Below are 56,290 nucleotides of genomic sequence, written 5' to 3' on the forward strand. Positions count from 1 at the left end.
TTGCTCACCCCCCGATCGTGCGCCCGACCGGACCCCGATCCGCGGGGCCCGGTCGGGCGTGTCGCGCTCAGGGCTCCTCCACCGGCTCCGGGACGATCTTGCCGTCGACGACGGAGAACATCGTCACGTCCTCGGCAGGCACCATGCCCAGGCGGGCCGCCTGGTCGGGGAGCGACGCCTCGGCCGACCGCAGGTCCGCCTGGACCTCCTGCACGTCCTGCGCGACCAGGCCGGCCTCGCGCTGCAGCCGCGACATCTCGTACGACCCCCGCGCCATGTGCGTGTTGAGCAGCAGGGCGGCGAGCAGGGCACCGGCCAGCACGAGGGCGCACAGGACCATGAACGGGACGCCCGACGTCGCCTGGAGCGGTGCGCGCACGGCGTCGAGACGACGACCGGCCCCGCCGTCGAGGGCGCGCAGCGGGGCGCGGCGCGGGGTGGGCTCGCCGCGACGGGCGGGCAGGACGGCGGGAGCTCGCAGGGCGCTCATCGCTGTTCCTTCCAGGAGGTGCCGAGCAGGTGGTCGGGGGTGGGGCGCAGCCGGCGGGCCGCGCGCAGGCGGACGGACGCCGACCGCGGGTTGCGCTCGAGCTCGGCCGCGTCGGCCTCCTCGGCACCCCGGGTGAGGGCCTCCAGGTAGGGGCGGTGCGTCTCCGGCTCCACGGGCAGGCCCGCGGGAGCGCTCGAGGTGGTCCCGCGGGCGATGGCCCGCTTGACGATGCGGTCCTCCAGCGACTGGTACGACTCCACGACGATGCGCCCGTCGACCGCGAGCGCCTCGACGGCGGCGGGGACGGCCCGCTCCAGGACCTCCAGCTCGCCGTTCACCTCGATGCGCAGCGCCTGGAAGGTCCGCTTGGACGGGTTCCCGCCGGTCTTGCGCGTCGCCGCCGGGATCGCGGCGCGGACGGCGTCGGCGAGCTCCGCCGTCCGCTCCCACGGCTGCGTCTCCCGACGTCGCACGATCGCCCGGGCGACCCGGGGTGCGAACCGCTCCTCGCCGTACTCGCGCAGGATCCGCACGAGGTCGCGCTCGTCGTAGGTGTTGAGGACGTCGGCCGCCGTGATGCCGCGCGACTGGTCCATCCGCATGTCCAGCGGCGCGTCCTGGGCGTAGGAGAAGCCGCGCTCCGACTCGTCGAGCTGCAGCGACGACACCCCGAGGTCCATGAGGACGCCCTGGACGGCGCCGTCCGCGTGCTCCTCGACGACGTCGGTGATCTCGTCGTACACGGCGTGCACCGGCACGAACCGGTCGCCGAACCGCTCGAGGCGCGCCGAGGCCAGGGCGAGCGCCTGGAGGTCGCGGTCGATGCCGAGGACCCGGGCGGTGGGCACCTGCTCGAGCACGGCCTCGGTGTGGCCGCCCATCCCGAGCGTGCAGTCCACCAGGACGCTGCCCGGTGCGGCCAGCGCGGGGGCCAGCAGGTCGACGCACCGCTGCATCAGGACGGGCAGGTGCCGGTCCTGCGTGGGCCGTTCGTCGTCGGTGCTCACGGGTTCCCCCTCCCTGGTGGACGTGGTGGTCGGCGGACGATCGCCGACCGGTGCTCGGTCACGGTCCGTCCGGACCGCCCGGCCAGGTCTCCCTCCGCTCCGTTCTGACGCCGGGGAAGTGCGCCAGACCCTTGCGGGAGGAGGCCTCGTCGGACGGGCCGGCCGTTGTTCGGTTGTGGTCAGAACTGCAGGTCCGGGAAGATCTCCTCCGCCACCTCGGCGTAGGAGGCCTCCTGCTCGGCGAGGTAGGCCTCCCAGGCACGGGCGTCCCAGACCTCGACCCGGGTGCCCGCGCCGATCACCGCGACGTCCCGGTCCAGACCGGCGTAGGCGCGCAGCGCCGGCGGGACGGAGACCCGACCCTGCTTGTCCGGCACCTCGTCGCTCGCCCCCGACAGGAGCACGCGCAGGTAGTCGCGTGCCTGCCGGCTGGTGACCGGCGCCTGCCGGACCTGCTCGTACATCCGTGAGAACTCGTCCATGGGGAGGAGGAACAGGCACCGCTCCTGGCCCCGCGTCATCACGAGGCCGTCGGACAACCGGCCACGGAACTTCGCGGGCAGGATGAGCCGCCCCTTCTCGTCGAGCCGAGGGGTGTACGTGCCGAGCAGCAGTCCGCTGCCGGGGAACTGGTCCCCCACGACTCCTGCCACGGTCCGCACCTCCCCTCGGGCTCCCGCACGCTCCACGCTACTCCACTTTCCTCCACCGAGCGCGGGGAATCACCCCCCGTGCACGTGTTCTTCACCTCGGGCGGGCCGACGCCGCAGGTCCACGCCGCGTGACCCGGGTGGAGCGAGGTGGAGGGCGCGGCGTCGCCGGGGTCCGGCAGGGCGGCCGCACGCACGGTGTGACGTGACGCACTAGGCTGCACGCGTACCGTCCTGTCACCTGCGGAGGCACGCATCGATGCAGCCCGACCACGCCCCCGGCACCGTGCGGGACACGGCGCCCGGCACCCCCACCCCCGGCGACCCGCGCGACCTGCTGCGCGACGGCCTCGGTGAGCTCGTCGCGACCACCGACCGGGTCCGGCACGCCATCGAGTCCGTGGTGCACGGCCGCCCCGACCTCGCCCGGCTCACCGTGGCGGTACTGCTCGCCGGGGGCCACCTGCTCGTGGAGGACGTCCCCGGCGTCGGCAAGACCACCCTCGCCAAGGCGGTGGCCCGGGCGATCGACTGCCGCGTCGGCCGCGTGCAGTTCACCCCGGACCTGCTTCCCAGCGACCTCACCGGCGTGAACGTCTACCGCTCCACCACCGGGGAGTTCGAGTTCCGCCCGGGCCCCGTCTTCAGCAACGTGGTCATCGGCGACGAGATCAACCGCGCGTCCCCCAAGACGCAGTCGGCGCTGCTGGAGTGCATGGAGGAGGGCCAGGTCACGGTCGACGGCACCACCCACACCCTGCCCCGGCCGTTCCTCGTGGTCGCCACGCAGAACCCCGTCGAGATGGAGGGCACCTATCCCCTGCCCGAGGCGCAGCGGGACCGGTTCACGGCCCGCCTCTCCGTGGGGTATCCCTCCGCCGCCGCCGAGCTGATGATGCTCGACTCGCACACGTCGTCCGACCCGATCGACCGGCTCGAGCCCGTCACCACCGCCGACACGATGATCCGGCTCGCCGGGTGGGTGCGCGCCGTGCACGCCTCGGACGCCGTCAAGCAGTACGTCGTGGACCTCGTCGCGGCGACCCGCGGGCACGACGGGCTCCGGCTCGGCGCGTCCCCTCGCGCGTCCCTGCAGCTGCTGCGCGTCGCCCGCGCGCACGCGGCGATGACGGGACGCCAGCACGTCCTGCCCGACGACGTCCAGACCCTGGCCGTCCCTGTCCTCGCCCACCGCCTCGTGCTGTCGACCGAGTCGCGCCTGAACGGGCGCTCCGAGGTCGAGGTCGTCGAGGACGTCCTGGCCCGCACCCCCGTCCCGGCCGGCCCCGCCGTCGCGCAGCCCCCGGGCGCGGGCGGCCGACGGGCATGAGACCGCGGGCCCTCACCCCGCTGCGACGGCTCGCCGCCGTCCGCCCCACCGGACGCGGGGGCGCCCTGCTCGGGGCCGGTGCGGTGCTGGCCGCGATGGGCGTCGTCCTCGACCTGCCCGACCTCGTCGGGCTCGGCGCCGCCGGGATCCTGGTGGTCGGGGCCGCGTGGGCGTCGCTCGCCGGGCAGCACCTCGACTCCGGGCGCGGCGCGCTCGACGTGACGCGCACGGTGGATCCGCACCCCGTCGTCGCGGGACGGCCCGCGACGACCTCCCTGACCGTGGCCGTCCGGCACCGCACCGGGGTCGCGTTCGAGCGGCTCGCCCGCCTGCGGCTGTCCGAGCAGGCCGCGCACGAGCTCGCCGGGGCGACCGGCATCCGCGCCCGCGTCCGGTCCGCCCCCGACCGCATCGACGTGACCTACGAGCTCGCGCCGGTGCGCCGCGGGCGGTGGGGCCTGGGGCCCGTCCTGACCACCCGGACCGACGTGTTCGGGCTCGTCCGCACCACGCAGCCGCTCGGCGGCACCACCCGGGTCGCGGTGTGGCCCCGCACCTCCGCCCTGGCCGTGCGGGCACCCGCCCTCGGCGACGTCGACCGTGCCGCGACCGGCGCCCGGCTGTCCGCCACCGACGACACCGTGCTGCGGGAGTACGTGGCGGGCGACGACCCGCGCCGGGTGCACTGGGCGGCGTCCGCCCGGCAGGGCCACCTCATGGTCCGCGCCGACGAGGGCGCCGGCTTCCGGCCGGTCACCGTGCTGCTGGACCGGGCGCTCCTCGCCCCCGCGGCGGACGACCGCCCCGGCGCCCGCCCGCCGTCGCACCAGGTCGTCGAGGACGGCGAGTGGGCCGTGTCGCTGGCAGCCTCCGTCGCCATCTCGTTCCTCGAGGCGGGGCACCCCACCCGCCTGGTGGCGACCACGTCCGCCCCGGAGCGCACCGAGCACACCTCCGGCGCCCGCGCCGGCCGCACCCGCCTGCTCGACGCCACCGTCGACCTCGTCGGAGCGGGCGGTGAGGCCGTGCAGGCCCTGACGCGCACGGTGCGGGCGGTGCGGGCCGACCGCTCGCAGTCCGAGATCACCGTCGCCGTGATCGGCCCCCAGGACCAGGGCGGCCGGCACGCCCTCGCCTCCCTCGGCGCCGACGGCGTCTGCTGGGCCGTGCTCGTCGAGCCCCGCGGCACCGGCATGCGCCACGACGTCGACCCCACCGCCGACGCGCTGCGCTCCGCCGGATGGCGCGTCGCCACCTGCCCGCCCGGCACCGACCCGGTGCTCGCCTGGTCCGCCCTCACCGAACGGGTCGCATGATCCCCCCGCACTCGGGCCCCGTCGCCCGGCTCGTCGCCGTCACCGTCCTCGTCGCGGTCGCCGTCGGCGCGTCCATGCTCGCGCTGACCACGCTCGTGCTGCCCGGACCCTGGGTCCGCGAGGGTCTCCTCGGTGTGGCGCTCGTCGCGGCCGCCGCGGCGGTCGTGCGCGGCCTGCTCGACTCCCGCGCGCGCCGGCGGGGCGAGACGGGCGGCGGGTCCGTCGTGCCGACGCTCGTCGCGATCGTCGTCGCCGCCTGGTTCCTGCTGTCCCGCTACGGCTCCCCCACCTCCGACCCCGACCTGCTCGTCGGTCCCGAGCACCTCTCCCGCGTCGTCGCCCGGCTCGGCGAGGCCGGGGAGATCGTCCGGGGCGAGGTCGCGCCCGTGCCCGGCACCCTGCCCATGGCGCTCATCGTGGTGGGCGGCACCCTCACCGTCCTCGTGCTCGCCGACGCCCTCGTCGGCGGACTGCACTGGCACGCCGCCGCCGGGCTCCCCCTGCTCGCCCTGTGGGCCCCGCCGCTCGTCCTCGTCGGCGACGTGCCCCGCACGGTGTTCGTCGTCGTGGTCTCCGCGCTCCTGCTGCTGCTGACCGTCCCCGTGCCCCGCACGGCACCGACGACCCGCCCGCCGGGCGCGGTGCGACGCGCCGAGCGCTCCCGCGCGGTTCTGACGTCCGCGACGGCCGTCGTCGTCGCGCTCGTCGCCGGCGTCGTCGCGAGCGCGTCGTCCGCCCTGCCGGGGTACGCCGGCGCCTGGTACCAGAGCTTCACCACGTCCGGCGACGCCATCCAGCTCGCCGAGGACCTCGACGTGCTCGGCAGCCTCACGGAGCGCTCGGGCGAGGTCGTGCTGACCTACACCGCGCCCGAGGACGGCGTCGGGCCGCTGCGCACGTACACCGCGTCCGCGTTCGACGGTCGCCGGTGGCAGCGTGGCGACGAGCGTCCCGGCGAGGCGTTCGCCCCGGACGACCTGCTCTGGCCCGACGACGTGGACCGGCGTGCGCTCGACGGCGCCCAGGACGTGGCGATCACGGTGGGCTCGCTGCGCGAGGACCAGCTCCCCGTCGCGGTCGAGCCCCGGACCGTCACGACGGACGGCACGTGGGGCTACGACCCGGTGCGCGACGAGGTCGTCGGGGACCGCACCGACAGGTCGGACACCTACGCGCTGACCGTCCGCCCCCGCGACCTCGGCCCCGAGCAGCTGCGCGGCGCCGGCGCCGGCACCGCCGTGGACGCCTACCTGGAGGTCCCCGGCACCGAGCACGCCGAGGACGTCGCCGAGATCGCCCTCGAGGTGGTCGGCGACGCCGACACCGCCTACGACCGAGCGGTCGCGCTCCAGCAGTGGCTGCGCGACCCGGCGCGGTTCACCTACTCCACCCAGCTCCCCCGCGGCGGAACCGGCGACCCGGTCTGGGACTTCCTGCAGCACCGGACCGGATACTGCGTGCAGTTCGCGACCACGATGACCATGATGGCCCGCACCCTCGGGATCCCCGCCCGCCTCGGGGTCGGGTTCCTCCCCGGCGATCGGGTCGAGGAGCCGGGCGGTGCGACCGGGTCGCCGCAGGCGCCCGACGGCGGCTCCGGCGCGAGCCCCGAGGGTGCGCAGGAGGACTCCGGCCTCGCGGTGTTCGAGGTCACGGGGCAGGACTCGCACGCGTGGCCGGAGCTCTACTTCGAGGGCGTCGGCTGGGTGAGGTTCGAGCCGACACCGTCGGTCCAGACGGGCCCGCCCCCGCAGTACACCGACCCCGTGAGCACCGACGACGCGCCCACCACGGCACCGCAGGAGGTGCCGACCGCGCAGGCGGAGGTCCCGCCGACGCAGGCGGCGACCGCCCCGACCCCGACGGGAGCGGCCGTGGCGCCGGCCCCCGCGGCGACGCGGTCCGACCCGTGGCCGTGGGTCGTCGCCGGGGCCGTGACCGCCGTGGTCGTGGCCGTCGCGCTGACCGTGCTCCTCGCCCGGCGTCGGCGCACCGAGGGGCCCGTCGACGCCGAGCAGGCGTGGAACCGGGTCGTGCGGTCGCTCGCCCGGGACGGGATCCGCCTGCCACCGGCCACCACCCCCCGCCAGGCGCCCCAGGCGGTCGTCGACGCCGTGGTCGCGGCCCGTGGCCAGGAGCCGTCGGCGGACGTCCGTCACGGGCTCGACCGGCTCAGCGCCGCCGTCGAGGAGGCCCGCTACGCGCCCTCGCGGGACGATGCCGCCGCACCGGTCGACCTGGGCGAGGTGGCGGACACGGTCGTGGACGGGCTCACCGAGCAGACCGCGGGCGGCCGCGCCTCCCGGTGGGTCGACCGCCTCCGCCCCGGGCGCTGAGCCCCCGCCGGGTGCCGGCGGCCACGAGCAGGGACGGGCTGCCCGGGAACGCGACCAGGGGCGGGTGCCCAGGGACGCGAACGGCCGCCACGCGAGGCGTGGCGGCCGTTCGTGCGGTGGAGGTCAGCGGCCCTGGTCCCGGCGGCGGTCCCAGCGCTCCTCGAGACGGGCCATGAAGCCGCCGCCGCTCTTGGCCTTGGCGGGGCGGGCGGTGCGGGACGACGGGGTGTGCGGGGCGACGCTGCCGTCGGCGCGCACGGTGCCCTGCGGTCCCTTGGCGCGCGGGGCGGCGAACACGGTCGCGACGCCGGCGAACATCAGGACGAAGCCCACCACGCCGAGCCAGGTCTGGTTCGCCGAGACCCCGACCACGAGGAGGAGCAGCCCGAGCACCACGCCGAGTCCGGCGAGGACGAATCGCAGCGGCGAGCGACGACGCGACCGCTGCAGGGTGGTGGCGAGCCGGGGGTCGTCGCTCTCCAGCGCGCGCTCCATCTGCTCCAGCACGCGCTGTTCGTACTCCGACAGAGGCATCGGGCCCCCCGATCTCGCTGTGGCAACTGACGTCCTCCTAGGATAGGCCCGCGACGCCTCCTGCGGTAGTCGAGGGCGGGGGTGAGGACGCCCCCATCCCGATCGCCGTGTGCCCGAAGCGTTCCCGGACGGCGTCGACGGCCACCTCGGCGTCCCGACGAGCCGTCGGACGCGGGTCGTCGACGTCGAAGATGCTCGGCTGGGTGACCGTCTCGGCGCGTTCGCGCAGGTTCTCCGCACGGACACCGACGAGACGCACGGGCAGCCCCCGCAGGTCGACGCCGCCCAGCAGGTCCCGGGCCGTCGACCACAGCTCCTGGGCGACGTCGGTGGGCACCGGCAAGGTCCGGGACCTGGTGAGGGTCCGGAAGTCGCTGGTGCGCACCTTGAGGGCGACCGTGCGCGCGACCACCCCGTGCCGTCGCATCCTGCCGGCGACCCGGTCGCTCAGCGCCCGCAGCCGCCGCGCGACCTCGTCGAGGTCGCGCACGTCCTGCTCGAAGGTGGACTCCGCGCCCACGGACCGTTCCGCCCGGCCCGCGACGACCGGGCGGGGGTCCCGGCCCCAGGCGAGGTCGTGCAGGTGCGCTCCCGTGACGGGCCCGACCGCGGCCCGCAGCACGTCGACGTCGGTGTCGCCGAGCTGGGCGACCGTCGTGATGCCCCAGCGCGCGAGCACCTGCTCGGTCTTGTCACCCACCCCCCACAGCGCGCCGACGGGCAGGGAGCGCAGGAACGCCACGGTCGCGTCGCGCGGCACGAGCAGCAGGCCGTCCGGCTTGGCGTGCGTGGAGGCGAGCTTGGCGACCAGCTTGTTCCGACCGATCCCGACCGAGCAGGTGATCCCGTGCTCGGCGTGCACCCGCTCGCGCAGCGCGGCCCCGATCTCGCTCGGCAGGCCCAGCCGGCGCCGCGCACCGGTCACGTCGAGGAACGCCTCGTCGACGGAGACCTGCTCCACCACGGCCGTCACCTCGCCGAGGATCTCCATCACGCCGCGGGACACGTCGCGGTAGGCGGAGTGGTCCGGCGGGACCACGACCGCCTGCGGGCACCGCGCCAGCGCGTGCGACATCGGCATCGCCGAGCGGACGCCGAACGCGCGGGCCTCGTAGGTCGCGGCGAGCACGACGCCACGCTCGCGCCCGCCCACGATGACCGGCAGCCCCTGCAGCTCGGGCCGACGGGCGAGCTCCACCGACGCGAAGAACGCGTCCATGTCCACGTGGAGGACGCCGGCTCCCTCCTCGTCCGAGCCCCAGTCGCGTCGGGCCGACTCGGCCCGGGGGCCACGGCTCATGAGGCCGCGAACCTCGCCGCGGCCACGACGCCCGCCGGGGACCGCACCGCGAAGCCGGCCTGCGGGTCGACGCGCATCCCGACCTCGTCGCGGAAGTCCTCGGCGCAGGCGAGGAGCTCGTCCGCCCGGGCGAGGGGGACGTCGGCGGCCCGGCCCGCGTCCACGGCCGACCGGAGCCGGGCACCGGACGCGAAGTAGACGCTCCAGGCGGCGAGCTCCGGCTCGACCCGGGTGAGCAGCTCCCACACCGAGCGCGCGCGCCCCCGGGGCACCGCGCCGTCGTGGAGGGCCACCACCGCGGCGGCCGATCGCAGGGCAGCCAGGTGGGCGTGCACGAACCGGTCGCCCGGGTCGCCCGCCTGCACCGCCGCCGCGAGCTCGGCGTCGGCACGCGCCAGCAGTCGCTCGACCCGCTCGGGCACCGGGACGCCACCTCGGTACGGCATGTCATACCTCCTGCCTCGGGACCCGACGACCCCGCCGGTCCATCTTCGAACACCTGTTCGACGCCTGTCAAGGCGTCGTCGCGAGAGGATGGGCCCATGGCCCGCCGCGCTCGCACCACCCGTCAGGACCGATCCTCCCCGCCGGCACCGACACTGCCCGTCGGGGAGGTCGCCGTCGACACCGGGACCGCCCGCGTCGAGCCCGACCCCGACCACCCCCGCCGCCTGACCCTGCACGTCAACGGCGTGCCGAGCTCGTGCCTCGACCTCGACGACCCCGGGTTCCTCGCCTTCGAGTACCTCCAGCAGATGGCCGCCGTGATCGACCTGTTGCCCGCAGGACCCGTCCGCGCCGTCCACCTGGGCGCCGCGGGGTGTGCGCTGCCCCGACAGGTCGAGCACGCCCGTCCCGGGTCGCGCCAGCTCGGCGTCGACGTCGACGCCCGCCTCCTGGAGCTCGTCCGCACCTGGTTCGACCTCCCCCGCTCCCCCGCCCTGCGCCTGCGCGCGGGGGACGCCGCCGCCGTCCTGGCCACCCTGCCACCGGGCCGGGCCGACGTCGTCGTCCGGGACGCCTTCGACGGCGACACGACGCCCCCGCACCTCACGGGCACCGCGTTCGCGACCGCCTGCGCGACCGCCGTCCGGCCGGGGGGGCTGGTCCTGGCCAACTGCGCCGACCGTCCGCCGCTGAGCACGGTGCGGCAGGAGGCGGCGTCCTTCGCCGCCGCGCTGGGACCGGACACGGTGGCCGAGGGCCGGCTCGCCGTCCTCGCCGAGCCCGGGGTGCTCAAGGGGCGCCGCTACGGCAACGTCGTCCTCGCCGGGGTCACGCCGACGCCCGCGGACGGGCACGACCCCTCCGACGACGACCGGGTCGACCTGCGCGACACCCGGCTCGGCCGGGCGATGCGCTCCCTGGCCGTGCCGGTCACCGTCCTCGCCGGACCCGAGCTGGCGCGGTTCGTGGGCACGGCCCGACCCCTCGACTGACACGCCGCAGGCCGCCCCCGGGAGCCCCGGGGACGGCCTGCGGCACTGCTCACGTCAGAGCGGGACGACCTGCTCCGCCTGCGGACCCTTGGGGCCCTGCGTGATCTCGAACTCGACGGCCTGACCCTCCTCGAGGGTGCGGTAGCCCTGCGACTGGATGGCCGAGTAGTGGACGAAGACGTCGGCGCCGCCGCCGTCCTGGGCGATGAACCCGAAGCCCTTCTCGGAGTTGAACCACTTCACTGAACCCTGCGCCATGCTGATCCTTCGGTGCTCCGTACGGTGCGCGAGGAGACCGGGCGCCTCCTCGCCGTCGCGGCGGGACGTCGACGCTGATCCGTGCGGGTCACGCCGATGCGACGGCGCCAGTGTGGCACGCGCCACGTCCCGATGCACGGAGGCGGCGCGACCCGGGACGGCTCAGTCGTCCTCGCGCTGGGCCAGGAAACGCTCGAACTCCGCACCCAGCTCTTCCGCGGTGGGCAGCGGACCGGACTGCGCGAGCAGGTCCGGACGGCCCACGGTCCGCGTGAACGTGTCGTACTGCTCCTCGAGGCGCTGCACCACCGCGGCGACCTCCTCGTTCTCCGCGACGAGCTCGGCGACCTCCGTGCGGTTGCGCTCCGCCCGTTCCTCGAGCAGGCCCGTGTCCAGCGCCAGCCCGGTCGCCTTCTCCACGTGCTCCAGCCCCACGACGGCGGCCGGCACGTAGCGGGACTGCGCCAGGTAGTGCGGCACGTGCACCGTGATGCCCATCGCGTCGTGCTCGGTGGCACCGAGCCGGTGCTCCAGCAGCGCCGCGAACGAGCCCGGCACCTGCACCCGGCCGAAGAACGAGGTGTAGTCCTCCACGAGGCCCTCCCGCGTCGCGTGCGCGGTCAGCGACAGCGGCCGCGTGTGCGGGACACCCATCGGGATGCCGTGCAGGCCGATGGTCAGCGACACGCCGAGCTGCTCCACGAGCGAGCGCACGCCCGCCACGGCCCGCTCCCACTGGAGGTCCGGCTCGGTGCCGTGCAGCAGCAGGAACCCGGTGCCCTCGGCGTCCGCGAGGTGGTCCACCACGAGCGACGGCGCGTCGTAGGACACCCAGCGGTCGGAGTCGAAGGTCATCACCGGGCGCAACGAGCGGTAGTCGACGAGCCGGTCCGCGTCGAACGTCGCCAGACGTGTCGCGGTGAACCGGTCCAGGAGGTGGTCCGCCGCGATCTCACCGGCGCTACCGGCGTCGACGAACCCGCGCAGCGCGTGCACCAGCACGGGGCCCGGCCCGGCAGGCCACCCGCCCAGCGTGCGCTCCACCGCCTCGCCGTCGACCTCGATGATCCCCTGGGGGTCCAGCACCGTTCCTCCTCGTTCGCACCGCCCGGGGCGGTCGCCCCGTGGTCGGCACAACCATGCCGGGCCCGCGGATCATCCCGGTCCGCGGTCAGCGGTGCGGCAGCCGCACCACCGAGACGAAGAAGTCGTCGATCTGCTGCACGACCCGGATGAAGCGCTCGAAGTCCACCGGCTTGGTGACGTAGGCGTTGGCGTGCAGCGAGTACGACCGCAGCACGTCCTCCTCCGCCTCCGACGTCGTCAGGACGACCACGGGGATGTGGCGCAGCTCGGGGTCCTGCTTGACCTCGGCCAGCACCTCGCGACCGTCCATCCGCGGCAGGTTGAGGTCGAGCAGGATGAGGTCCGGCGTCGGGCGGTCCGCGTGCTCCCCCTGGCGCCGCAGGAACTCCAGGGCGCTGACGCCGTCCGAGACCACCCACAGCCGGTTGGCCACCTTGTGCTCGGCGAACGCCTCCCTGGTCATGAGGACGTCGCCCGGGTCGTCCTCCACCAGAAGGACCTCGATGCCGGCCTGCTGATCTGCGGTCATGGCCACACCCTATGCGGCCGGGAGCGTCCACCGGACGGTGGTGCCGGGGCCCGTCGACGGGACCACCCACACCCGCCCCCCGTGGTGCTCCACCACCCGCTTGACCAGGGCCAGCCCGATCCCGGTGCCGGTGTACACCTCCTTGGGGTGCAGGCGCTGGAAGATCACGAAGACCCGCTCCGCGTACTGCGGGTCGATGCCGATGCCGTTGTCTGCACAGGACAGCTCCCACTCCGGGCCCGACCGTCCCTGCGTGCGGACCGCGGTCAGGTGCACCTCCGGGGGCCGCTCCGGGTGCGCGAACTTCAGCGCGTTGCCCACGACGTTGGCCAGGAGCATCGACAGCAGGCCGCGGTCGCCCGTGACGACCGGCAACGGGTCGTGCGTGATCACCGCGCCGCGCTCCGCGACCCGCTCGGAGAGGTCGTGCAGCACGCCGGCGAGCACGTCCTCCAGCGGGACGGGTCCCGGCTCCCGGCCGGAGCGCCCCACCCGCGAGAAGCTCAACAGGTCCTGGATGAGGCGTTGCATGCGGTGCGCGCCGTCGACGGCGAAGGCGATGTACTGGTCCGCCCGGTCGTCGAGCTGGTCGCCGTAGCGCTTCTGGAGCAGCTGGGTGAAGCTCGCCACCTTGCGCAGCGGCTCCTGGAGGTCGTGCGAGGCGACGTACGCGAACTGCTCCAGGTCGCGGTTCGAGCGCTCCAGCTCGGCGGCCTGGTGGCGGAGCCGGGCGTGCGCCGCCTCGACCTCCTGGTGGGCGGCGCGCGCATCCTCGACCTGCGCGACGAGCTCGCGGCGCATGCGCTCGACGTCCTGCGACAGGGACGCCACCTCCCCCGCCCCGACGGCGGGGATCTCGTGCTCGTGGTCGCCCGTGCTGGCGGCGCGCACCTCCTGCGTGAGCCGGGCCAGCGGCACCGAGATCTCGCGGCGCAGCAGCCGCCACACGTGCACCCCGAGCACGGCCATCGCGAGGCCGAGCACCGAGACCACGACCAGCAGCGCCTCGTTCCACAGCCGCGCCGCCTCCAGCGCGTCGTAGTCCGCGTTCGCCGTGAGCAGGCGCAGCGAGCCGAGGGTCGCCACCACGGACATCAGCACCAGCAGGACGAGCACGACCGCGGCCGCGCCGAGCCGGCGTCGTACCCGGTCCAGGGGCGAGCGGTCCGCGGCCCTCACCGGACCCACTCCGCGGAGTCGGCGAGCATAGCCGACCGCTCGCCGACGACGTCCTCGGCCCCCGTCCAGCCGACGACGAGCATGGCGGCGTCGTCCACGAGCGGGCCGCCGTGCAGGTCCCGCACCCCGAGCAGCACCCGCTCGACGAACCCGACGAAGCCGTCCCGGTCGAGCTCGTCCTGGACGATCCCCTCCAGCCCGTCGACGCCGAGACGCTCGGCGCCGTGCCGACCGACGGGTGCCGGCCCGGTGGTCCGCAGGGCGGCCTCGACGAGCCCGTCGGTGTACATCACGACGGCGAACGGGCCGTCCATGGGGACGCGCTGCGCCGTCCAGCCGCCCGGCACCGGGATGCCGAGGGCCCGGCCGCGGCCGGTCGGGACCAGCGAGTCGCACCGCACCGCCCCGACGGGACCGGTGACGAGCATCGGCGCCGGGTGCCCGGCGAGGTAGACGTCCACGACGCGCCGGTCGGCGCTCACCGCGACCTGGCAGAGGGTGACGAAGATGTCGGGCCGGGACCGCTCGGTGAGGAGCACCCGTTCCAGGTGCCCGAGGACGTCGCGCGGCGAGGTGCCCGTCAGCACGAGGGTGCGCCAGGCCGTGCGCAGGGTGGCGCCGAGCGCCGCCTCGTCCGGGCCGTGCCCCGCGACGTCGCCGACCACCGACAGCACCGAGCCGTCCTCGCGCTGGACCGTGTCGAAGAAGTCGCCGCCCAGCAGGCCGCCCCCGCCGGGCAGGTAGCCGACCATGATCGACACGGTCGGGTCGTCGACCAGCGGCTGGGGCAGCAGCGCCCGCTCCAGCCGTGCCGTCTCCGCGGCCCGCACCTTGCTGCGGTACAGGGCGCGCTGCTCGGCCAGGGAGCGGCGGCGCTGGAGCGCGTAGCGCAGCGAGCGGCCGAGCAGGTCCGGACCGGTCTCGCCCTTGACGAGGTAGTCGTCGGCGCCCGCGGCGACCGCCTCCACGCCCCGGTCCACGCTGGAGTGACCGGTGAGGACGACCAGGGCCGGAGGGACCGCGTGCCGCTGCGACGAACGGCGCAACGCCTCCACCGCGGCGAGCCCCACGGCGTCCGGCAGCCCCAGGTCCACCAGCAGGCAGTCGACCACGGCACCGCTCTCGAGCTCCGCGGCGGCCTGCGCGACGGTGCGCGCCCGCAGCAGCTCGACGACGATCTCCGCGTCGGTCAGCAGCTCCCCGACGAGGAACGCGTCGCCGTCGTCGTCCTCGACGAGCAGGACGCGCGGGACGGCGGGCAGGTCGGGACCGAACGGTCCGGCGCGTTCCTCGTTCCCGTCGTCGCCGCTGCTCATGCGGCCGATCCTATGCCCCGACCCGGTCCGCCCGTCGGGCGCGGACGCGGCGCGGCGCGGGCTGCTTTTCCGCCCGGGGCCCGGACGTGGAAAGATGGTCGGCCGCACACAGAGCACCGGAGGGGGACGCGTGGCGGGCAGGCAGGACGAGCTGGCGCGCGAGCAGGAGGTCGTCGACCGCCTGTACGCACGACTGGACACGCTGCGCGCGAGCGCGCGCGCACGACTGGCCGACGTCCGTCGGTCCGGGCCGTCGGGATCACCGCAGAACCGCAGCGAGCGGGACGCCTTCGCGACGCTGTACTCCGACCGGGCGGCCCGCCTCGACGCGGTCGAGGACCGCCTCGCGTTCGGGCGGCTCGACCTCGACGACGGCGAGCAGCGCTACGTGGGCCGCATCGGCCTCACGGACGACGAGCACCGCAGCCTCCTCACGGACTGGCGGGCGCCGGCCGCGCAGCCGTTCTACCGGGCGACGGCCGTGCAGCCCGACGGCGTCCGGCGGCGGCGGCACGTGGTCACCGCGGGCCGCACGGTCACGGGCATCGAGGACGAGCTGCTCGACCTGGACGCCGTCACCGACGGGATCGACGCCACCACGCTCTCCGGCGAGGGCGCGCTGCTGGCCTCGCTCGCGCAGCGCCGCACCGGCCGCATGGGTGACATCGTCGCGACCATCCAGGCCGAGCAGGACCGCATCGTGCGCGACGAGCTGGCGGGGGCGCTCGTCGTCCAGGGTGGCCCCGGCACCGGCAAGACGGCCGTCGCGCTGCACCGTGCCGCCTACCTGCTCTACGCGCACCGGCGCCTGCTGGAGCGCAGCGGCGTGCTCCTCGTCGGGCCCAGCCGTGCGTTCCTGCGGTACATCGACCAGGTGCTGCCCTCCCTCGGCGAGACCGGCGTGGTCGCGACCACCGTCGCGGAGCTCGTGCCCGGGCTCCGGGCGGACGCCGTCGAGGACGGCGCGGCCGCCGAGGTCAAGGGCCGCCTGCTGTGGCGCGACGCCGTGCGGCGCGCCGTCCGCGCCCGCGAGCGGGTCCCCGCCGCCGACGTGCCCGTGCGGGTCGACGGCGTGGACCTGCGCATCCGCCGCCGGGACGTGCGCGACGCCATCGCCCGCGCCCGCCGGACGCACAAGCCCCACAACGAGGCACGCCCCACGTTCGTGCGCGAGATGCTCAACCGGCTCGTCGACCAGTACCGCACCCGGACGGACGCCGAGCTCTCCGACCACGACGTCGCCGTGCTGCTGGAAGACCTGCGCTCCGACCGTGACGTGCGGGTCGCCCTCAACCTCGCCTGGTTCCCGATCTCCGCGGAGAAGCTGGTCTCGGACCTCTGGGCGAAGCCCCACCGGCTCGCCCAGGCCGCCCCCGAGCTCTCCGCCGCCGAACGGCTCCTGCTGCACCGGGCCCCCGGCTTCCCCTGGACCGAGGCCGACGTGCCCATCCTCGACGAGGCCGCCGAGCTGCTCGGCGAGGACGACTCCGTGGCGAAGGCCGAGGCCCGCGCCCGGGAGGCGGCCCGCGTCGCCGAGGTGGAGTACGCCCGCCGTGTCCTGGAGTCCTCCGGCGCCGGCGGCGGGCTCGTCGACGCCGAGACCCTCGCGTCCCGGTTCGCGGAGTCCGGGCCCCTGCTCACCACGGCCGAGCGGGCGTCCGCCGACCGCACCTGGACGTACGGGCACGTCGTGGTCGACGAGGCCCAGGAGCTCAGCCCGATGGCGTGGCACGCGATCGTGCGCCGCGTGCCGACGCGGTCGCTCACCATCGTCGGCGACGTCGCCCAGACGTCGTCGGCGGCCGGCGCGCGTTCCTGGGACCGGGCGCTCGACGCCGTGCTGGGCGGGCACTGGCGCATCGCGGAGCTCACGGTGAGCTACCGCACGCCCGCCGCCGTCGCCGACGCCGCCCAGCGGGTCGCCGACGCCGCCGGACTGCCGACCTCCCCGCTGACCGCGGCGCGCGACCTGCCCGGCGCCCTCGTGCTGGCACCGAGCACCGACCCCGTCGACGCCGCCGCCCGCGCCGCCGCCGACCTCGCCAAGGAGCACGTCGGGCCGGACGGCGCCGGCCGGGTGGCGGTCGTCGCTGCCGCGGGGACGGTCCCCGGCCTCCGCGCCGCCCTGGCGGACCTGCTGCCCGCCGTGCTGGGTTCCGAAGAGGCCGCCCGGCTCGCCGTGCAGCGCCCCGAGGACGCCCAGGTCACCGTGGTGACGCCGCGGGACACGAAGGGCCTGGAGTACGACGCCGTCGTCCTCGTCGAGCCGCGGGACATCGTGGGCGCGCAGGGCGCCGGGGGCCGGTGGGGCGACCTCTACGTCGCGATGACCCGCCCCACGCAGCGGCTCGTCGTGGTGCACGCCCACGAGCTGCCGGCCGGGCTCGTGCACGAGGGGTGAGACGCGTTTGTCGCCCGGCCCCGCCGGGGCGCACCATAGGGGCGTGCTGCGTGCCCTACTCCTCGAGAACATCCACCCCGACGCCGTCGAGATCCTGCGCGATGCAGGGATCGAGGTCGAGTCGCGTCCCGGCGCGCTCGACGAGGACGAGCTCATCGAGACGCTCGCCGACTACCAGATCCTCGGCATCCGCTCCAAGACGCAGGTGACCCGCCGCGTCGTGGAGTCCCTGCCCGGCCTGCTCGCCGTGGGGACGTTCTCCATCGGCACGAACCAGATCGACCTCGAGGCCGCGGCGTCCCACGGCGTCGCCGTGTTCAACGCGCCGTTCTCCAACACCCGGTCGGTCGTGGAGCTCGCGGTCGCGGAGATCATCGCGCTGACCCGACGCCTCACGGTGCGCGACAAGGCGCTCCACGAGGGCGTCTGGGACAAGACGGCCGACGGCTCGCACGAGGTGCGGGGCCGCACGCTGGGCATCATCGGCTACGGCAACATCGGTTCGCAGCTGTCGGTGCTGGCGGAGAACCTCGGCATGAACGTCGTGTTCTACGACACCTCCGAGAAGCTGGCGCTCGGCAACGCCCGCCGCGTCGAGACCCTCGACGAGCTCCTCGCGCTGGCGGACACCGTGACGATCCACGTCGACGGTCGCGCGGGCAACGCCGGGCTGTTCGGCGAGGAGCTCTTCTCCCGGATGAAGCCGGGCGCGATCTTCCTCAACCTGTCCCGCGGCTTCGTCGTGGACGTCGACGCCCTGCGTGAGCACATCCTGTCCGGCCACCTGTCGGGCGCGGCCGTGGACGTCTTCCCGTCGGAGCCGAAGAAGCGCGGCGACCACTTCGACTCCCCCCTGCGCGGCCTCGACAACGTCATCCTCACCCCGCACGTCGGCGGCTCGACGGAGGAGGCGCAGCAGAACATCGGCCAGTTCGTGGCCAAGAAGCTGCGCGACTACCTGTTCACCGGGTCGACCATGCTGTCGGTCAACGTGCCGAACCTCCAGCTCGAGCACACCGGCGTCGGGCGCATCGCCCTGCTGCACCGCAACGTCCCCGGCGTCCTGGCCGCCGTGAACCAGGTGTTCGCCGACCACGGCGCGAACATCGAGGCGCAGATGCTGTCGACCCGCGGCGAGCTCGGCTACGTGGTCACCGACATCTCCGACGTCACCCAGCGCGGCGCCTCGGCGAAGCTCATGGAGATGCCCACGACGGTGCGGCTGCGCATCCGGGACGCGTTCGACCGTCCCGAGTTCCCGCCCGGGCCGGCGGCGGGCTGACCCGCCCGAGACGACCAGAGGGGCCCGGACGCGATGCGTCCGGGCCCCTCTCGTCGTGCGGCGGTCAGCCGGACTTGCGGCGGAACATCGGCTGCACGGGCCCGGAGGTCTCCGAACCGTGCACCGACCCGGTGTTGCGGTCGGACTCGGCGCTGCGATGGTTCGACGCGTTCTTGCGGGCGAGAGCCTCCTTGAACTTCGCCCGGGTGTCGTCGTCGGGTGCGGTCGACTTCTTCTGATCGGTCATGTGCCCAGCATGTCCTGCCCGGGCGTCCGGTGCCAGACGTTTCAGCTGCCGGCGCCCTCGTCCGGCCCAGCAGTGGGGCGCTCGGAACGCTCGGAACGCTCCGAACGCAGGGACGTGATCGCTGCCTCGAAGTCCTCGAGGGAGTCGAACGCCTGGTAGACCGAGGCGAAACGCAGGTAGGCGACCTCGTCGAGCTCACGCAGCGGCCCGAGGATGGCGAGGCCGATCTCGTAGGCGTCGATCTCGGCGCTGCCCGCGCCGCGCAGCGTCTCCTCGACCTTCTGCGCGAGCAGCGCCAGGTCGTCGGAGCTGACGGGTCTGCCCTGGCAGGCCTTGCGGACACCGGACACGACCTTGTCCCGGCTGAACGGCTCGGTCGCCCCGGACCGCTTGACGACCGACAGGCTCGCCGTCTCGACGGTCGTGAACCGGCGTCCGCAAGAGGGACACTGGCGCCGCCGACGGATCGACGACCCGTCGTCCGAGGTACGGGAGTCGACGACGCGCGAGTCGGCGTGGCGGCAGAACGGGCAGTGCATCCGAGGTCTCCTGCGGTCGGTGCCGGACCCGTGCCCGGCTGCGCGACGAACGTATGCGGGATCGCGGGAGACGTGCAACATCGGCCGTGCCCGGGCGGTCAGTCGGCCGGGAGGGCGAGGACCTGACCGGCCCGCAGCGCCGAGGTCCGCAGGCCGTTGAGCTCCTTCAGGTCGGTGACGACCTCGCGGAGGTCCTGGCCGGGCTCTGCGAGTACGCGGGCGAGGTCCCACAGGGTCTCGCCGGGCGCCACGGTGTGCAGGTCGACCTCGACCCGGACCGGATCCGTGCCGGCGACCGCCTGCGTGCCGCCGAGCACGCCCGCGACGGCGACCAGCATCGCCAGGACCACGAGGACGACCCGCCCCCGGACCGTCAGCCTCAGCCCGTCGAGGCCCAGCGGGCCGAGGTCGCTGTGGGGGCCTGCCGTGATCGTCGACATCGGAACTCCTCCCTCGCGGCCGGTGGCGGCCGGGTCGAACACCTGTGCGTCGTACACCTGTTCGTTCGAACAGGTGTTCCCGTTGTACCACGCGACGGCGACACGGGTCGAGAGATCTCGAACACGTGTTTGATGTGAGCGGTGTCCTGCCCTACGCTGGACCCAGCGCGATGGCACGTTTGTCGGATTCGACGGGCCGCTCGGCGACGAGCGGTGGCGCGGGCCCGGCGACCACGCACCACGACGGGAGACAGCATGACCACGCGGGACGAGACCACCCGGGACGCCGACGGCGGCGTGGCCCCGGTGTCGGAGCTGCTCGGCGGGCAGCGCCTCACGCCACGCCAGCGGGGCGTCCTCGAGACCATCCGGACGTCGGTCGAGACCCGCGGCTACCCGCCGACCATGCGCGAGATCGGGGAGGCCGTCGGCCTGTCCAGCCCCTCGTCGGTCAAGCACCAGCTCACCACGCTGGAGCGCAAGGGCTACCTGCGGCGGGACCCGAACCGGCCCCGCGCGATGGAGGTCGTCGACTCGCCCGCCACGAGCCCCGCGCCGCTGTCGGTGGCGGCGCCCGTGGCCGACGAGGGCGGCGCGTCGCCCGCCGCGGCCTACGTGCCGCTGGTCGGCCGGATCGCGGCCGGCGGCCCGATCCTCGCGGAGCAGGTCGTCGAGGACGTCTTCGCGCTCCCGCGGCAGGTGGTGGGCGACGGCGAGCTGTTCCTGCTCCGGGTCAGCGGCGACTCCATGGTCGACGCGGCCATCTGCGACGGCGACTGGGTGGTCGTGCGTCGCCAGAACGTGGCCGAGCAGGGCGAGATCGTCGCCGCCATGATCGACGGCGAGGCGACCGTCAAGACCTTCCGGCAGAACGGTGGGCACACCTGGCTGATGCCGCAGAACCCGGCCTACGACCCGATCCTCGGCGACGAGGCGACGGTCCTCGGCCGGGTCGTCGCGGTCCTGCGCAGCCTCTGAGAGACCCGGTCTGTCGCCGGGTCCCGGCGACAGCCGGGTCCCGGCTACAGGCCGAAGCGCTGCTGGACGGCCTTCACGCTGGTCGCCGAGGCCCGCATGCCGACGAGCTCGGCGTCCGACAGCGGGATCGGCACCACGGTGGTCGCACCGCGGGAGTCCACCAGGGTCGGCAACGACAGGCAGACGTCGTCGATGCCGTAGAAGTCGTCGATCCGCGTCGAGACCGGCATCACACGGTGCTCGTCGTTGAGGACCGCCTCGACGATCCGGGTCACGGCGAGACCCACCGCGTAGTTCGTGGCGCCCTTGCCTGCGATCACGCGATAGGCCGACTCCACGACGTCCCGGGCGATCGACTCCCGGGCGGCGGCGTCCAGCGGCGGCCTCCCCGGCAGGCTCGGCCACTCCAAGAGCGGCACCCCGGCGATGGTCGCCGCGCTCCACAGGGCGATCTCGGAGTCTCCGTGCTCACCGCCGACGTAGGCGTGGACGTTGCCCACCGCGACGCCGCAGTGCTCGGCGATCGCGGCCCGCAGGCGCGACGAGTCCAGGACGGTCCCCGAACCGAAGACTCGCTCGGGCGGGAGCCCGGAGATCTGCTGCGCGGCGTAGGTGACCACGTCCACCGGGTTGGTCACCATGAGGAACGTCGCGTCGGGCGCCACCTCGACCAGTCCCGGCAGGATCTTGCGCGTCAGCGCGATGGTCGCCTCGGCGAGGTCGAGCCGCGTCTGACCGGGCTTCTGCTTGGCACCCGCGGTGACGACGACGACGTCCGCGCCGCGCACCACCTCGACGTCGTCGGACCCGAGCACCTCGGCCTGGGGCACGAACATGCCGCCGTGGCGCAGGTCGAGGACCTCCGCCTCGACCTTCGCGCGGTCGACGTCCATGAGGGCGACCGTTCGGGCCGTCCCGCGGGCGAGGGCGGCGTAGGCGAGCGTGGAGCCCACGGCACCGGCTCCGACGATGGCCAGCTTGGACGTGCGGCGAGGTGCGTTCACGCGCCCCAACCTAGACGCCAAGCCTCCGGAGCGCAGCCCGGGCGACCCCCGGGTCGGTGGTCCGCCAGAAGTCCGGCATGGAGCGCACGAGGAACGTGCCGTACCGGGCCGTGACCAGGCGCGGGTCGAGCACCGCCACGACCCCCCGGTCGGCGGTGGAGCGCACGAGCCGACCGGCGCCCTGGGCGAGCAGCAGCGCCGCGTGCTGGGCCGCGACCTGCATGAACCCGTTGCCGCCGGCCTCCTCGACGGCGCGGGCCCGGGCCGCCTTGACGGGGTCGTCGGGGCGGGGGAACGGGATGCGGTCGATGATGACGAGGCGGCAGGAGTCACCGGGCACGTCGACGCCCTGCCAGAGCGACAGCGTGCCGAAGAGCGAGGTCGCCGGGTCGTCCGCGAAGGTCCGCACGAGGCTGGGGAGCTGGTCGTCCCCCTGGCAGAGGACGGGCAGGTCGAGGCGCTCGCGCATCGCCTCGGCCGCCGCGGTGGCGGCCCGCCGGGACGAGAACAGCCCGAGGGTGCGACCGCCCGCCGCCTCGATCAGCCCGGCGATCTCGTCCAGCTGGGCCTGCGTGGTGGGCTCGCGCCCCGGGGCGGGCAGGTGCTTGGCGACGTAGCAGATCCCCTGGCGGGGGTAGTCGAACGGGCTGCCCACGTCGATCCCGCGCCAGGAGGTGTCCTGCGCGGCGGTGCCCAGCCCGAGCGAGCGGGCGACGGGGTCGAAGCTGCCGCCGAGGGCGAGCGTGGCGGAGGTCAGCACGGCGGTCCGCTCCCCGAGGAGCTGCTCGCGCACCAGCCCGGCCACCGCGAGGGGCGCGGCGTGCAGGCGGGCGATCCCGTCGCCCCAGGCGGCGTCGGCGGGCGGCCGGGAGCACCAGAGCACGTCCGCGGAGGTGTCCTGCGCGGTCATCCGTTCGGTCACCTCGAAGAGCTGCTGCACCGCCGACTGGGCCATCTTCACGCCGGGGTCCGGCTCCGCGTTGGCCTCGGGCTTGAGCGCCGTCAGCAGCGCGCGGGCCTCGTCGCGCACGACACCGACGGTCGAGCGCAGCTCGTCGGGCAGCCCGAGGGGGAACCGCTCGGCGGGCACCTGCGTGAGCAGCTGGGCGAGCGTCTGGGCGGCGGCGTCGAGGCCCTCGGTGCCGACGCCGCCGTGGCGGCGGGCGAGCCGCGCGGCGTGCTCGACGGTCCCGCCGGACAGGTCGACCGTCGCCGAGGACGTGATGCGGTCGGTGAGCTCGTGCGCCTCGTCGACGACCAGCACGCCGTGCTCGGGCAGCACGTTCGGGTTGCCCGAGGCGGCGATACCCAGCATCGCGTGGTTGGTGACGACGACGTCGGCCTCCCGCGCGGACCGGCGCGCGAGCTCGGCGAAGCAGTCGTCGACCAGCGGGCACCGCTGGCCCAGGCACTCGAGCGAGGTCACCGACACCTGCCGCCAGGCCCGGTCGGGGACGCCGGGCACGAGGTCGTCGCGGTCGCCGGTGTCGGACTCCTGGGCCCAGGCGTGCAGCCGGCGCACGTGGTCCGCCAGCCGGGCGGCCCCGCCGTCGCCACCGCCGGGGGCGGGGTGCTGCTCGGCGGCCGAGCCCTCGCCCGGACCCGGGTCGGGGGCGAGGTCGAACAGGGTGGCGTCGGCGTCCGGGTAACCGCCGGCGACCTTGTGCCGGCACAGGTAGTTGTGCCAGCCCTTGAGCAGCGCGACGTGCGGCTGGCGCGGCAGCCGCGGGCCGACGGCCTCCACGACGAGGGGCAGATCGCGGGTGACGACCTGGCGCTGCAGCGCCAGGGTGGCCGTGGAGACCACGACCCGCTCCCCCGCCCCGACGGCGTGCCGCACGGCGGGCACGAGGTAGCCGAGCGACTTGCCGGTCCCCGTGCCGGCCTGGACGAGCAGGTGCCGCCCGGACTCCACGGCGGCTGCCACCTCGGCCGCCATCGTCGACTGCCCCTCGCGGGGCGAGCCGCCGAGGGCACCGACGGCGGCCTCCAGCAGCTCGACCGCCCCCGGCAGGTCGTCGGCGGGCGCGTCGGAGGAGTCGGTGGAGGTCACCGGACGATCCTACGGGCGCGGGCCGACGCCGCCGGGCGGGTCAGACCGCGACCTGCTCCAGCTCCGCGGCGAGCGCCGCGTCCACGCGCCCGCGCAGGCGCGTGCCCTCGGCGAGGTGCTCCTCGTCGGTGAGCTCGCCGTTCTCGTGCACCCGGTGCACGAGGTCGCCGCGGGAGTACGGGACGACGAGGTCGATCTCGACGGCCGGGCGCGGCAGCTCGTCGGCGATGAGCGCACGCAGCTCGGCGACGCCCTCGCCCGAGTGCGCGGACACCACGACGGTGCGCCGCTCGCGGCGCTGCACCCGGCCGATCACGGCCGGGTCGGCGACGTCGGCCTTGTTGAGGACGATGACCTCGGGCACGTCCTCCACGCCGGGGATGTCGGCGAGGACCTCGCGGACCGCCGCGATCTGCCCCTCCGGGTCCGGGTGGGAGGCATCGACGACGTGCAGCAGCAGCGCGGCGTCGCCGACCTCCTCCAGGGTGGAGCGGAAGGCCTCGACGAGCTGGTGGGGCAGGTGCCGCACGAACCCGACGGTGTCGGCCAGGGTGTAGACGCGGCCGTCGTCGGTGCGGGTGCGCCGCACGGTCGGGTCGAGCGTGGCGAACAGGGCGTTCTCCACCAGCACACCCGCGTCCGTCAGCGCGTTGAGGAGCGAGGACTTGCCCGCGTTGGTGTACCCGGCGATGGCGACGTTGGGGATCGCGTTGCGCTTGCGGTCGAGCCGCTTGGTCTCGCGGGCCGGCGCCATCGCGGCGATCTCGCGCCGCAGCTTGGCCATGCGGTTGCGGATGCGGCGACGGTCCAGCTCGATCTTCGTCTCACCGGGGCCGCGCGAGCCCATGCCGGCCCCCGCGCCGCCCACCTGGCCACCGGCCTGGCGGGACATCGACTCGCCCCACCCGCGCAGGCGCGGCAGGAGGTATTCGAGCTGGGCGAGCTCGACCTGCGCCTTGCCCTCCCGGGACTTGGCGTGCTGGGCGAAGATGTCGAGGATCAGCGCGGTGCGGTCCACGACCTTCACCTTGACGATGTCCTCGAGCCCACGGCGCTGGGAGGGCGCGAGCTCGGTGTCGACGACGACGGTGTCGGCGCCGGTGGCGGCGACGACGTCCGCGAGGTCGGCGGCCTTGCCGGACCCGAGGAACGTGCCCGGGTCGGGCTTCGCGCGCTTCTGCAGGATGCCGTCGAGCACCTGGGAGCCGGCGGTCTCGGCGAGCGCCGCCAGCTCGCGCAGCGACACCTCGGCCTCGCGGGCGGCTGCCTCGCCGCCGGGGTAGGTGCCGACGAGCACGACCTTCTCCAGCCGGAGCTGGCGGTACTCGACCTCGGTGACGTCCTCCAGCTCGGTCGACAGGTTCGCCACGCGTCGCAGGGCGGCACGCTCGGCGAGGTCGAGCTGGTCGCCGTCGTGCGCGGAGTGGACGGTCCCGCCCTCGGAGCGCGCCGTCCCCGCCCGGGCGAGGACCCGCGCCACGACGTCGTCGGCGATCGCCTGCGCGTCGCGCGACGGGGCGACGGTCTGCTCGGTGGGCTCGTCGGACTGCGTGGCGGGCTGCTCGGGACCGGTGGGGATGTGGGTCAAGGTGTTCCTCTCGTACGGTGTCCGTGGGTACAACAAGTTTCCCACGCCGATGAGTCCCGTCCGAAGCCAATTACGATGCAGCGGTGAGCGACCACTACTTCACGGCCGAGCCCGCCTCCGACGCCGAGCGTCGCCGGATCGAGGTCCGGCTCGCCGGTCGCACCCTCGAGGTGGAGGTCGCGGGCGGCATCTTCTCCCCCGGTGGCGTCGACAAGGGCACCCGCGTGCTGCTGGAGGATGTCCCGGCACCCCCGGCGGGCGACCTGCTGGACCTCGGCTGCGGCTGGGGTCCGCTCGCGCTGACGGCTGCCCTGGAGAACCCGGCGACGACGGTCTGGGCGGTCGACGTCAACCGGCGCGCCCTGGACCTGGTGCGACGCAACGCCGCCGCGCTCGGCGTCGCGGACCGCGTGCGCGCCTGCGCCCCCGACGAGGTCCCCGACGACGTCACGTTCGCCGCGCTGTGGTCGAACCCGCCGATCCGCGTGGGCAAGGCGGTGCTGCACGACATGCTCCGGCACTGGTTGCCGCGCCTCACCCCAGGCGGCGGAGCGCCGGGCGGGGCGTGGATGGTCGTCCAGAAGAACCTCGGGTCGGACTCCCTGGCCCGCTGGATCGACGCCGAGCTCGGCCTGAGCACCCGCCGCGCGACGTCGTCCCAGGGCTTCCGCGTGCTGCACGTCACGCGCTGAGCCGCGTCGGGTTCACGCCGTCCGGCCGGCGAAGGCGGGGTAGCCGGTCGTCTCGGCCTCGCTCCCCCAGGTCTCCAGCGCCCGGCGGGCGGCATGTCCGCAGGCAGCGGCGAGCTCGGGCGCGGCGCCGCGGAGGTTGACGGCCGCCCAGCGCCAGCGTGACGTCATGAGCTGGCGGTAGGACGGTGAGCGCCCGGGCGGGCCCACGTGCTCGCGCCCGGCCAGCGTGGAGTCCAGGAGCCACCCGGTCATGGCGAGCACGTAGGCCGCGCAGGCTGCCTCGACTTCCTGGCGCCACCCCTGGTCGGGCACGAGGCCGGTCTCCTGCTCGACGAGCCCGGCGGTCAGCTCGGCCAGGAGGGTGTCCGTCAGGTCCGGTGGCGGGTCGAACACGCACCAGCACGTGGCGAACGGGAGCATCGCGTACGCCGCCACGAACGCCACGGGCTGGACGGCGGTGCCCTCCAGGTCGAGGAACCACCAGCCGTCGTCGCGCAGCACGGCGTTGTCGGGGCAGGTGTCGGACGGCGCGAGCACCAGGCGGTCGGTCACGGCGTACCGGTCCGCGAGACCGACCGCCTCGGCCACCAGTGCGTCCACGTCCACGCGACCGTCGAGCAGCTCGCCGAGACGGTTCGCGCCCACCGTGACGTCGCGGCGCAGGTCCCACTCCTGGCCTGCCAGCAGCGCGCGGGCCTCGGGGTCCTGCCGCGGGCCGCTGCCGGCCAGTCGGCCGAGCGCCCGAGCCCAGGACGCCGCCCCGGACCAGGCCCGCGAGCGATCGTCGCCCAGCAACAGGTCGGCCAGCGTGGGCGGATCACCGAGGTCGGTCATGACGAGCAGCCGACGCTCGTCGTCACGCGCCAGCAGCTCGGGCGTCCGCGCGAGAAGCGACAGCCCCGCCGCCTCTCGGGCGTAGCCGCCGTCGTCGTCACCGTGGAACTGCTTGACGACGACCGTCGCGTGCCCGAGCCGGTCGGGACGGACCCGGCACCGCAGCACGCTCGAGCGGGTCGAGCCTCCGAGATCGGTGGGGTCGAGCAGGTCGACGCCGAGCAGGCGGGAGGCCGCCAGAGCGACCTCCCAGGCCTCGGTCGTCACGTCAGGTCGAGCTCGCCGCTGAACACGAGCTCGGCCGGTCCGGCGAGCTCCACGTGCCCGTCGTCGAGCAGGCGGACGCGGACCTCGCCGCCGGGGACCTCGACGAACCAGGTGGTCGGCACGGCGGCCGGGTCGTCGACGCCCGCGACGGCCCAGGTGCGCACCGCGAGCGCGGCCGCGCAGGCTCCCGTGCCGCAGGACCGGGTCTCGCCCACGCCGCGCTCGTGGACGCGCATGCGCACGCGCCCGACGGTGCCGACGCCGTCGGCGGCGGGCTCCTCGCCGAGCGGCACGACGAGCTCGACGTTGGTGCCGTGCGGCGGGACGGGCTCCACCGCGGGCGCGACGGTGAGGTCGAGGTCGGCGAGGTCCTCGACGCGGGGCAGCGCGACGACGGTGTGCGGGTTGCCGAGGTCGACGGTCAGGCCCGGGCGTGCCGCGTCCCAGCCGGCGGCGCGCACGAGGGCGTCCGTGCCGGCGGCGGCGGCATCGGTCCCGCCGGGCAGGTACCAGGGACCCATGTCGACGGCGTACCAGCCGCCGGGCTCCTTGACGACGCGCTTGACGCCCCCACGGGTGCCGAGCACGAGCGCGTCCCCGCCGTCGAGGTCGACCAGGCCGAGCGACTCGGCGAAGGCCGCGAAGACGCGGACCCCGTTGCCGCACATCTCGGCGACCGTGCCGTCGGCGTTGCGGTAGTCCATGAACCAGATCGCCTCGGGCGCGTCGGCGAGGACCTTGTCCGCCACGTCCTCGCCCGAGCGGGCGAGCGCCGCCGTCGGGGCGAGCCGGATGACGCCGTCGGCGCCGACGCCGCCGCGCCGGTCGGCGATCAGCCGCACCTGCTCGGGCGTGAGGTCGAGGTCGCCGCGGGTGTCCGCGAGCAGCACGAAGTCGTTCTGCGTGCCGTGGCCCTTGGTGAAACGCACCGTCATGAGCCCAGACTACGGCGGACGGGCCCGCTGCCCGGCGCCGGGAGGTCGCCGGCGTCCGCCGCCCGCACGACGGCGAGCGCCTGCTCGGCCAGGTCGTCGGCCCCCGCGTCGAGCCAGTGCACCCGCGGGTCCCGCCCGAACCACCCCATCTGCTTGCGCGCGAGGCGGCGGGTGTTCGCCACGACGGCCTGGCGGGCCTCGGACTCGGTGCACTCCCCCGCGAACCACCGCAGCACCTCGGCGTACCCGACGGCGCGGGCCGCGGTCACGCCGAGCCCTCCCCCGGTGCCGCCCTGCGCCGGCGAGGCGAGGGCGCGCACCTCGTCGACGAGCCCGGCGTCCCACATGCGCGCGACGCGGCCCTCGACGCGGGTGTCGAGCGTGGCGCGGCCGCAGTCGAGACCGATCTGCACGGCGGGGCGCACGTACTCCTGGCGCGGCAGGTTCGCCGTGTAGGGCGCCCCGGTGACCTCGATGACCTCCAGGGCCCGCACGATCCGGCGCGTGTTCTGCGGCCCGATCGCTTCCGCCGCCGCGGGGTCGAGCCGGGCCAGCTCGGCGTGCAGCGCACGGCGCCCCTCGGCCTCGGCGCGCTCCTCCAGCCGCGCGCGCACCTCGGGGTCCGTGCCGGGGAAGTCCAGGTGGTCGAGCAGGGCGCGGACGTACAGCCCGGAACCGCCGACGACGACGGCCCGCGCCCCGCGGGCGGCGATCGCGTCGACGTCGGCCCGCGCCGCGGCCTGGTACCGCGCCACCGAGGCCTCCTCGGGCGGGTCGAGCACGTCGAGCTGGTGGTGGACGACGCCACGCCGCTCGGCGGGCGGGACCTTCGCCGTGCCGACGTCCATGCCCCGGTAGAGCTGGTAGGCGTCGGCGTTGACGACCTCCGCCCCGGCGGGCGCGCCCAGCGCCTCGGCCAGGTCGAGGGCGAGGTCGGACTTCCCGGTGGCCGTGGGTCCCACGACGGCGACGATCACGGCCCCACGGTACGTCCTCCGTACCGGGCCGGACGCTACGCTGCGCCCGTGCTGCTCCTGTCCGCCCTGGTCGCCGGCTTCCTGTCGGGCCTCGTGCCGTTCCTCAGCATCGAGGTGTACCTCGGCGGGCTCGCAGCGACGACGTCGGCCGCCGTGGCCGCCCCGGTGGGTCTCGCCGTGGCCGCCGCGGTCGGCCAGACGGCGGCGAAGGTCGTCTGGTACGAGGCGGCGGCCCGGTCGACGGAGTCCGCCTGGGTGCAGCGCAAGCTGTCCGACCCGCGCCGGCGCCAGGCGTTCGACCGGTGGCAGGCGCGGGTCACCGGTCGGCCGTGGCTCACGGTCGGGGTGCTGCTGGCGGCGTCGCTCGTCGGGTTCCCGCCCCTGATGATCATCGCCGTCGTCGCCGGGTCCCTGCGGGTGCCGCTGCTGTCCGTGTACGTCCCGACCGTGCTGGTGGGCCGTGCCGTGCGGTTCTGGCTGGTCCTGGCCGGCGTGGGCTGGATCGCGTCGTGACGTCTCCGCGCCGCCGCGCTCAGCGGGCAGCGCCCTCCCACGTGGTGACGGCGTAGGTCGCGAGCAGGTGCGGGCCGTCGACGGGCACCTCGACCGTGCGCCCCGACCAGTCCCCCCGGTCGGCCAGGGCGGCGAGCACGCGTCCGGCCGCCGTGCCGGGGCCGCGGGGCCCGGTGGCCGCCACGACGAGGACGTCGACCGCCGCGAGCACGTCGAGGGCCGCCGCGACGGCGTCGGGGTCCGCGCCCCCGGCGAGCTCGACGACCTCGACGCCGGCGAGCGCCGGCGCGCCCGCCGCGGCGCCGACGGCCCAGAGACCGATCGACGCGGCCACACCGGCGACCGCGCTGTCAGGCTCGCCCACGGGCGGGCCGGGCAGGTCCGGCACCCACCGGTCGGCCATGCCGGCCGCCGCGAGGGACGCCCGGCGGGCTCCACGGCGGTCCTGCGCACCGTCGGCGAGGACTCCCCAGCGCTGCGGCGCCGAAGCGTCGGTGCCCGGACCGGCGGCGCGGCGCAGCGGCTCCAGCACGGCGTCGCGGACCGCGCCCAGCGCGATGGCGGCACCCGCGGCGCCGGGGACCAGCAGGGGTGTGGCGGGCAGGACGACGGCACGGACGGTCACCGTGCCAACCTAGCGGGACGTGTAGCGTGGGCGTGTGAGGTTCTTCGGGTCGCGCCGCACCAGCCGGACGTCCGGTCCGCGTGCCGACGACGTCGATCTGTCGAGCACCGACCTCGAGGCGGTGCTCCTCGCCGGGGGTGTGGGACGGGTCACCGGAGCGCGCCCCTCGCCAGTCACCCGGGAGCGGGTCAGCGCCTGGATGGACGCCTGCGGATTCACCTACTTCGTCGACTCCGACGGCGACCTCGGCGGGCTGTGGCACGGCCGGCTCTTCTACTTCCTCGTCCTCGGCGACGAGGGCGAGGTCCTCCAGGTGCGCGGGCAGTGGCACCGGGAGGCCAGCATCGAGCGGCTCGGCGAGATCCTCGAGCTGTGCAACGCCTGGAACGCCGACCACATCTGGCCCAAGACGTACGCGCGGGTACGGGACGACGGCGCCGTCGTGGTGTGCGCGGAGGTGACCGTCTCCCTCGAGCACGGCGCGTCCGACACCCAGCTCGGCCAGCTCCTGCACTGCGGGCTGTCCACCGGGGCGATGTTCTTCGAGCAGCTGGACCAGTACTTCGTCGACCCGCTGCGGACGACGCCGTGAACGCGCACTGGCGCCGGGCGATCGAGGCCGTGCGGCCGCTCGGACGTCGCCGGGCCCGCGGCGACGGGGCGCCGGCGGCCCTGCCGAAGCCGCTGCGCGCCGACCGGATCGGTGACGAGCTCGTGCGGCGCGGCTACCGGTTCCGCACGGACGACGACGGCGACCTCACCGGCACGTGGGACGGCAACCGATTCTGGTTCCTGCTCCTGGGCGAGGACGCGGAGATCCTCCAGGTGCGGGGCCGCTGGGCCGGCAACCTGCCCGAGTCGTCGCGCAGCGCCGTGCTCCAGGCGTGCAACGACTGGAACCGCGAGCGCCTCTGGCCGAAGGTCTACGTGCGGGCCGAGGACGACGGGCTCGCGCTGTACGGCGAGGTCTCGGTCGACCTGGAGCACGGGGCGACGGACGACCAGATCGCCGAGACGTTGTCGTGCGGGCTGGTGACGACGTCGCAGTTCTTCGCGAGCGTCTCGACGCTCACGGACTCCTCGGGTTCCTGACGCCGTCCCGCCCGGTCGGCGCGCGAGCGGGGCGGCGTACCGGCGGGGTCGCCTCAGCGGCGCAGGGTCGGCATGCCGAGCACCAGCGGGCCGGCGGGCGCCGGGGCGCCGTGCCCGTGGTCGTCGTCGGCGCCGCCGAGGCGGGCCTTCTCCCGGGCGACCCAGGCGTCACCGGAGCGGGTGCGGCGCACCGCGTAGGTACCGCCCGCGACCGCCGAGTCCGCGATGAGGTGGTGCGGCGCCGAGCGGGTCACCTCGACGGTCACCATGTCGCCGGGCCGGGGCAGGCGCGGGTCGGGGACGTCGGCGAGGCGCGGGTCGGCGAGGTCGGCGGGCCGGTCGGCGAGCGGGCCGTCGGGCAGCACGCCCGCGGGCAGCGCCAGGTGCACGAGGCGGTTGTCCCGCGCGCGGCCGGAGAGCCGGTGGGTGGCGCCGTCCTTCTTGCCGGAGCCCTCGGCGACGAGCACCTCGACCGTGCGGCCGACCTGCGCCGCGGACTCCTCACCGCTGATGCGCTCCTGGAGGGCGAGCAGGCGCTCGAACCGCTCCTGGACGACCTCCTTGGGCAGGTGCCCGTCCATCGTCGCGGCGGGCGTGCCGGGGCGCGGGGAGTACTGGAACATGAACGCCGAGCTGAAGCGGGACGCCTCGACGACGCGCAGCGTCTCGGCGAAGTCCTCCTCCGTCTCCCCGGGGAAGCCCACGATGATGTCGGTCGTGATCGCGGCGTCGGGCATGACGGAGCGCACCCGGTCGAGGATCCCGAGGAACTTGGCGGAGCGGTAGCTGCGGCGCATGGCGCGGAGCACCCGGTCCGAGCCGGACTGCAGCGGCATGTGGAGCTGCGGCATGACGTTGCCGGTGGCGGCCATCGCCTCGATGACGTCGTCGGTGAAGGCGGCGGGGTGCGGCGACGTGAACCGCACCCGCTCGAGACCCTCGATCTCGCCGCACGCGCGCAGGAGCTTGGCGAACGCGCCGCGGTCACCGAACTCGACGCCGTAGCTGTTGACGTTCTGTCCGAGCAGCGTCACCTCGACCGCGCCGGCGTCGACGAGCGCCCGGACCTCCGCGAGGATCTCGCCGGGCCGGCGGTCGCGCTCCTTGCCGCGCAGGTGCGGCACGATGCAGAACGTGCACGTGTTGTTGCAGCCCACCGAGATGGAGACCCACCCGGCATAGACGGACTCGCGCCGGGTCGGCAGCGTCGACGGGAACACCTGCAGCGACTCGGCGATCTCGACCTGCGCGGCCTCGTTGTGCCGCGCGCGCTCCAGCAGCACCGGCAGCGCGTCGAGGTTGTGCGTGCCGAAGACGACGTCGACCCACGGCGCCTTCGTGACGATCTCGCCCCGGTCCTTCTGCGCGAGGCAGCCGCCGACCGCGATCTGCATGCCGGGGCGGCCCGCCTTGACGCTCGCGAGCTGGCCGAGGTTCCCGTAGAGGCGCGTGGCGGCGTTCTCCCGGACCGCGCAGGTGTTGATGACGACCACGTCGGCCTCGTCCGCGGCGTCCTGGGTGGCCGACGCGCGGCGGTAACCCGCCTGCTCCAGCATGCCCGCCATGTGCTCCGAGTCGTGCACGTTCATCTGGCAGCCGAGGGTGCGCACGACGTAGGTGCGCTCACCGGTGGGGGTCTCGACGGGCATGGCATCGCTCACGGGGGTAGGCAGGGTGGTGGACATCGTCGTCTAGGGTACGACCCGCACCGGGGCACGGACGACCGCTCCGGCGCCCCGCGCCGCCGGCGTCGTTACCGTTTCGTTGCGGACGCAGGGCTCTCGGTGCTGGTCCACGTAACAACGAGTGGTTAGGTTCGAAGGATGGATCACACCGGAGCGACCCGTCCGACGTCGCACCTCGGCGCACCGCTGGTCGAGCTCGAGAGCGTCAACAAGCACTTCGGGGACCTGCACGTGCTGCGGGACATCGACCTCACCGTGCGCCAGGGCGAGGTGCTCGTGGTCATCGGCCCGTCCGGGTCGGGCAAGTCGACGCTCTGCCGGGCGATCAACCGGCTGGAGACCGTCGACGACGGCACGATCCGCATCGACGGCCAGCCGCTGCCCGCCGAGGGCCGCGAGCTCGCCAAGCTGCGTGCCGACGTCGGCATGGTCTTCCAGTCGTTCAACCTCTTCGCGCACAAGACCGTGCTCGACAACGTCACCCTCGGGCCACGCAAGGTCCGCCGGCTGTCCAAGGCCGACGCGGAGGCCGAGGCGCTGGAGCTGCTCGACCGTGTCGGCGTGAAGAACCAGGCGGCCAAGCTGCCCGCCCAGCTCTCCGGCGGTCAGCAGCAGCGCGTCGCCATCGCGCGCTCCCTGGCCATGCACCCCAAGGTCATGCTGTTCGACGAGCCCACCTCCGCCCTCGACCCCGAGATGATCAACGAGGTCCTCGACGTCATGGTCGGTCTCGCGCACGACGGCATGACGATGATCGTCGTCACCCACGAGATGGGGTTCGCGCGCAAGGCCGCCGACCGGGTCGTCTTCATGGCCGACGGGATGATCGTCGAGCAGGCCACGCCGGAGGAGTTCTTCACGAACCCGCGCAGCGACCGCGCCAAGGACTTCCTGTCCAAGATCCTCACCCACTGACCCAGCACCGTAGGACCGACGAAGGGAACATCATGCGACGCACGCGCACCACGGGGGCGCTCGCTCTGGCGGCCACCGCCGCTCTCACTCTCGCCGCCTGCTCCGACGACGGCGGCACCGGCGACGGGGAGGGCGGCGACGAGGGCATCACCATCGGCATCAAGTTCGACCAGCCCGGCCTCGGCTTCATGGAGGGCGACACCCCCTCCGGCTTCGACGTCGAGGTCGCCAAGTACGTGGCGAACGAGCTCGGGTACTCCGAGGACCAGATCACCTGGGAGGAGGCGCCGTCCGCCCAGCGCGAGACGCTGCTGTCCACGAACCAGGTCGACATGATCTTCGCGACCTACTCGATCACCGACGAGCGCCGCGAGCAGGTCTCGTTCGCGGGCCCGTACTTCGTCGCCGGCCAGGACCTCCTGGTCGCCGCCGACAACACCGACATCACCGGTCCGGACACCCTCGACGGCAAGAACCTGTGCTCCGTCACCGGTTCGACGTCGGCCGAGCGCATCAAGGAGGAGTACTCCGAGGGCGTGAACCTGCTCGAGCAGCCGGGCTACGCCGAGTGCGTCACCGCGCTCATCGCCGGCCAGGTCGACGCGGTCACCACCGACGACATCATCCTCGCCGGCCTCGGCGCCCAGCCCTCCAACGCGGGCCAGGTCAAGGTCGTCGGCAACACCTTCTCCGAGGAGAAGTACGGCGTCGGCCTGCCGCAGGACTCCGACCAGTGCGAGGCCATCAACGAGGCGATCACCAAGATGATCGACGAGGGCGCCTGGCAGGAGGCCCTCGACACCGCCACGGAGGGCACCGGCTACGTGCCGAACGCGGACCTCAACAGCCCGCCGGCGTTCGAGCCCTGCGCCTGACATGACCCGGGTGCCCGGGGCCGCCGCACGCGCGGCGGTCTCGGGCACCGTGGCCCTCCCCTCGGGCCGACCCCGAGCCCGACCCCGACCGAAGGAGCCCCCCTGCCGTGCAGGAGTACCTCGAGATCCTCCGCGAGTACGACGTCCTCGGGGCGTTCTGGGTGAACATCCAGCTCGCCCTCTGGGCGGCGGTGTTCTCGCTCGTCCTGGGGACGCTGCTGGCGCTCCTGCGCATCTCGCCGATCAGCAGCCTGCAGTGGGCCGGCAGCGCCTACGTCACCGTGTTCCGCAACACCCCGCTGACGATCATCATGGTGTTCATGGTGCTGGGCGCCTGGGGTCAGCTCAACGTCACCCTGTCGAGCGACTTCAACCTCAACTTCTTCTGGCTGGCCGTCATCGCGCTGACCGTCTACCACGCGGCGTTCGTGTGCGAGGCCATCCGCTCCGGCGTCAACACCGTCCCCGTCGGCCAGGCGGAGGCTGCCCGGTCCATCGGGCTGTCGTTCCTGCCCGCCGCCCGGCTGGTCATCCTGCCGCAGGCGTTCCGCGGCGCCGTCGCCCCGCTCGGCAACGTGCTCATCGCGCTCATCAAGAACACCACCGTCGCGGCCGCCGCCTCCGTCGCCACCGAGACCTCGTCGGTGATGAAGACGATGATCGAGTTCCGCCCCGACTACATCTACGCCATCTTCTTCACCTTCGCGATCGGCTACGTGATCCTCGTGACCCCGGTAGGCCTGCTGACCACCGCCCTCTCCCGTCGTCTGGCGGTGGCCCGATGAGCGCGCAGTCCGTCCTCTTCGACGCCCCGGGCCCGCGGGCCCGGCGGCGCATCCTGCTCGGCAACGTGGTCGGGGCGCTCGTCGTCGCGGCCCTGGTGGTCTTCGTCCTCGTCCGTTTGGCATCTGTCGGCAACGACGACTGGGGTCAACTCGACCCGGATCTGTGGCTCGCAGCAGTCGACGCGAATGCATGGTTGAACTACTACGTGCCCGGTCTCCTGTTCACCCTGCGGGCGGCGGCGGCCGCCATCGTCGGGGCCATGGTCTTCGGCCTGCTGTTCGGGCTCGGCCGGCTCGCGTCGTCGCGGACCGTGCGCATCGTCTGCGGCTCCGTCGTGGAGTTCTTCCGCGCCGTGCCTGTGCTGCTCATGATGGTGTTCTTCTGGCTGCTGCTCGCGAACGCCGGGGTGCCGGCCTCGTCCTACTGGGGCGTCGTCATCGCGCTGGTGCTCTACAACGGCGCGGTCGTCGCGGAGCTCGTCCGATCCGGCGTGCACGGACTGCCGCGCGGGCAGCGGGAGGCGGCGCTGACCGTCGGCCTCACGCGCGGGCAGTCGCTGCGGTCGGTCGAGGTGCCGCAGGCGCTGGTCGCCATGCTCCCGGCGCTGGTCTCGCAGCTCGTGGTCGTGCTCAAGGACTCCGCGCTCGGCGCGATCATCTCGTACAGCGAGCTGCTCCAGCACGCGCGCCGCCTCGGCTCCGGCGAGGGGAACATCCTGCAGACCCTCACCGTGGCGGCGGTGCTGTTCATCGTCATCAACTGGAGCCTGACCAAGCTCGCCGAGCGGCTCAGCCGCACGGTCCGCCGCACCTCGGGCCGCACCGGCACGATGGCTGCCGGGCTCGACGCCGGCGCGGGAGGTGGCGTCACCGCCGTGGCGGCCGCGCCGCCCCACGGCGTCGAGGAGGGTCCGGACGCCGGGCCCGCCGACCCCGACCGCCCCGGACGCTGGGGCTAGGCACAGCACGGCGGAGGCCGGTACCCGAGGGTGCCGGCCTCCGTTCGTCCCGGGCCCGCCCATGGGCGGACGTCACCCGCGCCTGGGTCGGGCCCTCCTGCCGGGTCCCGCGCGTCGCCTCGACACTCGTGCCGGAGCTCCGCGCGGCCTAGTCGTCGACCAACCCGAGCTCGTCGTCCTCGGCCTCGTCGCCCTCGGCCCGCAGGGCGTCGGACACCGCGGCGAAGGCGACGCCCGGGCTGTGGCCCTTGCGGGACAGCGCGCCGACGGCCCGCCGGACCCGCTTGTCGCGGTCCAGCCCGCGGGTGCGGGCCACGTGCTTGCGCGCGAGGACGGCGGCAGCCTCGGCCTCGTCGTCGCCGTCGATCTGGGAGAGGGCCTCGCCGGCGGTCTCGGTGTCGATCCCCCGCCGACGCAGCTCGGCCGAGATCGCCCGCCGGGCCTGCCCACGCTCGGCGTGCCGGGTGCGCACGATCATGTCCGCGTAGGCGGCGTCGTCGACGAGCGCGACCTCCTCGAACCGGTCGAGGACCGGCTCGACGACGTGCTCCGGGAAGCCCTTGCGGGCCAGAGCCCGGGCCAGCTCGGAGCGGCTCTTCGGGGCGGCGGTCAGGGTGCGCAGCACCGACTCGCGGGCGAGCTCGATCGCGTCCTCGGCCGTGAGGTCGCCGGACTCGAGCCGCTCCGCGACGGACGGGCGGCCGCGACGCTTCCCCACGCCGCGACCGCCCCGGTCGTCCTCGTTCATCGGACCACCGTCAGAACGGCGACTTCTTGCTCTTCGCCGCCGCGCGGGCCGGCGCCTTGGCCGCGGCGGGTGCCTCGTCCGCGGGGCCGGCGGTCACCGGCTCCGCACCGGGCTCGGCGCCGTCGGCCGGGGTGTCGATCTTCGCGCCGACCCCCAGCTTCTCCTTGATCTTCTTCTCCAGCTCGTTCGCCAGGTCCGGGTTGTCCCGCAGGAACGAGCGCGCGTTCTCCTTGCCCTGGCCGAGCTGGTCGCCGTCGTAGGTGAACCACGAGCCGGACTTGCGCACGAACCCGTGCTCCACGCCCATGTCGATCAGGCCGCCCTCGCGGGAGATGCCGACCCCGTAGAGGATGTCGAACTCGGCCTGCTTGAACGGCGGTGCCATCTTGTTCTTGACGACCTTGACGCGCGTGCGGTTGCCGACCGCGTCGGTGCCCTCCTTGAGGGTCTCGATGCGACGGATGTCGAGGCGCACCGAGGCGTAGAACTTCAGGGCCTTGCCACCCGTGGTGGTCTCGGGCGAGCCGAAGAACACGCCGATCTTCTCGCGGAGCTGGTTGATGAAGATCGCCGTGGTGCCGGACGAGCTGAGCGCGCCGGCGATCTTGCGCAGCGCCTGCGACATCAGACGGGCCTGGAGGCCGACGTGGCTGTCGCCCATCTCGCCCTCGATCTCCGCCTTCGGCACGAGCGCGGCGACGGAGTCGATGACGATGATGTCCAGGGCGCCCGAGCGGATCAGCATGTCGGCGATCTCGAGCGCCTGCTCACCGGTGTCGGGCTGGGAGACGAGCAGGGCGTCGGTGTCCACGCCGAGCTTCTTGGCGTACTCGGGGTCCAGGGCGTGCTCGGCGTCGATGAACCCCGCGATGCCGCCGTTCCTCTGGGCGTTGGCCACGGCGTGCAGCGCGACGGTCGTCTTGCCGGAGGACTCCGGCCCGTAGACCTCGACGATGCGCCCGCGGGGCAGGCCGCCGATCCCGAGGGCCACGTCCAGCGCGATGGAGCCCGTGGGGATGACCTCGACCGGGGCGCGCCCCTCCTGGCCGAGTCGCATGATCGAGCCCTTGCCGAAGTTGCGGTCGATCTGGGCGAGCGCGGCCTCGAGGGCCTTCTCGCGGTCTTCCGGTCCAGGCATGTCGGTCACCTTCGCGTTCTTGGCGCGGCCGCGCGCCGGGGGTCTGCTGCTCATGTCGAGGACGACCGTACGTGCCGCCACCGACAAGGTCGTGGACCGTGCGGTCCGTTGTGGACGACGTCACGACGACGCGTCGTTGTGGACGAGCCTACCCGAACATCTGTTCGATCGAGGTGTGGCGCGCTGGGCGTGTCGCGCGGGTCCCACGACGCCGGACTCTCAGCGCGGCGGCGGTGCCTGCCGGTGCCGGTCGTGGCCCCACCGCTGCTCGAGCGGCACGTCGAGCGCGTCGCACAGCGCGTGCCACACGTCGCGCGGCTCCGCGCCGTCCGCGAGCGCCTCGGCGGGCGTGCGGTCGCCGAGGGCGGGCAGCACCTGCTCGCGCACGAGCACGCGCCCGTAGGCCGACCCGAAGACCTCGTCGACGAGCTGGGAGAAGTCGGAGTAGCGCACCCGTCCACCTTCGCACGCCCGGCGCGGTGTCGGTGCATCGGTGCAGGATGGGGCGGTGGCCACCTCGACCGACCCCCTGGCGGGCTTCAGCGCGGCCACGCGGGAGTGGTTCTCCGGCTCGTTCGACGCCCCCACGGCGGCGCAGGCGGGAGCCTGGGCGGCGGTCGGCGCCGGCGACCACGCGCTGGTGGTCGCCCCGACCGGGTCGGGCAAGACGCTCGCCGCGTTCCTCTGGGCCGTGGACCGCCTGCTGACCGCTCCGCCGGTCGAGGCCGCCCGGCGCTGCCGCGTCCTGTACGTCTCCCCGCTCAAGGCGCTGGCCGCCGACGTGCAGCGCAACCTGCGCGCGCCGCTGACGGGGATCCGGCAGGCGGCGGCCCGTCGCGGCGAGCCCGCGCCCGAGGTGACGGTGGGGATGCGCACCGGCGACACCCCGGCGTCCGAGCGCCGGTCGTTCGCCGCGCGCCCGCCGGACGTGCTCGTCACCACCCCCGAGTCGTTGTTCCTCGTGCTGACGTCGGCGGCGCGCTCGGGGCTGGCGGGCGTCGAGACGGTCGTGGTCGACGAGATCCACGCGCTGGCCGGGACGAAGCGCGGCGCCCACCTCGCCGTCAGCCTCGAGCGCCTCGACGAGCTGTTGGACCGGCCCGCCCAGCGCATCGGGCTGTCGGCCACGGTCCGGCCCGTCGAGACGGTCGCCGGGTTCCTCGGCGGCGGCCGCACCCCGCAGGACGGCGGGCGGGACGTCGTCGTCGTGGCACCGCCGTCCACCAAGCGCTGGGACCTGTCGGTCGCCGTCCCGGTGCCCGACCTCACCGACCTCGGCGAGCCAGCGGCGTCCGACGACCTGACGGGCCCGGCCACGGCACCCGCCCGGCAGGCGTCCGTGTGGCCGCACGTCACCGACCGCGTGGTGGACCTGGTCGCGCAACGGCGCTCGACGCTCGTGTTCACCAACTCGCGCCGCTCCGCGGAACGCATGACGGCGCGGATCAACGAGACCTGGGCCGAGCGTCAGGGGCTCGGCGCGGCCGACCCCGGCGCCGACCAGCCCGCCACCGCTCCGGGGCAGTCGGGGACGGCGTCCGCGGTGCCCGACGACGCCCCCGTCCTGGCCCGCGCGCACCACGGGTCGATGAGCCGGGCCGAGCGCACCCGCACCGAGTCCGAGCTCAAGGCCGGCACCCTGCCCGCCGTCGTCGCGACGTCCTCCCTCGAGCTGGGCATCGACATGGGGGCGGTCGACCTCGTCGTGCAGGTGGGCGCCCCGCCGTCCGTCGCGAGCGGGCTCCAGCGCGTCGGCCGGGCCGGGCACCAGGTGGGCGCGGTGTCCCGGGGGGTGGTGCTGCCGACGCACCGCGGCGACCTCGTCCCGGCCGCCGTCGTCGCGCAGCGGATGCTCGCGGGAGACATCGAGCCCCTGCACGTGGTGTCCAACCCGCTGGACGTGCTCGCGCAGCAGGTCGTGGCGACCCTCGCCCTGGAGGACCGCGGCGCCGACGACCTGCTCGCCCTCGTGCGCAGGTCCGCCCCGTTCCGCACCCTCGGCGACGCCACCTGGCACGGCGTGCTCGACATGCTGGCCGGGCGCTACCCCAGCGAGGAGTTCGCCGAGCTGCGGCCCCGCATCGTGTGGGACCGCGCGACGGGGCGGCTGTCGGCCCGGCCGGGCGCCCAGCGTCTCGCCGTGACCAGCGGCGGCACGATCCCCGACCGCGGCATGTACGGCGTGTACCTCGCGGGCGACGACGGCGGCCGGGGCGGCAAGCGGGTGGGCGAGCTCGACGAGGAGATGGTCTACGAGTCCCGCGTGGGCGACACGTTCACGCTCGGCTCGTCGACGTGGCGGATCGAGGACATCACGCCGGACCGGGTGCTCGTCACCCCGGCCCCCGGGCTGCCCGGCCGGCTCCCGTTCTGGAAGGGCGACGCGCCCGGCCGTCCCGTCCCGCTGGGCCTCGCCGTCGGCGCGTTCCGGCGCGAGGCCGACGCCGCGCTCGCCGCCGACCCCGCCGCCGGCACGGCGTACCTGCGCGAGGCGGGCCTCGACGCGTGGGCGGCCGACAACCTCGCCGCCTACCTCACCGAGCAGCGCGAGGCGACGGGCCGCGTGCCCGACGACCGCACCCTGGTCGTGGAGCGGTTCCGCGACGAGCTGGGCGACTGGCGCGTCGTGCTCCACTCCCCGTACGGGGCGCGGGTCCACACGCCGTGGGCGCTGGTGGTCGCGGCCCGCCTGCGCGAGCGCCTCGGCGCGGACGTCGCGGCGATGCCGTCCGACGACGGGATCGTCCTGCGGCTGCCCGGGGACTCGCCGTGGGACGTCGAGCAGGCCGTGACCGAACCGCAGATCACCGCCGAAGAGCTGCTGGTCGACCCGGACGAGGTCGACGCGGCCGTGCGCGCGGAGCTCGGCGCGTCGATCCTGTTCGCGGCGCGGTTCCGCGAGGCGGCCGGGCGCGCCCTGCTGCTGCCGCGGCGCCGCCCGGACCGCCGCGCGCCGCTGTGGCAGCAGCGTCAGCGTGCCGCGCAGCTGCTGCAGGTCGCCTCCGGCCACCCGGAGTTCCCGATCATGCTGGAGGCGGCCCGCGAGTGCCTCCAGGACGACTTCGACGTCGCGGCGCTGCGCACGCTCATGGCCGACCTGGCGGCGGGCCGGGTGCGCCTCGTGGAGGTCACGACGCCCCAGCCGTCACCGTTCGCCCGCTCGCTGCTGTTCGGGTACACGGCGCAGTTCCTCTACGACGGCGACGCCCCGCTCGCGGAACGGCGCGCCGCCGCCCTGACCCTGGACCCCGATCTCCTCGCGGAGCTGCTGGGCGAGCAGGGCGCCGCCGACCTCGCGGACCTGCTGGACCCGGACGCCGTGACCCGGACCGAGCGCGAGCTCCAGGCGCTGGCCACCGACCGGCGGGCCAGGGACGCGGAGGCCCTCTGGGACGTCCTGCGCCGCACCGGCCCGCACGCGCCGGCGGACCTCGTCGCCCGGACGGTGGCGGAGCGCTCCGCCGACGTCCCCGGCTGGCTGGCCGCCCTGGAGCGGGACCGCCGCGTGCTGCGCTTCCGGCGCGGCGGCGTCGAGCAGTGGGCGGTCGTCGACGACGCGGGGCGGCTGCGCGACGCCCTCGGCGTGGAGCTCCCCGCGGGCCTCCCCGACGAGGTGCTCGACGGTGTCGCGGACCCGCTCGGAGACCTGGTGCGTCGGCACGCCCGCACGCACGGTCCGTTCACCGCGACGGAGGTCGCGCACCGGTTCGGGCTCGGGCAGGCGGTGGTCGCCCGTGCGCTGGCGATCCTCGTCGACGCCGGGGTGCTGGTGCGTGGTGCGCTGCGTCCGGAGGTGCTGGGCGGTACCGGCGACGAGTACTGCGACACCGGCGTGCTCCAGGTGCTGCGCCGCCGTTCGCTGGCGGCGCTGCGCTCCGAGGTGGAGCCGGTGGAGCCCGAGGCGCTGGGCCTGTTCCTGCCCCGGTGGCAGGAGGTCGGCACGGGTGCGCTGCGCGGGACGGACGGACTGCTGCGGGCCGTGGAGCAGCTCGCCGGGGCGGCGGTGCCGGCCTCCGCGCTGGAGACGCTGGTGCTCCCGGCCCGGGTGACCGGCTACTCCCCCGGGCTGCTGGACGAGCTGACGACGACCGGCGAGGTGCTGTGGGCCGGGCACCGCCCCCCGGCCACGGCGGGAGCCGGGGACGGCTGGGTCAGCCTGCACCTCGCCGAGGACGCCCCCCTGACCTTGACGGCGCCCACGGAGCTCGACCAGGACGGGCCGCTCGACTCCGCGCTGCACCGCGCCGTGCTCGATCACCTGACAGGGTCGGGCGGGTACTTCCTGGGCCCGCTCGCCGAGGTGACGGGGCACGGTGCGGACGAGGTGCTCGAGGTGCTGTGGGACCTGGTGTGGGCGGGGCTGGTCACGAACGACGGCGTCGGTGCCCTGCGCGAACGCCTCGGGAGCCGGGGGCGGGCGCACCGGGCCCCGGCACCGGGCGGCCGAGCGCGGCCGCTGCGGCGCTCCCGGTTCGCCGGCACCCGGCCGGTGGTGCCGCGCAGCGGGGGTGGACGCTGGTCGGCGCTGCCCTCCCGTGAGCCCGACGCGACCGCGGCGGCGCACGCGCTGACCCAGGTGCTGCTCGACCGGCACGGGGTGCTGACCCGCGCGATGGCGCCGTCGGAGGGCGTCACGAGCCGGTTCCGCGACGTGTACCGCGTGCTCGGCGCCCTGGAGGAGCGCGGCGCCGTCCGCCGCGGGTACTTCGTGGAGCGGCTCGGCGGGGCCCAGTTCGCGCTGCCCGGGGCCGTGGACCGGCTGCGTGCGGACGCGGCCGAACGGGACCGGGTCCGCACCGACCCGGACGCCGCGCACCGCACCCTGCTGCTCGCCGCGACGGATCCCGCGAACCCGTACGGCGCGGCGCTGCCGTGGCCGGCGCCGCCCGACGACCAGAGCGCCGCGCACCGCCCGGGGCGCAAGGCCGGCGCGGTCGTCGTGCTCGTCGACGGCGCGCTGGTGCTGTACCTGGAGCGGGGCGGGCGCACCGTGCTGACGTTCACCGCGGACGAGCCCCTCCTCGCGGCGGCGGCCGCGTGCCTCGTCGACCAGGCGCGCGGGGACCGGCTCGGCCGGGTGACGCTGCGCGCCCTCGACGGCGTCGCCGCGCTGGACGCGGTGCCCGGGCGAGGTCCGCTGGTGTCCGCGCTGCTGGACGCCGGGTTCGTGGTGACCCCGCAGGGTCTGCGGGTGGGTCGCTAGGCTGGGTGGGGCCGGGGACGAGGAGGTGCCGTGCCGGAGGGTGACGTGCTGCGGCTGACGGCCGCGCGTCTGGAACGGGCGCTGGCCGGGCGGCCGCTGGCGCGTGCCGACCTGCGCTGGCCGGGTGCGGCGACGACCACGCTGACCGGGCGCACCGTCGTGTCCTGCGTGGCGTACGGCAAGCACCTGCTCACGCGGTTCGACGACGGCCGCACGCTGCACACGCACCTGCGGATGGAGGGCGAGTGGCGGATCACGCCGGCCTCGGCCCCCGTCCCGCGCCACCATCTCGTGCGCGCGGTGCTCGGCACCGACCGGTGGACCTGCGTCGGCTGGCGGCTCGGGATGCTCGACGTGCTGCGCACGCGCGACGAACCACGCCTGCTGGCGCGGCTCGGTCCGGACGTCCTCGCCGACGACTTCGAGCAGGACGGCCTGGCGCGGGGCCTCGCGCTGCTCGCCGAGCAGGGCGACAGGCCGGTGTGCGACGTGCTGCTCGACCAGTCGGTGGTGGCGGGCCTGGGCACGATCTGGACGGCCGAGACCCTGTTCGCGGTGCGCCGCTGGCCGTGGACCCCTGCGGGCGCGCTCGACCGCGGTACGGCGGAGCAGCTGCTGCGCACGGCCCGACGGCTGCTCGGCACGAGCGTGCGGATCGGGAGCGAGCGCGGGCTCGGGCAGGTGCCCCGCGCGGTGCACGGCAGGCTCGGAGCCCCGTGCGTGCGCTGCGGGACCCCGATCCAGGTGGGGCAGGCGAACGAGCCGCCCTACGAGCGGCCGGTGTTCTGGTGCCCGGCGTGCCAGGCCCCGCAGGGCGCCGACGGCCGGGCGGACCCGGTCAGCCGACCGGCGTGAGGTCTCCGCGCGGCGAGCCGCCGCGGGCGTACATGCCCGCGAGGACGTCGGCCGGGATCGTGTCGGGGATCTGCAGACCCTCCGCGACCGCGATCCGGTCGCTCACCTCACGCAGCACCAGGGACAGCGGCACGTCGAGCGCCTCGCAGATGGACGCGAGGAGCTCCGAGGAGGCTTCCTTCTGCCCGCGCTCGACCTCGGAGAGGTAGCCGAGCGAGACCCTCGCAGCCGACGACACCTCGCGCAGGGTGCGTCCCTGACGCTGCCGCGCGTCACGCAGCACGTCGCCGATCTCTCGTCGCAGGACGATCATCTCGCGCCCCCTTCCTTCGTCGACCGCCCCCGGGCCGGGGGTGGCACTACCGTACCGCGACCCGAGCGGGGTACGTCGAGCGGGGCGCGCATCGATACGGGTTCGAGGCCTGTTCGCGATCACACCCTGCGCAACGCACGACGGGGGGTCCGTGTTCCCGGTGCTCCGCCCCACCCAGGACCCGCGCCCGGTCCGCACCGGTCCTTCACGAGGCGGCGTCGTCGACGACCTGCCGGGCGAGCTCCAGCACGGCGGCGACGGCGGCGGAGCGCACGGCCTGACGGTCGCCGGCGCAGGACAGCGTCCGCACCCTCGACCCGGTCGGGGCCACGACCGCCACGTGGACGGTCCCGGCAGGCACCCCGTCCTGCGGACCGGGACCGGCGACGCCGGTCGTGGCCAGGCCGACGTCCGCCCCGGTGCGCACCCGCACGCCGGCCGCCATCGCGAGGGCCACGTCGGGGTCCACCGCACCCCGGTCGGCGAGGAGCCCGGCGTCGACGTCCAGCAGGGTGGTCTTGAGGTCCGTGGCGTAGGCCACGACGCCGGCCCGCAGGACGTCGGAGGCCCCGGGGACGTCGACGACGCGTGCCGTCACGAGGCCGCCGGTGAGCGACTCGGCGACCGCGAGCGTCCAGCCCCGGCCTCGCAGGGCGTCGACCAGCGCGCGCGACGTCATGCGCCGGTGGCGCGGCGACGCAGCCGGACCGCCTGCACGACGTAGTCGACCCCGGTGACGAGGGTGACGACGATCGCCGCGACCATGACGACCCAGGCCATGACGGTCACTGCCCCGGGCAGCTGGTCGAGCGGCAGCAGGAAGATGCTGATGGCGGCGATCTGCAGGACGGTCTTGATCTTGCCGCCCCGCGAGGCCGGCATGACGGTGTAGCGCAGCATCGCCATCCGCATCACGGTGATGCCCAGCTCGCGCACGAGGATCACGGCGGGCACCCACCACGGCAGCTCCCCGAGCGGCCACCACAGCAGCACGAGCGCGGTCCCGGTCAGCGCCTTGTCGGCGATGGGGTCGAGGAGCTTGCCGAGGTCGGTGACGAGGCCGCGCGAACGGGCCAGGTGGCCGTCGACCCGGTCGCTCAGGGCGGCGAGCAGGAAGATCCCCGTGGCGACCAGCCGCCAGAGCAGGGAGTCGCCGTCGTCGATGAGGAGCACCGCGGCGAACACCGGGACGAGCGCGATGCGCGCCATCGTCACGTAGTTCGCGATGTTCCACGGCGAGGGGGCGGCATCGGTCATCCGGCCAGCCTACTGTGCGGTCCGCGACGACGACGCAGTCGCCGCCGACGGTACGCTCGGGCCGTGAGCGCCCCCCGACGACGGCCGACGCACGCCAGACCCAGACGCAGCACGCGCCGCGGGACGGTCGCCGTGTGCGTGGCGTCCGCGGCGTTCTTCGGCACGCTCGCCGCGTGCCAGCTCGCCGCCGGGGACCCGGCGCCCGCCGGGACGGTCACCGCCGCGGCCGGGATCACGGCGGCCAAGGTCGCCCCGCCCGACCCGGCCCCGCCGGCCGCGTTCACGGTGCTGGCGGCGGGCGACCTCCTCCCCCACGGCCCGGTCGTGGCGTCGGCCGACGGCGGCGAGGACTTCGCCGCCCTGCTGGACGGCCTCGACCGCTGGGTGTCCGGCGCGGACCTCGCCCTGTGCCACATGGAGGTACCGGTGGCCCCGCCGGGCACCGCCCCGAGCGGCTACCCGATGTTCGCGGCTCCCGTCGAGCTCGTCCCGGCCCTCGCCGAGCAGGGCTGGGACGGCTGCTCCACGGCGTCCAACCACTCCGTCGACCGCGGCTACGACGGGGTCGTCGCGACGCTGGACGCGTTCGACGACGCCGGGATGGGGCACGTGGGCACCGCCCGGTCGAAGGCGGAGAAGCGGGCTCCGCAGCTCTTCGAGCTCGAGCGCGCCGGCCGCACGATCACCGTGGCGCAGCTCTCGGCGACCTACGGGCTCAACGGCCTGCCGATGCCGTCCCAGGCTCCCTGGGCGGTGACGCTCATCGACGCGGACCGGCTCGTCGCCCAGGCCGAGAGGGCGCGCCGCGACGGCGCCGACCTCGTCCTGGTCAGCCTCCACGCGGGCGTGGAGTACACCGAGGACCTCACCGACCAGCAGGTCGACGTCGTGGCCGCCCTCGCAGGGTCCGGCGCGGTCGACCTCGTCATCGGGCACCACGCGCACGTCCCGCAGCGCATCGAGCAGGTCGACGGCGGGCCGCAGGGCGACGGCATGTGGGTCGCCTACGGGCTCGGCAACCTGCTGTCGAACCAGAGCGCGGACTGCTGCGACGCCCGGACCAGCAACGGGGTGCTCCTCGTGGCCGACGTCACCCAGGACCGTCCGGGGCGTCCCGCCCGGGTGACGGACGTGACCTGGACGGGCACCACCGTCGACATCGGCGCCGGTCATCGCGTGCACACCCTGCCCGACGTGCTCGACGGTGCGTCCGGCACGGGCCTGTCCGCCGAGGAGCTGGACGCCCGCCAGGACCGCGTCGTCGCCGCCGTCGGGGACGCGGCCGAGGAGCGGACGACGGCCCCGGAGCCGAGCGGGCCCGAGCCCGAGGTGGTCGAGCGCACGGACTGAGCCGGCACCGGCGGCCGCGCCACCCCGGAGGCGCCCCCGGGGGCGCCCCCAGGGTCAGCGCACCGGGTTCTCGGCGTCGGTGTCCGCGCCGTCGTGGTAGTCCGTCGCGACGGGCGGCCGCCCGGTGTCGGTGCCGTCGGCGTACCGGTCGCCGTCGCCGTCGTCGGACTCCTGGTCGTAGGCCTCGGGCGTCTCGCCGCGGATGATCGCGAGCGCGCCCGGCAGGTCGTCCGGCTGGACGAGCACCTCCCGGGCCTTCGAGCCCTCCGACGGCCCGACGATCTCGCGGGACTCCAGCAGGTCCATCAGACGTCCCGCCTTGGCGAACCCGACGCGCAGCTTGCGCTGCAGCATCGACGTCGACCCGAACTGCGTGGACACGACGAGCTCGGCCGCCTGGAGCAGCAGGTCGAGGTCGTCGCCGATGTCCTCGTCGATCTGCTTCTTCGCGGCGGCGGGCGCGGTGACGTCCTTGCGGTAGGTCGGCTTGAGCTGGCCCTTGACGTGCTCGACGACGGTGTGGACCTCGGACTCCGTCACCCAGGCGCCCTGGACGCGCATCGGCTTGGCGGCACCCATCGGCAGGAACAGGGCGTCGCCCTGGCCGATGAGCTTCTCGGCGCCGGGCTGGTCGAGGACGACGCGCGAGTCCGCGAGCGACGACGTCGCGAACGCGAGGCGCGACGGCACGTTGGCCTTGATGAGACCGGTGACGACGTCGACCGAGGGTCGCTGCGTGGCGAGGACCAGGTGGATCCCGGCGGCGCGGGCGAGCTGGGTGATGCGCTGGATGGAGGCCTCGACGTCGCGCGGGGCGACCATCATGAGGTCGGCGAGCTCGTCGATGACGACCAGCAGGTACGGGTACGGGGCGACCTTGCGCTCGGAGCCGGGGGGCGGCGTGACCTTCCCCGAGCGCACCGCCGCGTTGAAGTCGTCGATGTGCTTGAAGCCGAAGGCGGAGAGGTCGTCGTAGCGAGCGTCCATCTCCCGCACGACCCACTCGAGGGCCTCGGCGGCCTTCTTCGGGTTGGTGATGATCGGCGTGATGAGGTGCGGGATGCCCTCGTAGATCGTCAGCTCGACCCGCTTGGGGTCGACGAGGATGAGCCGGACGTCCTCGGGCGTGGACCGCATGAGGATCGACGTGATCATCGAGTTGATGAAGCTCGACTTGCCCGCGCCGGTGGCGCCGGCGACGAGGATGTGCGGCATCTTGGCGAGGTTGGCCACGACGTAGCCGCCCTCGACGTCCTTGCCGACGCCCATGACCATGGGGTGCTCGGTGCGCCGGGCCGCGGACGAGCGCAGGACGTCGCCCAGCACGACGGTCTCGCGGTCGGAGTTGGGGATCTCGATGCCGATCGCGGACTTGCCGGGGATGGGCGACAGGATGCGCACGTCGGCGCTGGCGACGGCGTAGGCGATGTTGTTGGACAGCGAGGTGATGCGCTCGACCTTGACCTTCGGGCCGACCTCGACCTCGTAGCGCGTGACCGTGGGGCCGCGGGTGAAGCCGGTGACCTTGGCGTCGACCCCGAACTGCTCGAAGACCTCCTCGAGGGACTCCACCACGCGGTCGTTGACCGCGGACCGCGTCTTGTGCGGTGCGCCGGCGACGAGGGCACCCTCGTCGGGGAGCACGTACACCGTGTCGCCGGACAGCATGGGCTGCTCGGCGCGCCCCCGCGGGGCCGGGCTGGGCTCGGGTGCGACGACGGCGCGGGGCGGGGCGGGCACGTCGGCCTCGGCCGCGGCGGGGACGCGCTGGGTCGCGGCGGCGCGGTCGACCTTGCGCTGCGACCCCGTCGCGGGCGACCCCGTCCGCTCGAGGGTGGCGGCCTTCTCGAACGCCTCGTCGCCGACGTAGGCGTCCAGCTCGGCGGCCTCGCGCGCCTCCCGGGCCGCCTTGCTCTCCCGCGGGGCGCGCTTCTTGCGGCGCCGCTTCGGAGCCTCGTCGCCGTCGTGGGCGGAGACGCCGTCGGCGAGCTCGAGCGTGTCGTCGCCCTCGTCCGGGTGGTGGTTGCCGGTCAGCCGGTCGTAGAGCCCGCGCAGCCGCTCGGGGATGCGGTGCACCGGGGTGGCGGTGACCACGAGGAGGCCGAAGACGCCGAGCAGCAGGAACAGCGGGACGGCGACCCACTGCGTGACGCCGATGACGACGGGGGTGGCGGCGAGGTAGCCGATGATGCCGCCGGCGTCCTGGACGGCGGCGAACCCGTCGCGCGGCGACGGGGTGTCCTCGGCGATGGCCACCAGCGAGCAGACGGAGATCACCAGGAGGCTCACGCCGATCGCGACCCGCGAGTTGGCGCCCCCGCGTTCCGGGTGCCGCATGATGCGCACGCCGATCCAGATCAGCAGCACGGGCAGGGCGACGCCCGCGATCCCGAAGGTCCCGGCGACGACAGCGTGGACGGCGGTGCCGAACACGCCGGGGATGCCCCACCACTCGCGCGCCGCGACGACGAGCGCGAGGGCGATGAGGAAGAAGGCGACGCCGTCTCGGCGGTGCTCGGGTTCCAGGTCTCTCGCTCCCTTGGTGATCGTGCGGGTGGCGGCCCCGAGCCCGTGCGCGACGCCCAGGTAGGCGCCCCGCACGACCCGGACGGGCCATGCCGGTCGGCGCGCCTGCCCGCGGGCGGGCGTCCGCCCCTTGGCCGACGTGCGACGCCCGCCGGACGACGCCGACGACCGCTTGGCCGGGGCGCGCCGGGCCGGCGCTGCCACCCCGGGGGTGCGCGCCGTCGTGGTCCGGGCCGACGTTCCGGTCCGGCTCGTGGTGCCGGGCGTCCGCCGGGCGGGGCTGCGCGTCGCCATGATGTTCTCACGGTACCCGCGCGCCCCTCGCCGCGACGGCAGGTCACGGGCGCGTGTCCGTGGTGGCGCACCTCACGCCGTGAGCAGACCGACCCCGAGCGCGACGAGCCCGGCGGCGAGCACGACGGCTCCCACGGGGAGCAGGACGACCGCCCGGTTGGGTCGTTCGCGCCCCGCACCGAGGGCGGACAGGAAGAACCCGGCGGGCAGGACGACCGCCGAGACGAGCACCCCGGTGGCGGCGAGCCACCACCAGAACCCGGTCAGCGCGGTCGCCCCGGCGAGCAGCAGGCACACGAGCCCGAGGATCACCAGCACGCCGGCGTGCGCGTGCCCGGCGCGGTAGAAGGACGTCTGGAACGCGGTGGCGGGCGCCCGGCCGGTGACGACGGCGACGAGGAAGGCCCCGCCGGACTCGATGGCGACGACGGACAGGACGACGATCCCCGCGGTGACGCGGGCGGCGTCGGACAGCTCGATCACGATGACCTCCGATGTTTACGAACAGTGTTATCAAACAGCGTTCGCAAACACCCGTCAAGAGGTTTAGGCTCGTGGCGTGGCCCGACCCCGCCTCCACGACGACGCCCTGCGCACCCGGCTGCTCGACCTCGCCTCCGAGGCCGTCTCCCGCGACGGCGAGCGCGGGCTGACCGTCCGCGCGGTCGCGGCGGCCGCGGGCACCAGCGCGTCGGCCGTCTACACCTTGTTCGGCTCGCGCGAGGAGCTCCTCGCCGCCGTCAGCGGCGAGGGGTTCCGCCGGTTCGCCGGACACCTCGCCGCCGTGCCCCGTACCGACGACCCGGCCGCCGACCTGCGCGCCCTCGGCGCCGCCTACCGGCGCAGCGCCCTGGCCGACCCGCACTACTACCGGGTCATGTTCGACCGCGGGGTCCGCCCCGGGGACACCGCTCCCCCGCCCGTCGAGCAGCCGACCTTCGTCGTCCTGCGCGACGCCGTGGCCCGCCTCGTCGCGGACGTCAGGGCACAGGACGGCCCGCCGCACGACGCCGGGAAGCCCGCCGGCCCGCCCGACCAGGACCACCTCGGCCCGGGAGCGGACGGCGTCGGGTCCGTCGCGGTCGGCCTGTGGGGCCTGGTGCACGGGCTCGTCTCGCTGGAGCTCGCGGGCCAGCTCCCCGGCACCGAGGCGGAACGCGCCGCCCGCTACGCCGCGGCCGCCGGCGCGGTGGGGCCCGCTCTCCTCACCCCCGCCACCGCCGCCTCGGGCTGACGCGGGAGGTCAGTCCGCGGGTGTCGTGCGCGCGGTCAACGACCGCGTCACCCCGAGCACGATCCGCGCCCACAGGACGGCCGCCGCGACCGTGGCGACGGTCGCGACGGCCTCGAACAGCGGCAGCTGACCAGGGTCGCGCGAGACGGACCACCCCAGGGCCGTCATGGCGGACTGGTTCGTCGACACCAGCAGGACGAGCCAGCACGCCCACCACAGGCCGGTCCCGCGGGCCTGCGTCCCCTGGGCGGCCGTGCGGACGTCCCGCACCACCTGGTAGGGGAACCACCACAGCACGGGTCCTCCGGTGGGGACGGCACAGGGGCCGCGCCAGGCTAGCTGGCACGACCCCTGTCCGGAAAGCCCTGTCCGGGCGGTTCGTCCGGTGTCAGGCCTCCACGACGACCGGCACGATCATCGGCCGGCGACGCAGGCGGCGGTTGACCCACTGCCCGATGACGCGGCGCATGACCTGCTGGAGCTGGTAGGTGTCCGTGGCGCCGCCGGCGACGGAGTCCTCCAGGGCGCGCACGACCTCGGGCCGGATCTCGTCGAACACCGCCGCGTCCTCGGCCATGCCGCGGACGAGGATCTGCGGGCCCGCGAGCACCTTGCCGGTGGCGGTCGACACGACGGCGAACACCGAGACGAAGCCCTCCTCGCCGAGCGTGCGGCGGTCCTTGAGCTCGTTCTCGGTGACCTCGCCCACCGACGAGCCGTCGACGTACACGTAGCCGCAGGGCACGGCGCCGACGACCGACGCCTTGCCGTCGACCAGGTCGACGACGACGCCGTCCTCGGCCAGCACCACCCGGTCGGCCGGGACGCCGGTGCGCACCGCGAGCGCCGCGTTGGCGACGAGGTGGCGCACCTCGCCGTGCACGGGCATGACGTTCTTGGGGCGCAGGATGTTGTAGCAGTAGAGCAGCTCGCCGGCGCTGGCGTGGCCGGAGACGTGCACCTTCGCGTTGCCCGAGTGGACGACGCGCGCGCCGAGCCGGGTGAGGCCGTTGATGACGCGGAACACGGAGTTCTCGTTACCCGGGATGAGCGAGCTGGCGAGGATGATCGTGTCGCCGTGCCCGATGCGGACGCGGTGGTCGCCGTTGGCCATGCGGCTCAGCGCGGCCATCGGCTCGCCCTGCGAGCCGGTGCACATGTACACGAGCTCGTGGTCCGGGACCTGGTCGGCCTTCTTCATGTCGATGAGGACGCCCGGAGGGACGTCGAGGTAGCCGAGCTCGGCGGCGATGCCCATGTTGCGGATCATCGAGCGTCCGGCGAGCGCGACCTTGCGGCCGTGCGCGTGGGCGGCGTTGAGCACCTGCTGCACGCGGTGCACGTGGGAGGAGAACGACGCGACGACGATGCGCTTCTCCGCCTGCGCGAACACGTTGTCCAGCACGGGGCCGATCTCGACCTCGTTGGTGACGAAGCCGGGGACCTCGGCGTTGGTGGAGTCGACCATGAACAGGTCGACGCCCTTCTCGCCGAGGCGGGCGAAGGCACGCAGGTCGGTGACGCGGCCGTCGAGCGGCAGCTGGTCCATCTTGAAGTCGCCGGTGTGCAGCACCGTGCCGGCGGCCGTGGTGACGGCGACGGCGAGGGCGTCCGGGATCGAGTGGTTGACCGCGACGAACTCGCAGGAGAACACGCCGACCTGGGCGGTGTCGCCCTCGCGGACGACCCGCAGCACGGGCCGGATGCGGTGCTCCTTGAGCTTGGCGTCGACGAACGCGAGGGTGAGCTGCGAGCCGTACAGCGGGATGTCGCGGCGCAGGCGCAGCAGGTACGGCACGGCGCCGATGTGGTCCTCGTGGCCGTGGGTGAGGACGATGCCGTCGATGTCGTCGAGGCGGTCGGCGATGTACTCGAAGTCCGGCAGGATCAGGTCGACGCCGGGCTGGTGGTCCTCGGGGAACAGCACCCCGCAGTCGATGATCAGCAGACGGCCCTCGTGCTCGAGGACGGCCATGTTGCGGCCGACCTCGCCGAGGCCGCCGAGCGCGACGATCCGCAGACCGCCGGCGGGCAGCTTCGGGGGGAGGGAGAGTTCGGGGTGAGGGTGGCTCACGTGGCCTCCTGGCCTGGTGGTGTTGTCAGGGCGTGGTGCCGGCGTCTGTCACGCCGGCGGCGATGAGGGCGGCGCGCACGAGCGCCACGTCGTCGTCGGAGGCGGCCACGTTGGGCAGCCGCAGCTCACGGTTGGGCAGGACGCCGAGGGTCTCGAGCGCCGCCTTGGTCATGACCGCCTGTGCACCGGCGCCGTTGAGGGCGGCGATGACGGGCAGCGTCGGGAGGAAGGCCTGCAGCGCGGCGGCGTGGTCGCCGGCGTCGAACAGGCGGACGGCCGCGGCGAAGGCGGGGGCGACGACGTGCGCGCTCACCGACACGATGCCGACGGCACCGTGCGCCAGGAACGGCAGCAGCAGGGCATCGTCGCCGGAGTACCAGGCGAGCCCGGTCGCCGTCTGCAGCGCGGCGGCGGACGCGACGTCGCCGGTGGCGTCCTTGGTGGCCACGACGCGCGGGTGCTCGGCGATGCGCTGGTAGGTGTCGACGCCGATGCGCACGCCGGAGCGGCCGGGGACGTCGTAGAGCATGACGGGCAGGTCGGTGGCGTCCGCGACGGCGGCGAAGTGCCGGTAGAGGCCCTCCTGCGTCGGGCGGGAGTAGTAGGGGGAGACGACCAGGAGGCCGTCGGCGCCGGCCTCGGCACCCTGCTCGGCCATGCGTACCGCGTGCGCGGTGTCGTTCGACCCGGCACCGGTCAGGACGACCGCGCGGTCCCCGACCGCGTCCACGACGGCGCGCACCAGGTCGGCCTTCTCCGGGGCGTGCGTGGCTGGGGCCTCGCCCGTCGTCCCGGACAGCACCAGACCGTCGTTGCCCTCGTCCACGAGCCGCACCGCGAGCCTCGCGGCCGCGTCCAGGTCGACCTTCCCGGTGTCCGCCATCGGCGTCACCATCGCGGTGAGGACGGCGCCGAACGGGCGCGCGGGGGTCAGGGGCAGCGTCATGGGACAACCGTACCGTCACGACGGCCCGCGGGACGCCGTGACGTGCGTCGTCGGGACGCCCGGCGCGGCCCCCTGGTCAGGCCCGCGCGCACGCTACATACTGACCGGTATGACTGCGACGACGCTTCCCGCCCCGGTCCGTGACGTGCCCACCCAGGTCCTGGTCGACGGGCGGTGGCGCCCCGCCGCGGGCGGGGCCACCTTCGAGGTCACCGACCCGGCCACCGAGGAGGTCCTGACGACCGTCGCCGACGGCACGGCCGAGGACGGCGAGGCCGCGCTCGCCGCGGCCCACGCCGCCGCCCCCGCCTGGGCGGCGACCGCCCCCCGCGACCGCTCGGAGCTCCTGCGGGCCTGCTACGAGGACGTCGTCGAGCGGACCGACGAGCTCGCGGCGCTCATCACCGCCGAGGGGGGCAAGCCGCTGGCGGAGTCGCGGGCGGAGGTCACCTACGGCGCCGAGTTCCTCCGCTGGTTCGCCGAGGAGGCGGTCCGCGCCCCGGGCCTGTCGCGCACCGCGCCCGCGGGCGCGAACCAGCAGCTGGTGCAGCGCCGTCCCGTCGGCCCCGCGCTCCTGATCACCCCGTGGAACTTCCCCATCGCCATGGCGACCCGCAAGATCGGCCCCGCGCTGGCGGCGGGCTGTCCCGTGGTGGTCAAGCCGGCGCAGCTCACGCCGCTGACCACGATGGCGGTCGCCGAGATCGTCCGCGCCCAGCTCGAGCGCCGGGGCCTGCCCGCCGGGGTGATCAACGTGGTGCCCACCTCGTCCGCGCGCAGGGTGACCGGTCCGCTGATCGACGACCCGCGCCTGCGCAAGCTGTCCTTCACCGGCTCCACCGAGGTCGGCCGCCGCCTGCTGGAGCAGGCCGCCGCCCAGGTGCTGAACTGCTCGATGGAGCTCGGCGGCAACGCGCCCTTCGTGGTGTTCGCCGACGCCGACCTCGACGCCGCCGTCGACGGCGCCGTCGTCGCGAAGCTGCGCAACGGCGGGCAGTCGTGCGTCGGCGCCAACCGGTTCCTCGTGCACTCGTCCCTGGCCGAGGAGTTCGCCGCCCGGCTCGCCGACCGCTTCACCGCGCTGAGCGTGGGCCCCGGCGCGGACGGTCACGACGTCGGTCCGCTCATCGACGCCGCCGCCGTCGACAAGGTCGCCGAGCTGGTCGACGACGCCACCGGCCGCGGGGCCCGGGTGCTCGCCGGCGGGCGGCGACCCGAGGGCCGCGGACACTTCTACCTGCCGACCGTGCTGGCCGGGACGCCGGCCGACGCCCGCTGCGTGACCGAGGAGATCTTCGGGCCGGTCGCCCCCGTCGTCGCGTTCGACGACGTCGACGAGGCGTTCACGCTCGCCAACGACACCCCCTTCGGGCTGGCGGCCTACGCATACACCCGCGACGTGGGGCTCGCCCTGCGCGCCACCCACGAGATCGAGGCCGGGATGATCGGGATCAACCGCGGCATGGTGTCGGACGCGTCCGCACCGTTCGGCGGCGTCAAGCAGTCCGGGCTGGGGCGCGAGGGCGGCGCGGCAGGGCTCGAGGAGTACCTGGAGACCGTGTACGTCGCCCTCTGACGAGACGGTTCCGCCGCGGCGGCGACCTCATGGTTTCCTGGGGCCCGTGTCACCGCCCCGCTCCCCCGAGGTCTCCGCCGCCGTGCGCCAGGGCCTCTCGGTCGCCGTCGCCACCGGCCTGTACGGCGTCTCCTTCGGCGCTCTCGCCGTCGTCGCCGGCCTGTCCGTCGCCCAGACCGCCGCGCTCAGCCTCCTGCTGTTCTCCGGCGGCTCGCAGTTCGCCCTGATCGGCGTGGTCGCCGCCGGAGGGTCGCCCGTCGCCGCGATCGCCACCTCCACCCTGCTGGGCGCGCGCAACATGCTGTACGGCGCCGTCGTCG

At 74.8% G+C, this 56,290-nt stretch carries 55 protein-coding genes (2 of these 55 only partly in view); 21 read left to right on the forward strand and 34 right to left on the reverse strand.

Annotated elements, in window-relative coordinates:
* From I598_RS18240 to mraZ, 4 genes are all read right to left on the reverse strand, one after another.
* Window positions 1-8, reverse strand: the 5' end (the start) of a protein-coding gene (locus tag I598_RS18240; protein ID WP_250636814.1) for a peptidoglycan D,D-transpeptidase FtsI family protein. 1,561 nt of this gene lie to the left of the window's left edge; only the first 8 of its 1,569 coding nucleotides appear in the window; it begins with the start codon at window positions 6-8; its stop codon lies off the left edge, out of view.
* 59 nt (window positions 9-67) lie between these two features.
* Complete coding sequence (gene ftsL / locus I598_RS04870) at window positions 68-490, reverse strand: cell division protein FtsL (protein WP_068201771.1); 423 nt, start codon at window positions 488-490, stop codon at window positions 68-70.
* The gene (rsmH, locus tag I598_RS04875; protein WP_068204946.1) at window positions 487-1,446 is read right to left on the reverse strand and encodes a 16S rRNA (cytosine(1402)-N(4))-methyltransferase RsmH; all 960 of its coding nucleotides are present in this window, start codon (window positions 1,444-1,446) and stop codon (window positions 487-489) included. The genes ftsL and rsmH overlap by 4 nt, the downstream gene beginning before the upstream one ends.
* Window positions 1,447-1,676: 230 nt before the next feature.
* A complete protein-coding gene (mraZ, locus tag I598_RS04880) occupies window positions 1,677-2,150 on the reverse strand; it encodes a division/cell wall cluster transcriptional repressor MraZ (protein WP_068201772.1) in 474 nt (157 codons plus the stop codon).
* A 256-nt stretch (window positions 2,151-2,406) separates the two neighbouring features.
* Between mraZ and I598_RS04885 the strand changes: the two genes are divergently transcribed.
* From I598_RS04885 to I598_RS04895, 3 genes are read left to right on the forward strand one after another with little or no spacing between them, the layout of a single operon-like run.
* Entirely contained in the window at window positions 2,407-3,477 is a 1,071-nt protein-coding gene (locus I598_RS04885) for an AAA family ATPase (protein ID WP_083972892.1), read from the forward strand.
* A complete protein-coding gene (locus tag I598_RS04890; RefSeq protein WP_068201774.1) occupies window positions 3,474-4,793 on the forward strand; it encodes a DUF58 domain-containing protein in 1,320 nt (439 codons plus the stop codon). Before I598_RS04885 ends, I598_RS04890 begins: the two co-directional genes overlap by 4 nt.
* Entirely contained in the window at window positions 4,790-7,129 is a 2,340-nt protein-coding gene (locus I598_RS04895; protein WP_068201775.1) for a transglutaminase-like domain-containing protein, read from the forward strand. Before I598_RS04890 ends, I598_RS04895 begins: the two co-directional genes overlap by 4 nt.
* A gap of 123 nt (window positions 7,130-7,252) precedes the next feature.
* On the opposite strand, the gene I598_RS04900 is transcribed toward I598_RS04895, so the two are convergent.
* Genes I598_RS04900 through I598_RS04910 form a run of 3 tightly spaced genes read right to left on the reverse strand, consistent with a single transcriptional unit; the run spans window position 7,253 to window position 9,409 of the window.
* Window positions 7,253-7,663 carry a DUF3040 domain-containing protein gene (locus I598_RS04900; protein WP_068201777.1) on the reverse strand — a complete coding sequence of 137 codons (411 nt, stop codon included), beginning with the start codon at window positions 7,661-7,663 and terminating at the stop codon, window positions 7,253-7,255.
* Between the two features lie 37 nt (window positions 7,664-7,700).
* Window positions 7,701-8,963 (reverse strand): DNA polymerase IV, encoded by a 1,263-nt coding sequence (dinB, locus tag I598_RS04905; protein WP_068201779.1) that lies wholly within the window; start codon window positions 8,961-8,963, stop codon window positions 7,701-7,703.
* Window positions 8,960-9,409 (reverse strand): SAV_6107 family HEPN domain-containing protein, encoded by a 450-nt coding sequence (locus I598_RS04910; protein WP_068201781.1) that lies wholly within the window; start codon window positions 9,407-9,409, stop codon window positions 8,960-8,962. The genes dinB and I598_RS04910 overlap by 4 nt, the downstream gene beginning before the upstream one ends.
* Before the next feature lie 96 nt (window positions 9,410-9,505).
* Here I598_RS04910 and I598_RS04915 point away from each other — a divergent pair, with 96 nt between their 5' ends.
* Window positions 9,506-10,402 carry a spermidine synthase gene (locus I598_RS04915; protein WP_068201783.1) on the forward strand — a complete coding sequence of 299 codons (897 nt, stop codon included), beginning with the start codon at window positions 9,506-9,508 and terminating at the stop codon, window positions 10,400-10,402.
* A gap of 54 nt (window positions 10,403-10,456) precedes the next feature.
* On the opposite strand, the gene I598_RS04920 is transcribed toward I598_RS04915, so the two are convergent.
* The 5 genes from I598_RS04920 to I598_RS04940 all read right to left on the reverse strand — a co-directional run bounded on the left by I598_RS04920 (window position 10,457) and on the right by I598_RS04940 (window position 14,770).
* Window positions 10,457-10,660 (reverse strand): cold-shock protein, encoded by a 204-nt coding sequence (locus I598_RS04920; protein ID WP_068201785.1) that lies wholly within the window; start codon window positions 10,658-10,660, stop codon window positions 10,457-10,459.
* 162 nt (window positions 10,661-10,822) lie between these two features.
* Window positions 10,823-11,746 (reverse strand): proteasome assembly chaperone family protein, encoded by a 924-nt coding sequence (locus tag I598_RS04925; RefSeq protein WP_068201789.1) that lies wholly within the window; start codon window positions 11,744-11,746, stop codon window positions 10,823-10,825.
* A gap of 85 nt (window positions 11,747-11,831) precedes the next feature.
* A complete protein-coding gene (locus tag I598_RS04930; RefSeq protein WP_068201792.1) occupies window positions 11,832-12,275 on the reverse strand; it encodes a response regulator in 444 nt (147 codons plus the stop codon).
* Window positions 12,276-12,284: 9 nt separating this feature from the next.
* Window positions 12,285-13,454 (reverse strand): sensor histidine kinase, encoded by a 1,170-nt coding sequence (locus I598_RS04935; protein WP_068204949.1) that lies wholly within the window; start codon window positions 13,452-13,454, stop codon window positions 12,285-12,287.
* Window positions 13,451-14,770, reverse strand: coding sequence for a PP2C family protein-serine/threonine phosphatase (locus I598_RS04940; RefSeq protein ID WP_068201794.1), 1,320 nt, complete (start codon window positions 14,768-14,770; stop codon window positions 13,451-13,453). Before I598_RS04940 ends, I598_RS04935 begins: the two co-directional genes overlap by 4 nt.
* A 130-nt stretch (window positions 14,771-14,900) precedes the next feature.
* Here I598_RS04940 and I598_RS04945 point away from each other — a divergent pair, with 130 nt between their 5' ends.
* Together I598_RS04945 and serA are read left to right on the forward strand one after the other, a co-directional pair.
* The gene (locus I598_RS04945; RefSeq protein WP_068201796.1) at window positions 14,901-17,171 is read left to right on the forward strand and encodes a HelD family protein; all 2,271 of its coding nucleotides are present in this window, start codon (window positions 14,901-14,903) and stop codon (window positions 17,169-17,171) included.
* A 43-nt stretch (window positions 17,172-17,214) separates the two neighbouring features.
* Window positions 17,215-18,453, forward strand: coding sequence for a phosphoglycerate dehydrogenase (gene serA / locus I598_RS04950; protein WP_068201798.1), 1,239 nt, complete (start codon window positions 17,215-17,217; stop codon window positions 18,451-18,453).
* Window positions 18,454-18,517: 64 nt separating this feature from the next.
* Here serA and I598_RS04955 read toward each other — a convergent pair whose 3' ends face one another.
* The 3 genes from I598_RS04955 to I598_RS04965 all read right to left on the reverse strand — a co-directional run bounded on the left by I598_RS04955 (window position 18,518) and on the right by I598_RS04965 (window position 19,679).
* On the reverse strand, window positions 18,518-18,700 hold the full coding sequence (locus I598_RS04955) for a DUF5302 domain-containing protein (protein WP_068201800.1): 183 nt from the start codon (window positions 18,698-18,700) through the stop codon (window positions 18,518-18,520).
* A 41-nt stretch (window positions 18,701-18,741) separates the two neighbouring features.
* Window positions 18,742-19,239 (reverse strand): transcriptional regulator NrdR, encoded by a 498-nt coding sequence (nrdR, locus tag I598_RS04960; RefSeq protein ID WP_068201801.1) that lies wholly within the window; start codon window positions 19,237-19,239, stop codon window positions 18,742-18,744.
* Window positions 19,240-19,337: 98 nt separating this feature from the next.
* Window positions 19,338-19,679, reverse strand: coding sequence for a LysM peptidoglycan-binding domain-containing protein (locus I598_RS04965; RefSeq protein WP_083973534.1), 342 nt, complete (start codon window positions 19,677-19,679; stop codon window positions 19,338-19,340).
* A 255-nt stretch (window positions 19,680-19,934) separates the two neighbouring features.
* On the opposite strand from I598_RS04965, the gene lexA reads away from it, so the two are divergent.
* On the forward strand, window positions 19,935-20,657 hold the full coding sequence (gene lexA, locus I598_RS04970; protein WP_068201803.1) for a transcriptional repressor LexA: 723 nt from the start codon (window positions 19,935-19,937) through the stop codon (window positions 20,655-20,657).
* 44 nt (window positions 20,658-20,701) lie between these two features.
* On the opposite strand, the gene I598_RS04975 is transcribed toward lexA, so the two are convergent.
* From I598_RS04975 to hflX, 3 genes are read right to left on the reverse strand one after another with little or no spacing between them, the layout of a single operon-like run.
* The gene (locus I598_RS04975) at window positions 20,702-21,661 is read right to left on the reverse strand and encodes an L-lactate dehydrogenase (protein WP_068201805.1); all 960 of its coding nucleotides are present in this window, start codon (window positions 21,659-21,661) and stop codon (window positions 20,702-20,704) included.
* A 10-nt stretch (window positions 21,662-21,671) separates the two neighbouring features.
* A complete protein-coding gene (locus I598_RS04980; protein WP_068201807.1) occupies window positions 21,672-23,714 on the reverse strand; it encodes an ATP-dependent DNA helicase in 2,043 nt (680 codons plus the stop codon).
* A 40-nt stretch (window positions 23,715-23,754) separates the two neighbouring features.
* A complete protein-coding gene (gene hflX / locus I598_RS04985; protein WP_068201809.1) occupies window positions 23,755-25,302 on the reverse strand; it encodes a GTPase HflX in 1,548 nt (515 codons plus the stop codon).
* A gap of 83 nt (window positions 25,303-25,385) precedes the next feature.
* Between hflX and I598_RS04990 the strand changes: the two genes are divergently transcribed.
* Complete coding sequence (locus tag I598_RS04990; protein WP_068201811.1) at window positions 25,386-25,994, forward strand: class I SAM-dependent methyltransferase; 609 nt, start codon at window positions 25,386-25,388, stop codon at window positions 25,992-25,994.
* 12 nt (window positions 25,995-26,006) lie between these two features.
* On the opposite strand, the gene I598_RS04995 is transcribed toward I598_RS04990, so the two are convergent.
* Genes I598_RS04995 through miaA form a run of 3 tightly spaced genes read right to left on the reverse strand, consistent with a single transcriptional unit; the run spans window position 26,007 to window position 29,007 of the window.
* A complete protein-coding gene (locus I598_RS04995) occupies window positions 26,007-27,095 on the reverse strand; it encodes a hypothetical protein (RefSeq protein WP_068201813.1) in 1,089 nt (362 codons plus the stop codon).
* A complete protein-coding gene (gene dapF, locus I598_RS05000) occupies window positions 27,092-28,030 on the reverse strand; it encodes a diaminopimelate epimerase (RefSeq protein WP_068201815.1) in 939 nt (312 codons plus the stop codon). The genes I598_RS04995 and dapF overlap by 4 nt, the downstream gene beginning before the upstream one ends.
* On the reverse strand, window positions 28,027-29,007 hold the full coding sequence (miaA, locus tag I598_RS05005) for a tRNA (adenosine(37)-N6)-dimethylallyltransferase MiaA (protein WP_068201817.1): 981 nt from the start codon (window positions 29,005-29,007) through the stop codon (window positions 28,027-28,029). Before miaA ends, dapF begins: the two co-directional genes overlap by 4 nt.
* 48 nt (window positions 29,008-29,055) lie before the next feature.
* Here miaA and I598_RS05010 point away from each other — a divergent pair, with 48 nt between their 5' ends.
* Window positions 29,056-29,520 (forward strand): hypothetical protein, encoded by a 465-nt coding sequence (locus I598_RS05010; RefSeq protein ID WP_083972894.1) that lies wholly within the window; start codon window positions 29,056-29,058, stop codon window positions 29,518-29,520.
* A 19-nt stretch (window positions 29,521-29,539) separates the two neighbouring features.
* Here the strand turns inward: I598_RS05010 and I598_RS05015 are convergent, their stop codons facing one another.
* Window positions 29,540-30,145, reverse strand: a complete 606-nt coding sequence (locus I598_RS05015; RefSeq protein WP_068201820.1) for a hypothetical protein — start codon at window positions 30,143-30,145, stop codon at window positions 29,540-29,542.
* Window positions 30,146-30,179: 34 nt separating this feature from the next.
* On the opposite strand from I598_RS05015, the gene I598_RS05020 reads away from it, so the two are divergent.
* On the forward strand, window positions 30,180-30,737 hold the full coding sequence (locus I598_RS05020) for a YbjN domain-containing protein (protein ID WP_068201822.1): 558 nt from the start codon (window positions 30,180-30,182) through the stop codon (window positions 30,735-30,737).
* Window positions 30,734-31,237, forward strand: a complete 504-nt coding sequence (locus I598_RS05025) for a type III secretion system chaperone family protein (RefSeq protein ID WP_335583276.1) — start codon at window positions 30,734-30,736, stop codon at window positions 31,235-31,237. Before I598_RS05020 ends, I598_RS05025 begins: the two co-directional genes overlap by 4 nt.
* A gap of 53 nt (window positions 31,238-31,290) precedes the next feature.
* Here I598_RS05025 and miaB read toward each other — a convergent pair whose 3' ends face one another.
* Entirely contained in the window at window positions 31,291-32,922 is a 1,632-nt protein-coding gene (gene miaB / locus I598_RS05030) for a tRNA (N6-isopentenyl adenosine(37)-C2)-methylthiotransferase MiaB (protein ID WP_068201824.1), read from the reverse strand.
* 138 nt (window positions 32,923-33,060) lie between these two features.
* Between miaB and I598_RS05035 the strand changes: the two genes are divergently transcribed.
* From I598_RS05035 to I598_RS05050, 4 genes are all read left to right on the forward strand, one after another.
* Window positions 33,061-33,837, forward strand: a complete 777-nt coding sequence (locus I598_RS05035) for an amino acid ABC transporter ATP-binding protein (protein WP_068201826.1) — start codon at window positions 33,061-33,063, stop codon at window positions 33,835-33,837.
* A gap of 32 nt (window positions 33,838-33,869) precedes the next feature.
* Window positions 33,870-34,712, forward strand: a complete 843-nt coding sequence (locus I598_RS05040) for a glutamate ABC transporter substrate-binding protein (RefSeq protein WP_068201828.1) — start codon at window positions 33,870-33,872, stop codon at window positions 34,710-34,712.
* A 107-nt stretch (window positions 34,713-34,819) separates the two neighbouring features.
* Window positions 34,820-35,497, forward strand: coding sequence for an amino acid ABC transporter permease (locus tag I598_RS05045; RefSeq protein WP_068201831.1), 678 nt, complete (start codon window positions 34,820-34,822; stop codon window positions 35,495-35,497).
* The gene (locus I598_RS05050; protein ID WP_083972895.1) at window positions 35,494-36,456 is read left to right on the forward strand and encodes an amino acid ABC transporter permease; all 963 of its coding nucleotides are present in this window, start codon (window positions 35,494-35,496) and stop codon (window positions 36,454-36,456) included. Before I598_RS05045 ends, I598_RS05050 begins: the two co-directional genes overlap by 4 nt.
* Window positions 36,457-36,604: 148 nt before the next feature.
* Here the strand turns inward: I598_RS05050 and I598_RS05055 are convergent, their stop codons facing one another.
* From I598_RS05055 to I598_RS05065, 3 genes are all read right to left on the reverse strand, one after another.
* A complete protein-coding gene (locus tag I598_RS05055; RefSeq protein ID WP_068201833.1) occupies window positions 36,605-37,204 on the reverse strand; it encodes a regulatory protein RecX in 600 nt (199 codons plus the stop codon).
* Window positions 37,205-37,214: 10 nt separating this feature from the next.
* The gene (recA, locus tag I598_RS05060) at window positions 37,215-38,342 is read right to left on the reverse strand and encodes a recombinase RecA (RefSeq protein WP_068204957.1); all 1,128 of its coding nucleotides are present in this window, start codon (window positions 38,340-38,342) and stop codon (window positions 37,215-37,217) included.
* A gap of 219 nt (window positions 38,343-38,561) precedes the next feature.
* Window positions 38,562-38,795: a DUF3046 domain-containing protein gene (locus I598_RS05065; RefSeq protein ID WP_068201835.1), complete on the reverse strand. Its 234-nt coding sequence runs from the start codon at window positions 38,793-38,795 to the stop codon at window positions 38,562-38,564.
* A 55-nt stretch (window positions 38,796-38,850) separates the two neighbouring features.
* Here I598_RS05065 and I598_RS05070 point away from each other — a divergent pair, with 55 nt between their 5' ends.
* Together I598_RS05070 and I598_RS05075 are read left to right on the forward strand one after the other, a co-directional pair.
* Window positions 38,851-43,545, forward strand: a complete 4,695-nt coding sequence (locus I598_RS05070) for an ATP-dependent helicase (RefSeq protein ID WP_068201837.1) — start codon at window positions 38,851-38,853, stop codon at window positions 43,543-43,545.
* A gap of 30 nt (window positions 43,546-43,575) precedes the next feature.
* Complete coding sequence (locus I598_RS05075) at window positions 43,576-44,400, forward strand: Fpg/Nei family DNA glycosylase (RefSeq protein WP_068201838.1); 825 nt, start codon at window positions 43,576-43,578, stop codon at window positions 44,398-44,400.
* Here the strand turns inward: I598_RS05075 and I598_RS05080 are convergent.
* From I598_RS05080 to pgsA, 3 genes are all read right to left on the reverse strand, one after another.
* Entirely contained in the window at window positions 44,384-44,713 is a 330-nt protein-coding gene (locus I598_RS05080) for a helix-turn-helix domain-containing protein (protein WP_068201840.1), read from the reverse strand. The genes I598_RS05075 and I598_RS05080 overlap by 17 nt on opposite strands.
* A 205-nt stretch (window positions 44,714-44,918) precedes the next feature.
* Entirely contained in the window at window positions 44,919-45,392 is a 474-nt protein-coding gene (locus I598_RS05085) for a CinA family protein (protein WP_068201842.1), read from the reverse strand.
* Window positions 45,389-45,970, reverse strand: coding sequence for a CDP-diacylglycerol--glycerol-3-phosphate 3-phosphatidyltransferase (gene pgsA, locus I598_RS05090; RefSeq protein ID WP_068201844.1), 582 nt, complete (start codon window positions 45,968-45,970; stop codon window positions 45,389-45,391). The genes I598_RS05085 and pgsA overlap by 4 nt, the downstream gene beginning before the upstream one ends.
* Window positions 45,971-46,033: 63 nt before the next feature.
* On the opposite strand from pgsA, the gene I598_RS05095 reads away from it, so the two are divergent.
* The gene (locus I598_RS05095; RefSeq protein ID WP_232314266.1) at window positions 46,034-47,320 is read left to right on the forward strand and encodes a CapA family protein; all 1,287 of its coding nucleotides are present in this window, start codon (window positions 46,034-46,036) and stop codon (window positions 47,318-47,320) included.
* A gap of 54 nt (window positions 47,321-47,374) precedes the next feature.
* Here the strand turns inward: I598_RS05095 and I598_RS05100 are convergent, their stop codons facing one another.
* Entirely contained in the window at window positions 47,375-50,140 is a 2,766-nt protein-coding gene (locus tag I598_RS05100; protein ID WP_083972898.1) for an FtsK/SpoIIIE family DNA translocase, read from the reverse strand.
* 72 nt (window positions 50,141-50,212) lie between these two features.
* On the reverse strand, window positions 50,213-50,623 hold the full coding sequence (locus I598_RS05105; protein WP_068201846.1) for a hypothetical protein: 411 nt from the start codon (window positions 50,621-50,623) through the stop codon (window positions 50,213-50,215).
* Window positions 50,624-50,699: 76 nt separating this feature from the next.
* Between I598_RS05105 and I598_RS05110 the strand changes: the two genes are divergently transcribed.
* Window positions 50,700-51,374: a TetR/AcrR family transcriptional regulator gene (locus I598_RS05110; RefSeq protein WP_068201848.1), complete on the forward strand. Its 675-nt coding sequence runs from the start codon at window positions 50,700-50,702 to the stop codon at window positions 51,372-51,374.
* Between the two features lie 9 nt (window positions 51,375-51,383).
* Here I598_RS05110 and I598_RS05115 read toward each other — a convergent pair whose 3' ends face one another.
* The 3 genes from I598_RS05115 to dapA form a co-directional block, all read right to left on the reverse strand.
* Window positions 51,384-51,671: a DUF4328 domain-containing protein gene (locus I598_RS05115; RefSeq protein ID WP_068201850.1), complete on the reverse strand. Its 288-nt coding sequence runs from the start codon at window positions 51,669-51,671 to the stop codon at window positions 51,384-51,386.
* Window positions 51,672-51,762: 91 nt separating this feature from the next.
* Window positions 51,763-53,448: a ribonuclease J gene (locus tag I598_RS05120; protein WP_068201852.1), complete on the reverse strand. Its 1,686-nt coding sequence runs from the start codon at window positions 53,446-53,448 to the stop codon at window positions 51,763-51,765.
* A 25-nt stretch (window positions 53,449-53,473) separates the two neighbouring features.
* The gene (dapA, locus tag I598_RS05125; protein WP_068201854.1) at window positions 53,474-54,394 is read right to left on the reverse strand and encodes a 4-hydroxy-tetrahydrodipicolinate synthase; all 921 of its coding nucleotides are present in this window, start codon (window positions 54,392-54,394) and stop codon (window positions 53,474-53,476) included.
* A gap of 109 nt (window positions 54,395-54,503) precedes the next feature.
* Here dapA and I598_RS05130 point away from each other — a divergent pair, with 109 nt between their 5' ends.
* Window positions 54,504-55,970, forward strand: a complete 1,467-nt coding sequence (locus I598_RS05130) for an NAD-dependent succinate-semialdehyde dehydrogenase (RefSeq protein ID WP_068201856.1) — start codon at window positions 54,504-54,506, stop codon at window positions 55,968-55,970.
* Between the two features lie 46 nt (window positions 55,971-56,016).
* Window positions 56,017-56,290, forward strand: the 5' portion of a protein-coding gene (locus I598_RS05135) for an AzlC family ABC transporter permease (RefSeq protein ID WP_068201858.1). 440 nt of this gene lie beyond the right edge of the window; only the first 274 of its 714 coding nucleotides appear in the window; its start codon is at window positions 56,017-56,019; the stop codon falls past the right edge of the window.

Source organism: Isoptericola dokdonensis DS-3, assembly GCF_001636295.1.
Classification (GTDB): domain Bacteria; phylum Actinomycetota; class Actinomycetes; order Actinomycetales; family Cellulomonadaceae; genus Isoptericola; species Isoptericola dokdonensis.

Coding starts and splice junctions, on each gene's coding strand:
- ftsL (WP_068201771.1), bottom strand. CDS start 490: ATGAGCGCCCTGCGAGCTCCCGCCGTCCTGCCCGCCCGTCGCGGCGAG.
- rsmH (WP_068204946.1), bottom strand. CDS start 1,446: ATGCAGCGGTGCGTCGACCTGCTGGCCCCCGCGCTGGCCGCACCGGGC.
- I598_RS04885 (WP_083972892.1), top strand. CDS start 2,407: ATGCAGCCCGACCACGCCCCCGGCACCGTGCGGGACACGGCGCCCGGC.
- I598_RS04890 (WP_068201774.1), top strand. CDS start 3,474: ATGAGACCGCGGGCCCTCACCCCGCTGCGACGGCTCGCCGCCGTCCGC.
- I598_RS04895 (WP_068201775.1), top strand. CDS start 4,790: ATGATCCCCCCGCACTCGGGCCCCGTCGCCCGGCTCGTCGCCGTCACC.
- I598_RS04900 (WP_068201777.1), bottom strand. CDS start 7,663: ATGCCTCTGTCGGAGTACGAACAGCGCGTGCTGGAGCAGATGGAGCGC.
- dinB (WP_068201779.1), bottom strand. CDS start 8,963: ATGAGCCGTGGCCCCCGGGCCGAGTCGGCCCGACGCGACTGGGGCTCG.
- I598_RS04910 (WP_068201781.1), bottom strand. CDS start 9,409: ATGCCGTACCGAGGTGGCGTCCCGGTGCCCGAGCGGGTCGAGCGACTG.
- I598_RS04915 (WP_068201783.1), top strand. CDS start 9,506: ATGGCCCGCCGCGCTCGCACCACCCGTCAGGACCGATCCTCCCCGCCG.
- I598_RS04920 (WP_068201785.1), bottom strand. CDS start 10,660: ATGGCGCAGGGTTCAGTGAAGTGGTTCAACTCCGAGAAGGGCTTCGGG.
- I598_RS04930 (WP_068201792.1), bottom strand. CDS start 12,275: ATGACCGCAGATCAGCAGGCCGGCATCGAGGTCCTTCTGGTGGAGGAC.
- I598_RS04940 (WP_068201794.1), bottom strand. CDS start 14,770: ATGAGCAGCGGCGACGACGGGAACGAGGAACGCGCCGGACCGTTCGGT.
- I598_RS04955 (WP_068201800.1), bottom strand. CDS start 18,700: ATGACCGATCAGAAGAAGTCGACCGCACCCGACGACGACACCCGGGCG.
- nrdR (WP_068201801.1), bottom strand. CDS start 19,239: ATGCACTGCCCGTTCTGCCGCCACGCCGACTCGCGCGTCGTCGACTCC.
- I598_RS04965 (WP_083973534.1), bottom strand. CDS start 19,679: ATGTCGACGATCACGGCAGGCCCCCACAGCGACCTCGGCCCGCTGGGC.
- lexA (WP_068201803.1), top strand. CDS start 19,935: ATGACCACGCGGGACGAGACCACCCGGGACGCCGACGGCGGCGTGGCC.
- dapF (WP_068201815.1), bottom strand. CDS start 28,030: ATGACGGTGCGTTTCACCAAGGGCCACGGCACGCAGAACGACTTCGTG.
- miaB (WP_068201824.1), bottom strand. CDS start 32,922: ATGTCCACCACCCTGCCTACCCCCGTGAGCGATGCCATGCCCGTCGAG.
- I598_RS05035 (WP_068201826.1), top strand. CDS start 33,061: ATGGATCACACCGGAGCGACCCGTCCGACGTCGCACCTCGGCGCACCG.
- I598_RS05040 (WP_068201828.1), top strand. CDS start 33,870: ATGCGACGCACGCGCACCACGGGGGCGCTCGCTCTGGCGGCCACCGCC.
- I598_RS05050 (WP_083972895.1), top strand. CDS start 35,494: ATGAGCGCGCAGTCCGTCCTCTTCGACGCCCCGGGCCCGCGGGCCCGG.
- I598_RS05055 (WP_068201833.1), bottom strand. CDS start 37,204: ATGAACGAGGACGACCGGGGCGGTCGCGGCGTGGGGAAGCGTCGCGGC.
- recA (WP_068204957.1), bottom strand. CDS start 38,342: ATGCCTGGACCGGAAGACCGCGAGAAGGCCCTCGAGGCCGCGCTCGCC.
- I598_RS05080 (WP_068201840.1), bottom strand. CDS start 44,713: ATGATCGTCCTGCGACGAGAGATCGGCGACGTGCTGCGTGACGCGCGG.
- I598_RS05085 (WP_068201842.1), bottom strand. CDS start 45,392: ATGACGTCGCGCGCGCTGGTCGACGCCCTGCGAGGCCGGGGCTGGACG.
- pgsA (WP_068201844.1), bottom strand. CDS start 45,970: ATGACCGATGCCGCCCCCTCGCCGTGGAACATCGCGAACTACGTGACG.
- I598_RS05100 (WP_083972898.1), bottom strand. CDS start 50,140: ATGGCGACGCGCAGCCCCGCCCGGCGGACGCCCGGCACCACGAGCCGG.
- dapA (WP_068201854.1), bottom strand. CDS start 54,394: ATGACGCTGCCCCTGACCCCCGCGCGCCCGTTCGGCGCCGTCCTCACC.
- I598_RS05130 (WP_068201856.1), top strand. CDS start 54,504: ATGACTGCGACGACGCTTCCCGCCCCGGTCCGTGACGTGCCCACCCAG.